This window comes from Rhodococcus sp. 05-2255-1e (genome assembly GCF_002259025.1).
In the GTDB taxonomy this organism is placed as follows: Bacteria; Actinomycetota; Actinomycetes; order Mycobacteriales; family Mycobacteriaceae; genus Rhodococcoides; species Rhodococcoides fascians.
In genome coordinates, this window is the sequence record NZ_NOZE01000034.1 from 1 (window position 1) to 41,572 (window position 41,572).

40 protein-coding genes and 1 pseudogene are annotated in these 41,572 nt (G+C 65.3%); 13 read left to right on the forward strand and 28 right to left on the reverse strand.

Going from position 1 to position 41,572, the window contains the following annotated elements; genetic code table 11:
• A pseudogene (locus tag CH262_RS21735) lies at nt 1–105 on the forward strand (ATP-binding cassette domain-containing protein); the annotation flags it as partial.
• Nucleotides 106–230: 125 nt separating this feature from the next.
• Here the strand turns inward: CH262_RS21735 and pstA are convergent.
• The 5 genes from pstA to CH262_RS21765 all read right to left on the reverse strand — a co-directional run bounded on the left by pstA (nt 231) and on the right by CH262_RS21765 (nt 5,265).
• The gene (gene pstA / locus CH262_RS21745; RefSeq protein WP_027495870.1) at nt 231–1,139 is read right to left on the reverse strand and encodes a phosphate ABC transporter permease PstA; all 909 of its coding nucleotides are present in this window, start codon (nt 1,137–1,139) and stop codon (nt 231–233) included.
• Nucleotides 1,140–1,142: 3 nt separating this feature from the next.
• Nucleotides 1,143–2,180, reverse strand: coding sequence for a phosphate ABC transporter permease subunit PstC (pstC, locus tag CH262_RS21750; protein WP_027495869.1), 1,038 nt, complete (start codon nt 2,178–2,180; stop codon nt 1,143–1,145).
• An 87-nt stretch (nt 2,181–2,267) separates the two neighbouring features.
• A complete protein-coding gene (gene pstS / locus CH262_RS21755; protein ID WP_032367500.1) occupies nt 2,268–3,368 on the reverse strand; it encodes a phosphate ABC transporter substrate-binding protein PstS in 1,101 nt (366 codons plus the stop codon).
• Nucleotides 3,369–3,567: 199 nt separating this feature from the next.
• Nucleotides 3,568–4,506: a mycothiol synthase gene (gene mshD, locus CH262_RS21760; RefSeq protein ID WP_094718464.1), complete on the reverse strand. Its 939-nt coding sequence runs from the start codon at nt 4,504–4,506 to the stop codon at nt 3,568–3,570.
• Nucleotides 4,507–5,265, reverse strand: a complete 759-nt coding sequence (locus tag CH262_RS21765; protein WP_027495866.1) for a winged helix-turn-helix transcriptional regulator — start codon at nt 5,263–5,265, stop codon at nt 4,507–4,509.
• Nucleotides 5,266–5,395: 130 nt separating this feature from the next.
• Here CH262_RS21765 and CH262_RS21770 point away from each other — a divergent pair, with 130 nt between their 5' ends.
• The 5 genes from CH262_RS21770 (at nt 5,396) to CH262_RS21790 (ending at nt 8,502) form a co-directional block, all read left to right on the forward strand.
• A complete protein-coding gene (locus CH262_RS21770) occupies nt 5,396–6,175 on the forward strand; it encodes an LmeA family phospholipid-binding protein (RefSeq protein WP_027495865.1) in 780 nt (259 codons plus the stop codon).
• A complete protein-coding gene (locus CH262_RS21775) occupies nt 6,172–6,585 on the forward strand; it encodes a thioredoxin family protein (RefSeq protein ID WP_032367498.1) in 414 nt (137 codons plus the stop codon). Before CH262_RS21770 ends, CH262_RS21775 begins: the two co-directional genes overlap by 4 nt.
• 254 nt (nt 6,586–6,839) lie before the next feature.
• On the forward strand, nt 6,840–7,316 hold the full coding sequence (locus tag CH262_RS21780; protein WP_027495863.1) for a DUF4395 domain-containing protein: 477 nt from the start codon (nt 6,840–6,842) through the stop codon (nt 7,314–7,316).
• 42 nt (nt 7,317–7,358) lie between these two features.
• On the forward strand, nt 7,359–8,195 hold the full coding sequence (locus CH262_RS21785) for a sulfurtransferase (protein WP_094718465.1): 837 nt from the start codon (nt 7,359–7,361) through the stop codon (nt 8,193–8,195).
• Nucleotide 8,196: 1 nt separating this feature from the next.
• The gene (locus CH262_RS21790; RefSeq protein WP_008719402.1) at nt 8,197–8,502 is read left to right on the forward strand and encodes a DUF1416 domain-containing protein; all 306 of its coding nucleotides are present in this window, start codon (nt 8,197–8,199) and stop codon (nt 8,500–8,502) included.
• A gap of 67 nt (nt 8,503–8,569) precedes the next feature.
• Here the strand turns inward: CH262_RS21790 and CH262_RS21795 are convergent, their stop codons facing one another.
• Nucleotides 8,570–10,114, reverse strand: a complete 1,545-nt coding sequence (locus tag CH262_RS21795) for a cutinase family protein (RefSeq protein WP_094718466.1) — start codon at nt 10,112–10,114, stop codon at nt 8,570–8,572.
• Between the two features lie 376 nt (nt 10,115–10,490).
• Here CH262_RS21795 and CH262_RS21800 point away from each other — a divergent pair, with 376 nt between their 5' ends.
• A complete protein-coding gene (locus tag CH262_RS21800; RefSeq protein WP_094718477.1) occupies nt 10,491–11,156 on the forward strand; it encodes an FABP family protein in 666 nt (221 codons plus the stop codon).
• A gap of 193 nt (nt 11,157–11,349) precedes the next feature.
• Here CH262_RS21800 and CH262_RS21805 read toward each other — a convergent pair whose 3' ends face one another.
• The 5 genes from CH262_RS21805 to CH262_RS21825 all read right to left on the reverse strand — a co-directional run bounded on the left by CH262_RS21805 (nt 11,350) and on the right by CH262_RS21825 (nt 18,233).
• Nucleotides 11,350–12,981 (reverse strand): ATP-binding cassette domain-containing protein, encoded by a 1,632-nt coding sequence (locus tag CH262_RS21805; protein WP_094718467.1) that lies wholly within the window; start codon nt 12,979–12,981, stop codon nt 11,350–11,352.
• Nucleotides 12,974–14,674, reverse strand: coding sequence for a thiol reductant ABC exporter subunit CydD (cydD, locus tag CH262_RS21810; protein ID WP_094718468.1), 1,701 nt, complete (start codon nt 14,672–14,674; stop codon nt 12,974–12,976). The genes CH262_RS21805 and cydD overlap by 8 nt, the downstream gene beginning before the upstream one ends.
• Nucleotides 14,671–15,708 (reverse strand): cytochrome d ubiquinol oxidase subunit II, encoded by a 1,038-nt coding sequence (cydB, locus tag CH262_RS21815; protein WP_094718469.1) that lies wholly within the window; start codon nt 15,706–15,708, stop codon nt 14,671–14,673. Before cydB ends, cydD begins: the two co-directional genes overlap by 4 nt.
• Before the next feature lie 9 nt (nt 15,709–15,717).
• Nucleotides 15,718–17,235 carry a cytochrome ubiquinol oxidase subunit I gene (locus tag CH262_RS21820; protein ID WP_094718478.1) on the reverse strand — a complete coding sequence of 506 codons (1,518 nt, stop codon included), beginning with the start codon at nt 17,233–17,235 and terminating at the stop codon, nt 15,718–15,720.
• Between the two features lie 131 nt (nt 17,236–17,366).
• A complete protein-coding gene (locus CH262_RS21825; protein ID WP_032407655.1) occupies nt 17,367–18,233 on the reverse strand; it encodes an aminodeoxychorismate lyase in 867 nt (288 codons plus the stop codon).
• Between the two features lie 45 nt (nt 18,234–18,278).
• Here CH262_RS21825 and ygfZ point away from each other — a divergent pair, with 45 nt between their 5' ends.
• From ygfZ to CH262_RS21840, 3 genes are all read left to right on the forward strand, one after another.
• Nucleotides 18,279–19,400 carry a CAF17-like 4Fe-4S cluster assembly/insertion protein YgfZ gene (ygfZ, locus tag CH262_RS21830; protein ID WP_032400972.1) on the forward strand — a complete coding sequence of 374 codons (1,122 nt, stop codon included), beginning with the start codon at nt 18,279–18,281 and terminating at the stop codon, nt 19,398–19,400.
• Nucleotides 19,397–20,035 (forward strand): MOSC domain-containing protein, encoded by a 639-nt coding sequence (locus CH262_RS21835; protein WP_094718470.1) that lies wholly within the window; start codon nt 19,397–19,399, stop codon nt 20,033–20,035. Before ygfZ ends, CH262_RS21835 begins: the two co-directional genes overlap by 4 nt.
• 248 nt (nt 20,036–20,283) lie before the next feature.
• Nucleotides 20,284–20,481, forward strand: coding sequence for a DUF3073 domain-containing protein (locus CH262_RS21840; protein WP_072692062.1), 198 nt, complete (start codon nt 20,284–20,286; stop codon nt 20,479–20,481).
• Between the two features lie 74 nt (nt 20,482–20,555).
• Here CH262_RS21840 and purM read toward each other — a convergent pair whose 3' ends face one another.
• The 10 genes from purM to purL all read right to left on the reverse strand — a co-directional run bounded on the left by purM (nt 20,556) and on the right by purL (nt 34,028).
• Nucleotides 20,556–21,656 carry a phosphoribosylformylglycinamidine cyclo-ligase gene (gene purM / locus CH262_RS21845; RefSeq protein WP_027495851.1) on the reverse strand — a complete coding sequence of 367 codons (1,101 nt, stop codon included), beginning with the start codon at nt 21,654–21,656 and terminating at the stop codon, nt 20,556–20,558.
• 92 nt (nt 21,657–21,748) lie between these two features.
• Nucleotides 21,749–23,386 carry an ABC transporter ATP-binding protein gene (locus CH262_RS21850; protein WP_094718471.1) on the reverse strand — a complete coding sequence of 546 codons (1,638 nt, stop codon included), beginning with the start codon at nt 23,384–23,386 and terminating at the stop codon, nt 21,749–21,751.
• The gene (locus tag CH262_RS21855; protein ID WP_032367489.1) at nt 23,383–24,351 is read right to left on the reverse strand and encodes an ABC transporter permease; all 969 of its coding nucleotides are present in this window, start codon (nt 24,349–24,351) and stop codon (nt 23,383–23,385) included. The genes CH262_RS21850 and CH262_RS21855 overlap by 4 nt, the downstream gene beginning before the upstream one ends.
• Nucleotides 24,351–25,346 (reverse strand): ABC transporter permease, encoded by a 996-nt coding sequence (locus CH262_RS21860; protein ID WP_032367512.1) that lies wholly within the window; start codon nt 25,344–25,346, stop codon nt 24,351–24,353. Before CH262_RS21860 ends, CH262_RS21855 begins: the two co-directional genes overlap by 1 nt.
• A 96-nt stretch (nt 25,347–25,442) precedes the next feature.
• Nucleotides 25,443–27,086 (reverse strand): ABC transporter substrate-binding protein, encoded by a 1,644-nt coding sequence (locus CH262_RS21865; protein WP_045842145.1) that lies wholly within the window; start codon nt 27,084–27,086, stop codon nt 25,443–25,445.
• Nucleotides 27,087–27,225: 139 nt separating this feature from the next.
• Nucleotides 27,226–28,788, reverse strand: a complete 1,563-nt coding sequence (gene purF, locus CH262_RS21870; RefSeq protein ID WP_032367510.1) for an amidophosphoribosyltransferase — start codon at nt 28,786–28,788, stop codon at nt 27,226–27,228.
• A 124-nt stretch (nt 28,789–28,912) separates the two neighbouring features.
• Nucleotides 28,913–29,299, reverse strand: a complete 387-nt coding sequence (locus CH262_RS21875; RefSeq protein WP_032367488.1) for a sterol carrier family protein — start codon at nt 29,297–29,299, stop codon at nt 28,913–28,915.
• Nucleotides 29,300–29,305: 6 nt separating this feature from the next.
• Nucleotides 29,306–29,932, reverse strand: a complete 627-nt coding sequence (locus tag CH262_RS21880; RefSeq protein ID WP_256988913.1) for a CPBP family intramembrane glutamic endopeptidase — start codon at nt 29,930–29,932, stop codon at nt 29,306–29,308.
• The gene (locus CH262_RS21885; protein WP_230592045.1) at nt 29,929–31,605 is read right to left on the reverse strand and encodes an alpha/beta hydrolase; all 1,677 of its coding nucleotides are present in this window, start codon (nt 31,603–31,605) and stop codon (nt 29,929–29,931) included. Before CH262_RS21885 ends, CH262_RS21880 begins: the two co-directional genes overlap by 4 nt.
• A 131-nt stretch (nt 31,606–31,736) precedes the next feature.
• Entirely contained in the window at nt 31,737–34,028 is a 2,292-nt protein-coding gene (gene purL / locus CH262_RS21890) for a phosphoribosylformylglycinamidine synthase subunit PurL (protein WP_032367486.1), read from the reverse strand.
• Nucleotides 34,029–34,131: 103 nt separating this feature from the next.
• Between purL and CH262_RS21895 the strand changes: the two genes are divergently transcribed.
• Nucleotides 34,132–34,896 carry a nucleoside phosphorylase gene (locus CH262_RS21895; RefSeq protein ID WP_256988915.1) on the forward strand — a complete coding sequence of 255 codons (765 nt, stop codon included), beginning with the start codon at nt 34,132–34,134 and terminating at the stop codon, nt 34,894–34,896.
• 166 nt (nt 34,897–35,062) lie between these two features.
• On the opposite strand, the gene CH262_RS21900 is transcribed toward CH262_RS21895, so the two are convergent.
• Nucleotides 35,063–36,370 (reverse strand): M18 family aminopeptidase, encoded by a 1,308-nt coding sequence (locus CH262_RS21900; RefSeq protein ID WP_032373773.1) that lies wholly within the window; start codon nt 36,368–36,370, stop codon nt 35,063–35,065.
• A gap of 118 nt (nt 36,371–36,488) precedes the next feature.
• On the opposite strand from CH262_RS21900, the gene CH262_RS21905 reads away from it, so the two are divergent.
• A complete protein-coding gene (locus CH262_RS21905; protein WP_179275084.1) occupies nt 36,489–37,316 on the forward strand; it encodes a hypothetical protein in 828 nt (275 codons plus the stop codon).
• A 25-nt stretch (nt 37,317–37,341) separates the two neighbouring features.
• On the opposite strand, the gene CH262_RS27820 is transcribed toward CH262_RS21905, so the two are convergent.
• The 4 genes from CH262_RS27820 to purS all read right to left on the reverse strand — a co-directional run bounded on the left by CH262_RS27820 (nt 37,342) and on the right by purS (nt 38,987).
• Nucleotides 37,342–37,503, reverse strand: a complete 162-nt coding sequence (locus CH262_RS27820) for a hypothetical protein (RefSeq protein ID WP_179275085.1) — start codon at nt 37,501–37,503, stop codon at nt 37,342–37,344.
• Between the two features lie 188 nt (nt 37,504–37,691).
• The gene (locus tag CH262_RS21910) at nt 37,692–38,042 is read right to left on the reverse strand and encodes a VOC family protein (RefSeq protein WP_094718472.1); all 351 of its coding nucleotides are present in this window, start codon (nt 38,040–38,042) and stop codon (nt 37,692–37,694) included.
• Nucleotides 38,043–38,076: 34 nt separating this feature from the next.
• A complete protein-coding gene (purQ, locus tag CH262_RS21915; RefSeq protein WP_094718473.1) occupies nt 38,077–38,754 on the reverse strand; it encodes a phosphoribosylformylglycinamidine synthase subunit PurQ in 678 nt (225 codons plus the stop codon).
• Complete coding sequence (purS, locus tag CH262_RS21920; protein ID WP_094718474.1) at nt 38,751–38,987, reverse strand: phosphoribosylformylglycinamidine synthase subunit PurS; 237 nt, start codon at nt 38,985–38,987, stop codon at nt 38,751–38,753. The genes purQ and purS overlap by 4 nt, the downstream gene beginning before the upstream one ends.
• 100 nt (nt 38,988–39,087) lie before the next feature.
• Between purS and CH262_RS21925 the strand changes: the two genes are divergently transcribed.
• The gene (locus CH262_RS21925; RefSeq protein WP_094718475.1) at nt 39,088–39,726 is read left to right on the forward strand and encodes an MBL fold metallo-hydrolase; all 639 of its coding nucleotides are present in this window, start codon (nt 39,088–39,090) and stop codon (nt 39,724–39,726) included.
• Here the strand turns inward: CH262_RS21925 and CH262_RS21930 are convergent.
• Together CH262_RS21930 and thiM are read right to left on the reverse strand one after the other, a co-directional pair.
• Nucleotides 39,723–40,349, reverse strand: a complete 627-nt coding sequence (locus tag CH262_RS21930) for an LppP/LprE family lipoprotein (protein WP_094718476.1) — start codon at nt 40,347–40,349, stop codon at nt 39,723–39,725. The genes CH262_RS21925 and CH262_RS21930 overlap by 4 nt on opposite strands.
• 182 nt (nt 40,350–40,531) lie before the next feature.
• Nucleotides 40,532–41,335 (reverse strand): hydroxyethylthiazole kinase, encoded by an 804-nt coding sequence (gene thiM / locus CH262_RS21935; RefSeq protein ID WP_094718481.1) that lies wholly within the window; start codon nt 41,333–41,335, stop codon nt 40,532–40,534.
• Between the last annotated feature and the right edge of the window lie 237 nt (nt 41,336–41,572).

A 41,572-nucleotide genomic window follows, 5' to 3' on the forward strand; every position in this document is an offset into this window, starting at 1 on the left:
GCGTTCATCGGACCGTCCGGCTGCGGTAAGTCGACCGTCCTGCGTTCGCTCAACCGTATGCACGAGGTCACGCCCGGCGCTCGCGTCGAAGGTTCGGTGACGCTGCGCGGCGGGACTGCCAGAGTGACGTCGGAGACGGCATGGAACTTGCCGTAGTAGATGTTGACGTCCTTGAGATCGAGACGCTTTGCCATGTTCTGATTCCTTAGGATTCTCTGGAGTCGGGTGGGTCAGAAGTTCTTGGGCGAGAAGAACTTCGAGACCAACTTCGCGCCGATGTTGAGTATTGCGACGATCAGGATCAGCGTCAGGGCTGCTCCCCACATGCGCTCCGCGGTGAGCACGCCGGTTCCTGCTTTCTGCAGGTCGACCATCATGAGCGGCAGTGACGTCTGCGGCCCCTCGAAAATGTTGAAGTTGATAGCGGTGGCCGAGCCGACCAGGATCAGCACCGGAGCCGTCTCACCCATGACTCGGGCCAGCGCCAGCATGATGCCGGTGACGATGCCGGAGAGCGCGGTGGGGATGACGATCTTGGCGATGGTCTTCCACTTCGGCACGCCCAGTGCGTAGGACGCCTCGCGCAGGTCCTGCGGAACGATGCGCAGCATCTCCTCGGCCGACCGCACGATGACCGGAATCATCAGCAGCACGAGGGCGAAGGCAACGGCGACACCGGAGCGCTGGAACCCGAAGGTGGCGATCCACAGCGCGTAGATGAACAGGGCCGCGACGATCGACGGAACACCGGTGAGGATGTCGACCATGAACGTCGTGACCTTGGCCAGTTTGGTCCCTGCGCCGTACTCGACGAGGTAGATGGCGACGAAGATGCCGATCGGGATGGAGATGACGGCGCAGAACAGTCCTTGCAGGAGGGTTCCCACGATCGCGTGGTACGCACCACCGCCGGCGATGAACTGGGTGATTCCGGCCTGCGAGTTCTGCCACCAGGCCGGTGCGACCACAGCGGACAGTCCACGTGAGATCACCGTGTAGAGCACCCAGATCAGTGGTACGAGGGCGACGAGCACCGACAGGCTGACGAGAATCGTCGCCGCGAGGTTCGACGCCTTGCGCCGGGCGCTGACGCCCTGGAACGTGGGCTCCTTGACGGGCTTGTCCATGGTTGCGGTCATGGGTCAGTCCTTCTTTCCGGCGATGGCGGCGCGGGCACCGGCGTTGACGACGAAGGTCAGGACGAACAGCACCAGACCGGCGGCGATGTAGGCACCGGCCTGCAGCGGGTTGTTGAACTCGCCTGCTGCCAGCGCGATCTTGGTCGCGAAGGTGGAACCGCCGTCGAACAACGTTCCGCCGAAGGTCGCCTGGGTGCTGCGGATGATGATGTAGAGCGCGATGGTCTCACCGAGTGCGCGTCCGAGGCCGAGCATCGAACCGCTGACGAAGCCGGACTTGCCGAACGGAATGACCGTGGTGCGAACAACTTCCCAGCGAGTGGCTCCGAGCGCGAGAGCCGCCTCGACCTGGCCCTTGGGCGTCTGGACGAACACCTCACGGGTGACGGCGGCAATGATCGGCAGGATCATCACGGCGAGCACGATGCCGCCGGTGAAGATGGTGCCGCCGCCTGCGATCGATACCGAGCCGGTGCTGAACAGCGGGAACCAGCTCAGCGACGAGTTCAGCCATTCGGCGAACGGGCTGATCGCCGGGGCCAGGACGTACAGGCCCCAGAGGCCGAAGACGATCGACGGGACGGCGGCGAGGAGGTCGATGACGTAGCCGAGCGGTCCGGCAACACGCTTGGGTGCGTAGTTGGTCAGATAGATCGCGATACCGAGCGCGACGGGCATCGCCAGGATCAGAGCGAACAACGACACGGTGACGGTGACCAGAAACAGGTCGAGTACACCGAACACCATTGCCGAGGTGTTCGAGGTGTCCCACGCGCCGTTGTAGGTCAGGAAGTTGACCGTGTTGTTGGACAGTGAGGGAATCGCTCGCCAGAGCAGGAAGATGCCGACCGCAGCGATCAGGGCGATGATGAAGATGCCCGAGCCCTTGGCCAAGCCGGAGAAGATCCTGTCACCGGGACGGGTGACCGTCCCCGATGTTTTCGAGTCTGACAATTGTGGTTCTTCCGGTTCGTGGGCGGCACCTGTGGTAGGCACGGTAGCCGCTGAGGGGATGCCGGTGATCGAGTGGGTGTCGCTCATACCGCTCACTGTCTCGTGTCGATGCAGGGTGGTCCGCCTTCGGCCCGCGTCACCGCGAGCCGAAGGCGAAACCGGGTTTATCGAGGATCAGGCGATCGCTTCGATGGCGGTGACCAGGCGTTCCTTGAATGCGTCGGGCAGCGGCACGTAACCGGCTTCTTCGAGGCCCTGCTGGCCCTCGTTGGCTGCACTGAGCAGGAAGGACTTGACTGCTGCCGTGGTGTCGGCGTCGTAGCCCTTCGAGCAGACGATCTCGTAGGTCGCGAGGACCAGCGGGTAGGTGTCCGCTGCGTCGCTGGCGTAGAGGCCGTCGATGTCGATGACGAGGTCGTTGCCCTCGCCCTTGAACTTCGCGGCGTCGATTGCCTTGCCTGCGGTCTCGCTGCTCAGCTCGACCGGTCCGTTACCGAAGTCGACAGCGGCCTTGCCCAGCGACTCCTGGTCGGCGAAGCCCTTCTCTACGTAGGTGATGGCACCGGGGGTGGCGGCGACGGCCTGGGCGACGCCCGAGGATCCGTTGGCACCTTCGCCGACGCCGCCGGCCCAATCGGAGCTGTGGTTCAGCGTCCATGCCTCGGGAGCGGATGCCGCGAGGAAGCGCTGGAAGTTGTCGCTGGTGCCCGACGAGTCGGAGCGGTAGACCGGGGTGATCGCGGTCGACGGGAGCGTTGCGCCCTCGTTGAGTGCGGCGATGGCCGGGTCGTTCCAGGTGGTGATCTTGCCGGTGAAGATCTGCGCGATGACGTCGGGGTTCAGCACCAGGTTGTCGACACCGTCGACGTTGTAGGCCACTGCGACCGGGCCGAAGACCAGCGGCAGGTTCCACGCCGGGTTGTTGGCGCAGCGCACGGCGGCCTGTGCGGCCTGGTCGTCCTTGATGGACGAGTCGGAGCCGGCGAAGTCGACGAGGCCCGCGACGAACTGCGTGCGGCCGTTGCCCGAACCACTGGTGGTGTACTCGACGGCCTTGCCTGCGCAGACGCCGGAGTAGATCGAGGTGAAGTTGGACATGGCGTTCTGCTGTGCGGACGAGCCTTCACCGGTCAACGGGGACTTGCCTTCGCACGAAGCCGAGGACTGCGATGCACCGTCCGTGGTGGCGACGTTCGCGTCGCTACCGCATGCGGCCAGCAACATGGCACTGACTGCCACTGCACTCATGAGAGCACCGTTGCGCTTGAGGTTCACCTGTTTCCTCCGAGGAATCTTGGGCCGTGATCGCGGCGCGAACTCGAGGTTCGCGCTGCGACTGTGAAGGTGCCGGCTCAGAAGAACCCTCGCACCAGGCAGCGTAGGTTGCCGCCCAGAGAGAAAGGTAAAGGCAGGTGGTAGACGTTTACCCCCGCGTGGGTGAACGGAAGATGAACACCGTGCTGGAAATGTCCGATTACGCGGTCCGCGCGTACGCGGCGTCGACGTGGTAATTCGCGAACCCGAGCTTGGTGTACGTGTGCACCGCCGCGGTGTTGTCGGCCTCGACGTACAGCATGATCTGGTCCAGTTCGCGACCGCGCAGATAATGCAGCCCGGCCAGGGTCAGTACCCGTCCGAGACCGCGACCCTGCGACTGCGGATCGATACCGACCACGTACACCTCACCGATGGCCGGGTCGTTGCCCCCAGGGAGTGGAGCCTGCGGAACGACCCGATCCTCAGCGGCGTGAACTTTCGTCCAGTGGAATCCGAGCAGGTGGTCGCTGCCTTCCTCGAAGGCCAGGAAGAGACCCGCCGGATCGAACCACGGCTCGTCTCGCCGCGACGCGATGTCGCGGTCGGTCCAGCCGCCCTGCTCGGGATGCCAGGAGAACGCCGCGTTGTTCACCCTCAACAATTCGGCATCGTCCTGGTGCCCACGATAGGTTCGCAGCGAAATACCTTGTGGTACAACCACATCGGGCAGTTCGGGCTCTGCTGCAGCCCGCCGCATCTGCAGCAGTTCCCGGGCCACCGTCAGCCCGAGCGCACGCGCCACGGACTGTGCTGCGGGCAGATTTCCGTGCGCCCAGATCCGCGTGTCGGAGCCGAGATCGAGTGCGCTGCTGACCAATCGCCGACCTATGCCGCGACCGCGATACTCCGGATCGACCACTGCCTCGGCCATACCGTCGGCGACGCCGACGTACCCGACGACTCGATCTGCGTCGGTAGCAACGAATCGAACGACGCCCTGACCCGCGTCGACGGCCTTGACGGCCTGTTCCGAGAGCGGCGCAGTCCCGTCGACTTCGGTTGCACGCGAAAGGATCCGGTGAATCTCGTCGCTGACGCGCGAGGACGGTGCGTCGCCGTCGAGGGGGTGGACGTCGAACGCAGTATCCGAATTCATCTACGAGAGCGTACTCTCTTGCTCGAACTCGAAATCCGCATCGTCGGAATCGCCGGCCATGGCGTCCGGAGCCGTACCGCCCTTGGAGTTACGCGACGGACGCACGGCCTTGTAGCCCACGTTCCGCACCGTTCCGATCAGCGACTCGTACTCGGTGCCGAGCTTGGCGCGGAGGCGTCGAACATGGACGTCGACGGTGCGAGTGCCACCGAAGAAGTCGTAGCCCCACACTTCCTGGAGCAACTGGGCGCGGGTGAAGACGCGGCCCGCATGTTGAGCCAGGTACTTCAGCAGCTCGAATTCCTTGTAGGTCAGATCGAGTGGGCGACCGCGCAACCGCGCGGTGTACGTGCCCTCGTCGATGACCAACTCACCGAGCGTGATCTTGCCCGACGTCTCGGGACTCGCAACCCCGCCGCTTCGGCCGACCAACAGACGTAGCCGAGCGTCCAGTTCCGCGGGACCCGTGCCGGGCAGCAGGATGTCGTCGAGCCCCCAGTCGGAATTGACTGCGACCAGGCCGCCTTCGGTCAGGACCGCGACCACGGGGATGGCCGAGCCGGTACTACCTAGCAGCCGACACAGACCGCGAGCAGCAGCCAGATCGGTACGTGCATCCACCAGCGCGATGTCGGCGGAACCGGCTTCGAGAAGAGAAGACACCTCGGTCGGTACCGGCCGGATGTGGTGAGCCAGCAACGCGAGAGACGGGAGTACGCCCTCCGGATTGGGATCGGAGGTCAGTAACAGGAGCTCCACTGCGTCTCCGTTCTTACCGCTGGCCGGTCCAGCCGACGCTGGAATCGAGTGATCGTCAAGGACACAGACTAGCTTGTCCGTACAACCGGTCGAAGCGGGCAGTACGCGATGCTTCGGTCACAATGGACCGGTGCGCACACTTCTCATCGGACTCGTCAGCCTGTTGGCCCTCGCGCTCGTCGTCGATTTCGGGGCCGCGGCCTACTCCGAATATCGCGTCTCGCGCGCCATCCGCGACGGCGGCGAACTCACCTCGGACCCCCAAGTGATCGTGCACGGTTTTCCGTTCCTCACCCAGGCCGCCGACGGCCGCTATCAAAACATCGAGATCCGAGCCCAGGACGTCCCGACCGAATACGTCGGCTCGACGACCATCGAAGCCAATCTGCGCGGCGTCCACATCGCCCTGTCCGACCTGATCGACAACAACGTCCGCGACATCCCGGTGGACGAGCTCGACGGCCGCGTCCGCATCGAGGCAACCGATCTCGGACGGTTCCTCGGCATCGTCGACCTGCAGGTTTCGGCACCTCCGGCCGACAAGTCCGACGGCACGGGCGGCTCCGGCGGGTCGGGCAAGACCACCGCCGGTGGCGTCGTACTGACGGGAACGGTTCCGGTGGGACCGCTGCAGACCACCGTCAGCGTGCAGGCCGACCTTCTGCTCGAAGGTGACAGTGTCGCCATCGTGGCATCGGACTTCTACTTCGGACCGGAGGGGCAGGCCGACTTCACGATTCCCGATTTCGCCAAGCCCACAGTTCTCGGCCTGTTCACCAAGACCATCGAACGCCAGAGCCTGCCGTTCGGACTGCTGCCGACGGACGTCTACGCGGAGGGTTCACAGATCGTCGTCGAAGGGTCGGGAGAGAACGTGAACATCGACCTCAACGAGATCGAAAAGCCGTGACAGGGATCACAGTTCTGGTTGTCGTGGCGGTCCTTGCCGTTGCTGTCGGACTGATTCTGCGTCGTCGTTCCGGTGCCGTACGCACCATCGCGTCCACCGATTCCGACGACCTTCTCCCGCTGCTCGTCGATGCGGGCGTCACCTCGGGAACTCCGACGATTTTGCACTTCTCGGCGGACTGGTGTGGTCCGTGCGCTGCCGTGCGTCGTGTGGTGCATCAGGTTCTCGCCGACCGCACCGACGCACGCGAAGTCGAACTCGACATCGATGCTCAGCCTGTTCTCGCCCGTGAACTCGGAGTGCTCTCGCTGCCGACGACCTTCGTCCTCGACGGAGAACTGCGTCGGCGTTCGAGAATTGCCGGCGTGCCGTCGGCCGCAGCCCTGCGCGAGGCTCTCGACGCGCTGTAGGGCAAGAGCTACTCAGGTGGGCGGTACGACGCGCCCCTGGTAACGGGTAGGATGCACTTCGTGTTCTCCCGCCGCGAGCTCATGCTCACCAGTCGACGCACGGTTGATCTGTGCCGACTGGGCGGTTGTTGCTGTCGCTGCTGCTGATTTCCGTCTGCCGCCACGCCCATGCGTGATGCCGGCCCGATGATCGAAATCCACATCCGAGCACCGGCGACAAGCCGTGCCCCGGCCTCGCACAGGAGTACCTCTCGATGTCGACATCCGACACCCACACCACCACGATCGACCAGGTCGACGTCCGTGGTCCGCGCTTCGCCGCGTGGATCACCACCGCAGTTCTGGTCGTCGTCCTCCTCGCGAGCACGGTCTCGGTTCCCGCAGCGGCAATCCTGCTGGGGCTCCAGGCGATCGTGTTCGGAATCGGAGCCGTCCGCGGACCCAAGCACAGTCCGTACGGCACGATCTACGCGACATTCGTCGCGCCGCGGCGCTCACCGACCACAGAACGTGAGCCGGTGGCCCCGTTGAAGTTCGCCCAACTGGTGGGCTTCGTGTTCGCCGCCGTCGGAGTCCTCGGATTCGCTCTCGGCGCTCCCGTCGTCGGCACCGTAGCGACAGGCTTCGCGCTCTTCGCGGCGTTTCTCAACGCAGCGTTCGCAGTGTGCCTGGGCTGCATGATCTACCCCCTCGCAGCTCGATTGCGCGGCAACTCGCGCACCGCAGCGTGACAACTACCCCCTGATCCGACAAGAAAGACCGAAAGGAACACCATGGCTCGCTCCGACGTCCTGGTCTCTGCCGACTGGGCCGAGCAGAACCTGAACGCACCGAAGATCGTCTTCGTCGAGGTCGACGAAGACGCCAGCGCCTACGACGGCGGACACATCGAAGGTGCGGTCAAGCTCGACTGGCGCAAGGACCTGCAGGACCCGGTTCGCCGCGACTTCCTCGATCAGGAGCAGTTCTCCGGCTTGCTCTCGGCCAAGGGCATCAGCAACGACGACACCGTCGTGCTCTACGGCGGAAACAACAACTGGTTCGCCGCCTACGCCTATTGGTACTTCAAGCTGTACGGCCACAAGGACGTCAAGCTGATCGACGGCGGCCGCAAGAAGTGGGAACTCGACGGCCGCCCGCTGTCGAAGGACGTCGTCAGCCGGGAGAACACCCACTACCGCGCCGAGGCCCCGGATCTGTCGATCCGCGCGTTCCGCGACGAGGTCATCGACGCCATCGGCAACAAGAACCTGATCGACGTGCGCTCCCCCGACGAGTTCTCCGGCAAGATCCTCGCGCCGGCACACCTCCCGCAGGAGCAGGCTCAGCAGCGTGGCCACGTCCCGTCCGCGATCAACATCCCGTGGAGCACCACCGCCAACGAGGACGGCACGTTCAAGTCCGACGAGGCACTCGAAGAGCTGTACAAGACCAAGGGCTACGACGACAGCAAGGCCACCATCGCCTACTGCCGCATCGGTGAGCGCTCGAGCCACACCTGGTTCGTGCTCAAGGAGCTCCTCGGCAAGGAAGACGTCAAGAACTACGACGGCAGCTGGGTCGAATACGGCTCCCTCGTCGGAGCACCCATCGAATTGGAGGTTCACTGATATGTGTGGAGCACCCGTGCAGGGTCAGACCATCCCCGCAGGCGTCGACGTCGAGAAGGAAACGGTCATCACCGGCCGTGTCCTCGCCGGCGACGGTGAGCCGGTAGCGGGCGCATTCGTCCGTCTCCTCGACGGCACCGGCGAATTCACCGCCGAGGTCGTCGCGTCGGGAACCGGCGATTTCCGCTTCTTCGCTGCCCCCGGACAGTGGACGCTGCGGGCGTTGTCCGCATCGGGCAACGGCGACACCGTCATCACGCCCGAGGGCGCGGGCGTGCACTCGGCCGACGTCACCGTCGGAGTCTGAGTCACCGAACCGATCACGCAGAAGAACCCCGCACCTGGCAACCAGGTGGGGGGTTCTTTTCGTCGTTCTAGCCGACCGCTCGCGCCGGCTCGGGGACCGTGGAGTACTGCGGCGGGAACATGCCGGGAGGTACCGGAATGCCCTGGGATTCGAGGAAGGCACCGAGGTCGCTGACACGAGTCTGCGTCCGCGGCTCCGGCAGCACCCGGGATTCCTGGGCGGGCGCGGGCGTCTCGGGTGCCTGGGTCTGGGGTGCCTGGGTCTGGGGTGCCTGGGTTCCGGGGGTGGCCGGGTCGACCGCGGGAGGCGCGTTCTTCTTCTCGCGTTCGGTGCGGGCGAGATCGGTCACCCAGGCGACCATCTTTTCGCTTTCCCACTCGACCCCGTCGTTGGGGTCGTTGTACCAGTAGGACAGGTGCTGCAGAAAGCCGATCGCCAAGTAGGGGCCGAGCACGACGTCGACGATGCCCTTGTTGTTCTCCACCAGGCCCTCGCCCTCGGCACGCAACTTCGCCTTCACCGTTTCGGCACCCGGACCGAGGGCCCAGTTGAGATCGGCAAGTAGTTGATCGGGCGACAGCGCTGCTGCAGCCTTCGCGTCGTCCACCTGATACTGCCGGTCGGAGACTTTGACGAGAACCTGCAGGAGCGTCTCGTCCGACTCGAGCCACGACTTGTTCGTGGCGATATCGATGATCGCGCGGGTGGCAATGGAGGCGACCGTCCGACCGAAGTCAGAGACGGTCTGCACCGGGTTGAGCAGCGTCAACCGCATCTGACCGAGTACACCGAGCGCCAGCTGCAGCAGTTCGATCTTGTCCGGCGAGTCGCAGGCGAGATCGTAGGGACGACACGACCAGGTGACCTTGTCCGTCATCGACCCGTAGTCCCGCGGCGCCTGGTCCATGAAGCCGCCGAGCGACTGGCCCACCTCGTCACCGAAGTTCGGCACACCGGCCGGGCGGTAGGGCGACCCCACCATGACGACACCGACGACGTCGTCGGACGTGACGAGAGCATTGGGATCACGGTGGCCGAGTTCCATCGTCACGCGATCGAGAATTTCGCCGCCGACGCTGTATCCCAGGAGCGCGAACTTGGTCTTCTCACCGCACTTGGTCTTGTACTCGTCCATCAACCGATTGGTCGACGCGATGCCGTCGGCGATCGACTCCTGGTAGGTCGGCACGTTGTCGAGTACGTCGAAGCCGTAAGTGGAGGAATACGGGACGTAGAGCCAGCCGACGGTGCCGGGGCTGTCCGCGTTCGCCTCACCGACCGGAACGGTGACGTTGCCGACCCAGTTCGACGCGATCGTCTGCGCTTCTTCGTTGAGCGGATTGCGATCGGAGTCCGAGTCGGTGGCTCCGGACACCGCCAACAGCAGTACGTCCGGGCAGTCCTGCGCGTAGTTGTTCGGATCGATGTTCGGACCCTGAGACGAACCGAAGTCGGCCGAACCCGACTCTGCCGAACCCGAATCGGACGATCCCGAGTCGGGCGCGGCCAGCGCAGCAGCGGGAGCTGCAAGGGCCAACGCCAAGGTGACAACCGCCGATCGAACCAATACGGAACCGAACGACGATGTCAGAACACGCTTACGACGCAGCATTTCTGCAGAGACCTCCCCAGCCTTACAAGACAACAGCCTTTTCGACACACAAAGTGAATTCGTCGGCGCTCTCGAAGTCGAGAGCCCGACGCCCCCGGGAAGAAGGTACCTGCTCGAGTCGATTTCGCCATCACTACGAGTGATCCAGGGCACTGCGGGCCGCAAACATGGTGGTGTGTCACCAATGCCACAGCGCGGAAACGGACCGTTGTCATCGACCGGTCTCGCCGCGGGTTAAACTCGGTTCCGTGGTCATCTTCTTCGAGGTATTGCTGGCGCTTGCGGCAGTAGCCATCATCGCGTTCTCGCTCTATGTCGTCTACCGACTGGTCAACGACGAGTCGTGACGGAACCGGGCGCGGGCAACCCCGACAGCATCGACGACGGACTGGGCACCCCTATCACCAGCGGTGACCAAGCCATTTCGGCTGCCGAGCAGAAGTTCGCCGAGGCGTCGGCGCGCAACATCCCGGTGCTGCCCGACATCCCCCATCCGGACGACACCGCAAACCTGCGGCTCGGCCCCGATCTGCACCCGTCGATGCTGGCGCTGCTGCCACTCGTCGGCGTGTGGCGCGGTCAGGGCGAGGGGCACGATCCCGAAACGGACACCGACTATCCCTTCGGTCAGCAGATCGTCGTCTCCCATGACGGCGGCAGCTACCTCAGCTGGGAATCGCGCTCATGGAGACTCGATTCCGACGGTAATTACGCGCACCCCGACCTTCGGGAGACCGGGTTCTGGCGCATCAGCGGCGGCAACGGAGTCAAGGGGTCCAAGGACGAAGAAGTCGTCGAGCTGCTGCTGACGCACAGCACCGGCGTCGTCGAACTGTATTACGGTCACGCCCTGACCCAGTCGTCCTGGGAACTTGCCACCGACGTCGTCATCCGCAGCACCTCGGGCGCGCTGGTGGGCGGAGCTCGCCGCCTGTACGGAATCGTCGAGGGCGGGGATCTGGCGTACGTCGAGGAACGTGTCGTCGCCGACGGCCCGCTCGCACCGCGTCTGTCGGCCCGCCTCACCCGCTACATCGGCTGACGCAGAATCTTTTTCGGATCTCGGGGGCCGTTCGCATGCGAACGGCCCCCGAGCCATACCTGTTGTCAGGTCCCGACCGGACAGGTCGGGGGCTCGGGGGCCGGGTAGCTGCCTGGGATTCGCCTGCCGCTCGCGCGGTCTTCGCAGTGAATCCGTCAGCGATTGCGGCTAGCTGACAGCCACCTCACGCGTCCTAGAGTTCATCAACTTCAGACCACCTCCTCTCTCGTGTACTCCCAACGTACGCCCGCGATCGGGAGTCGGCAAAGGGTTTTTTCGCAGTCCTGTCTCCGAGGTCGATCACCTGGTCGGCGTCGGTGTTCTCGGGCAATTGGTGAGTGACGACGACCACCGTTCGCTCGGCACCGAACAGCCCGTCGTCGGTGGTGAGCAGCTCGCGCAGAATCCGTTCGCCGGAGATTCTGTCGAGATGTTCGGTCGGCTCGTCCAACAGCACGACGGGCGCGGTGCTCAGCAGTGCGCGTGCGAGAAGGAGTCGACGACGCTCGCCACCCGAGACCGCCTGCGCCCCACCGATCAGTGTCGTGTGAACGCCCTGGGGCAACGCGTCGAGCCACGGTCCGAGACCCACTCGTCGCAATGCCTGCGTTGCCTGGTCTTCGTCCACGTCGCCCCGCACCACTCGCAGGTTCTCCAGAATCGAGGTGTCGAACAGGTGCGCGTCTTCGGCGAACAGCGCTGCATCCGAGCCGAATTCGACGGCGAGCGCCCGAAGCATCGTCGTCTTTCCCGATCCGCTGGGCCCGATGATTGCGCTCCGCGCATGTGCGCGGAAGTTCGTAGCAGGGGTCGGGCAGGAGTGGAGCCCGCGGAACGACCCGTTCAGGCTGCCACTCACGTGGGGAGCCGCGTCGAGCATGGTCATGATTCGGGTGGCCGCGATTCGGCCGCGCATCAGTGCGATTGCTGCTGCGGGCAGCGCTGCGGTCGCCTCGAATGCGGCCAGTGGAACCAACACGATGATCGCGAGCGCCATCGGCGTCATGCCGCCCGCCGTGCCTCCGTCCGGGCCGTACAGCCCGATGCCGATCAGCAACGACCCGATCACCGACGCTCCGATCGCCAAGGGCTGTGCGGCATCGGCGAGTGCCGACGGACGCGCCGCGCGATCTCGCGCAACCACCGAGTCGTGTGCTGCGACCTCGGCTTCGGCGAGTGTCGCGTCCAGACGACGGGCGACTCGCAGTTCCGCCGCATGGTCGAGTGCGCGGACCGCTGTCTCGGCGAAGCGCACGTCGGCTTCGGCACCGGCTTCCTCGGCGATCCTCGCCGACCGGGCCGCGAGTATCGGTGCACCCACGCCGGCGATCAGCAATGCCACCGCCAGAATCGATGCGGCGGCAGGTGCGATTCCGGCGAGCAGGCCCACGGCAGCGAGCATCATCAGCACGCTCACACAGATGGGAACGACGGCCCGGATGACGACGTCGCCGAGAACGTCCACGTCCGCACCTGTGCGCGCCAGAACGTCACCCCGTCGCAGAGCGACCGCGCCGTTCCCGTTCGCCAGTCTCTCGTAGATCCTCGTGCGGGCCGCCGTCGTTCCGCGCAGCGCCACATCATGGGTGGTCAAGCGTTCGAGATACCGAAACACCCCGCGCGAGATACCCAGTGCCCGAACGGCTACCACGGCAACCGACAGGTCCAGCACCGGTGGCATCTGCCACGCCCGGGTGATCAACCACGCCGACAGTGCCGCCAGGGCGAGTGCACTGCCCAGTGTCGCCACTCCGGCCAACACGGCCAGTACGACTCTGCGCGGAGACAGCTCGAACAGCGCCAGTGCTCGTCGCAGATCAGACATGCTCGAACTCCCGCTTCGTGGCCGAGTCGCTGCGCACCTCGACGATGCGGTCGGCGGCATGCAGCACCGAACGCCGATGACCGACCATCACCACAGTGACGCCGCGGTCGGCGGCATCTCGAACCGCCTGCAGCACAGTCGCTTCACTCACCGGATCCAGGTGTGCCGTCGGCTCGTCCAACAGCATCACCGGAGCATCGGACACGAAGGTACGTGTCAGTGCGAGGCGCTGTAGCTCGCCGAGCGAGAGCCCCACCCCACCCTGCCCGACGCGAGTGTCCCAGCCCTCGGGGTGTTCTCGAAGCACCTCGTCGAATCCGGCTGCGCGGCAGGCGAGTTCCAGTGCAGCCGAGTCGGGGATTCCGTGCAGGGTCACGTTGTCGTAGAGCGTGCCCGGCACCAACACCGGCCGCTGCGGGAGCCAGGCCACCTGCGCCCACCACTGTTCGAGATCGAGTTCGGCGATCGGCACTCCCCCGACGCTCACCGCGCCGGTCGACGGCGGAGTCAGGCCCAGGATCGCGTGCAGCGCAGTCGTTTTACCTGCGCCGTTCGGTCCGGTCAGGACCGTGACGGTGCCCGCACGGCACAGCGCACTCAGCTCCGCTGGTGCCGCTCCGTCCCGACTTGCAACGCCGAGCCCGTCCAGCTCGATGTCGACCGCTGTTGCGTCGACGGTGCGGCCACCGGTCGGCCGCGCCGCTCGCCGGTCCAACACCCGGAATGCACGATCGGCTGCCTCGACGCCATCCTCGGCCGCATGAAACTGGGTGCCGACGGCACGCAGTGGAAAGTACACCTCGGGCGCGAGGACGAGTGCGATGATGCCGGCTTCGAGTGTCATCTCGCCGAACACCAGACGCAGCCCGATGCCGACGGCAACCAGCGCTACACACAGCGTCGCGAGCAACTCGAGCACCATCGACGACAGGAACGCAATCTTCAGTGCGCGCATGGTCGTTCGACGATGGGCGTCGCCCAATGCACGAACACGAGCGGCCGGTCCGTGCTCGCGCCCGAGCGCGCGCAGAGTCGGCAAGCCTGCCAACAGATCGAGCAGTTGCGCAGACAACCTGGTCATCGTGGTGAGCGTGGCGGCCGCCCGCCCCTTGGTCAGCAAGCCGATCAGGATCATGAAGACGGGGATGAGCGGCAGGGTCACGGCGATGATGGCGGCCGACGTCAGATCCTGTGTGAGGATGACGATCAGGACCAACGGGGTGACGATGACGGCCAGCACCAGCGCCGGCAGATAGCCGGTCAGGTACGCCCGTAGTCCGCCGATGGCGCGGGTCACGACGACGGCCAGTTCTTCGCGCTCGGCGTCGAGCTCGCGAGGCTCGAAACGCGTTGCCGTCGTGAGTACTTCGATCTCCAGCTCGGCGACGACCCGCGACGCCGACCGGTGTGCGTAACGAGACTGGGCTCCGGTCGCGAGCACCCGAACCACTGTTGCACCGGCCAGGACGACCAGTTCCGTCGTCCATGCGGACAACGATCTGGCCGACGGGTCGGTGATGACGCCGGCCAGCACGCGTCCGATCGCCAGTGCACTCACGATGATGCACAGGGTGACCACGGTCGACAGCGCGACCGTCACGAGCACGTACCCACGGGCGGAGCGCGAGTACTTCCACAGTCGCGGATCGACCGGGCCCTTCGGCCGTGTCCGCGAAGTGGTGGGTGCGGTCACGACTTCACCGACAGCCCGATCGAGTCGGGGATTTGGGCGCTCGAAATACGTTGCCGGAAAACCCAGTACGTCCACGCCTGGTAGCCGAGGACGACGGGCGCAGCGAAGGCCGCAGCCCACGTCATCACCGTCAACGTGTACGGGCTGGACGACGCGTTGGCGATGGTGAGATCGAAGGCGGCATCGGTGCTGGACGGCATCACGTTGGGGAACAGGGACGCGAACAGCAGCACGACGACGGCGACGATGGCAATGCAGGTGAAGACGAAGGCCCAGCCTTCACGTTCTTTCGCCGTCAGCGCGACGACGAGCAGCAGGGCCACTGCTGCCACCGCGACCAGTACCCACGTCCAGGTTTTCCCGTACGCGAGTTGGGTCCACAGCGCGAAGGCACCACCGACGAGCACTGCCGGAACCGACAGCCACGCTGCCATTTTCACCGAGTCCTCGTGGACGTCGCCGGAGGTCTTGAGCGCGATGAACACGGCACCGTGCAGTGCGAACACCACGGCCATCGTTACTCCGCCGAGCAGTGCGTACGGGTTGAGGAGGTCGAAGAACCCTGCGGTGACCTTCTTGTTCTCGTCGATCGCGACTCCGCGGACGATGTTGGCGAACGCGACGCCCCACAGCACCGCCGGAACCCACGAGCCGATGCCGATGCCGATGTCGCAGCGACGACGCCACACCGGGTCGTCGATCTTGCCGCGCCATTCGATGGCGCAGATGCGCAGGATGAGCGCCACCAGGATCAACAGCAACGGCAGGTAGAAGCCCGAGAACAACGTGGCGTACCACTCGGGAAACGCCGCGAACAGGGCACCGCCTGCAGTGATGAGCCAGACTTCGTTGCCGTCCCAGACCGGGCCGATGGTGTTGAGAACTGCGCGACGACGCTTCTCTCCCGTCACGGGGTCGGGGTGCCTACCCAGAATGGGCATGAGCATGCCGACGCCGAAGTCGAAGCCTTCGAGCACGAAGTAGCCGACGAAGAAGAAAGCGATTATGAAAAACCAGAATTCGGGCAGTGACATTGCTATCCCCTAGTACGCGAACGAGAGCTGCTTGGGCTCATCGTCTTCCGATTCCGGTGGGTCGACGTGCGGGTGCGCGTCGTGGTCGAGAGGTCCTTCGATGACGTAGCGCCGAAGCAGATAGAACCAGACACCTCCGAGAGCGGCGTACAGCAGTGTGAACGTCACCAGCGAGGCGACGACGAGGCCGACGGGATGGTCGGAGACGCCTTGGTCGACGGTGAGCCGGATCTGATCGACTCCCGAGAGGTTGGGCGCGACAACCCATGGCTGACGCCCCATTTCGGTGAAGATCCAGCCGGCACTGTTGGCCAGGAACGGCGTCGGAATGGCCAGCAGCGACAGCCACGAGAACCATTTCTGGTCGGGAATCCGGCCACCTCGGGTAACCCACAGTCCGGCGACAGCGAGCAACGCAGAGCCTGCGGCCAGGCCGATCATCATCCGGAACGCCCAGTAGGTGACGAACAGGTTGGGCTTGTAGTTGCCCGGTCCGAACTGCTGCTCGTACTGATCCTGTAGTTGGTTGACGCCCTGCACGGTGGCACCGAAGTCGTTCTCCGCCAGGAACGACGTGAGGCCGGGGATCGCGATGAGGTGCACCACGGATTCGCAGTTGTTGTGGGTACCCACGGTCAGGAGCGAGAAGCTGGCTCCGGTTTCGGTGTCGCACAACGATTCTGCGGAGGCCATCTTCATCGGCTGCTGCTCGAACATGAGCTTGCCCTGAATGTCTCCGGTGATGGCAAGCGCCCCACCCGCAACGATCATGACGATGAAGGACATGCGCGCTGCCGATCGGAACATCGAGCGCGAGTCGGTGGCCGGGAGCGCAGCCTGCGGAGTGACCCCATCGGCCGGGAGTGTGCCGCGCTCGTTCTCGGTCTTCTTCTTGCGCGCCTCGCGGACCATCCACCATCCGGAGATGCCGGCGACGAAGGTTGCGGCGGTGAGGAATGCGCCTGCGACCGCGTGTGGAAATGCTGCCAGCGCAGTGTTGTTGGTGAGCAGCGCCCAGATGTCGGTCAGCTCGGCGCGGCCGGTTTCCTCGTTGTAGATCGCGCCGACGGGATGCTGCATCCAGGAGTTGGCTGCGATGATGAAGAAGGCCGAGGCGTTGACGCCGATGGCGACGAGCCAAATGGTCGCCAGGTGAACGAGTTTGGGTAGTCTGCTCCATCCGAAGATCCACAGACCGAGGAACGTGGACTCGAGGAAGAACGCGACCAGCCCTTCGAGTGCGAGGGGCGCACCGAACACGTCACCGACGAATCGTGAGTATTCGCTCCAGTTCATTCCGAACTGGAACTCCTGCACGATTCCCGTTGCGACGCCGAGTGCGAAGTTGATGAGGAACAGCTTGCCGAAGAACTTGGTCAGTCGATACCAGGAATCCTTGCCGGTGATCACCCACATGGTCTGCATGGCCGCCACCATCGGCGCGAGGCCGATGGTGAGGGGTACGAGAATGAAGTGATAAACGGTGGTGATACCGAACTGCCACCGCGAGACATCCAACGCGTCCATCGATACTCCGAACTCTTCCACCCGAGCTGTGACGGGCAACACCGCAGGTCAGGGCATTGGCCCGCGACTGATTCGAATGTACTACTACGAGTAGTAGTAGGGAAGAGTCTTTCGACAGGGCCATTGGGCCCTCAGAGCATCCGGACGGTCTCCACCGCGAGATCGACCATCTCGGGCACCTCGTCCGCGCGGCTGGGCCGCCCCAGAACGACGCCGTTCATCGATGTCACCCGCGCCGCCAGCGTGACGCTCGAAACGAGCCAAACACCGTCCGCTGCAATGAGATCCGCTGGATACAGATGTCCGTGCTCGCACGTCCAGCCGGCCGCCTCGGCCACCGAGAACAGGGCGGCAACTGTGGTGCCCGCCAGGATGCCCTGCTCGACCGACGGTGTGACGAGAGTCTTACCGCGCGCCACCACCACCGTCGAACGGGGTCCCTCCAGCACTCTGCCCTCGCTGCTGAGGTAGATCACGTCGTCCACGCCCTGGCGGGCAGCGTGGCGCAGCGCGGCCATGTTGGTCGCGTACGACAACGTCTTCGCGCCTGCCAGCTGCCACGGCGCACCGGCGGAGAAGTCGACCGAGTAGCCCCGATCGAGCGTCATCACCGACACCCCGTTCTCCCGGGCGTTGCGCACTCGACCCGGCAGTGGCCCCAGCGTCACGAACGCCGTCGGATCGCCGCCGCCCTCACGACCACGGCTCAGCACCAACCGCAGAACGCCCTCGTCCGTGGATTTCTCCGTCCACAGGCCGACCGACTGCTCGATCACTGCGCGCCAGGCATCCGAATCGGGGACGGGAAGATCCAGGGCCGCCGCCGACACGGCCAGACGCGCCAGGTGCAGCTCGACGCCGCAGGCCGAGCCGTGACGCACCAGCAGCGTCTCGAACGCGCCGTCACCACGCACGGCAGCCAGATCGTCGGCGAACAGCAACGGCCGATCCGCGTCGTGCACTCGGCCGTCCAACGTCACCACTACCGACTCCGACATGCCGCCACCCTAAAGGCTGTGGCCGGGTGCTCCTACTATGGAGTGGTGTCCGATCCTGTGACGATCACCCCGAGTCCTCTTCTCACTCTCCCCGGCGCAGTGCCCTCTCCCGACGACAGCGTCGATGCCGGCGTCGCCTGGCACTACGGCAATCCGTTCGGCGAACAACGCAGTGCCGTCAGCGCAGCCGCCGTCATCGATCGATCCCACCGATTCGTGCTTGCCATCAGCGGCGACGAGCGCTCGAGTTGGCTGAACACGATCTCGAGCCAACTCGTGTCGGATCTGCCCGACGGCAGCTCGGCCGAAAACCTGAGCCTGGACGTCAACGGCCGCATCGAGCATCACTTCGTTCAGACCGATCTGGGCGGGGTCACCTACATCGACACCGAACGTGCACAGGGACCGGATCTGCTGTCGTTCCTGAAGAAGATGGTCTTCTGGGCCAAGGCCGAACCCAGAGAGGCCGACGAACTCGTCGTTCTCTCCGTCCTCGGATCCGACGCGGCGTCGATCCTCGACAAGGCGGGCCTCCCGGTTCCGAGCGAGATCTACGGCGCGTCGGCAGTGGACGGCGGCGGCTTCGTCCGGCGGATGCCCTGGCCGGGTCCGAACTCGTACGACGTCGTCGTCCCCCGAGCAGGCCTGAGCGACTGGTTCCTTCGCCTCCGTGACGCCGGTGCTGCCCCGGCCGGAACGTGGGCGTACGAGGCGTTGCGGGTGGAATCGGTGCGACCGCGGGTGGGCGTGGACACCGACGAGAAGACCATTCCGCACGAGGTCCGATGGATCGGCAGTGCAGCCGAGTTCGGCGCGGTTCATCTGGAGAAGGGCTGCTATCGCGGGCAGGAGACCGTCTCGCGGGTGCACAACCTCGGTCGACCGCCGCGTCACCTGGTACTCCTGCATCTCGACGGTTCCGCCGACGGACGGCCCGTGACCGGCGACCCTGTCACCGCCGGTGGCCGCGCGGTGGGGCGTCTGGGGACCGTTGTCGACCACTTCGAGCTCGGGCCCGTTGCCCTCGCGCTGGTCAAGAGAACGATTCCGGTGGACACCGCCCTGGAGGCGGGTCCGTGCGCAGCGTCGATCGACCCCGATTCCATCCCCTCGTACGACGACGTTCAGGCCGGCCGCGCGGCCGTCGATCGCCTTCGCGGCCGGTGACCGGGACCGTCTCGGCGGTCTGCGTGGTGCATGCCGACGTTCCGTTCGGGCGGCGCGGCGTCGTCGACAGCGGCATCGACAAGCGCCCCGTGCTCGGCCCGGTGGATGTGCACGAGCTCGGCATCGGCGGGGACCACTGTTCCGATACCAAGTTCCACGGTGGTCTGGATCAAGCCGTGTACGCCTACGACGAGGCAGAGGCCCGGTACTGGGCCGATCAGCTGGGTGCGCCCGTCGAGCCAGGACGGTTCGGCGAGAATCTGCGGACCAGCGGCGTCCCGGTGACCGACGCGGTGATCGGCACGCGGTGGCGCATCGGCACGGTGACGCTGGAGGCAACCATCGCACGCAAGCCCTGCGGCACGTTCGCGCGGTGGATGGGCGAGCCGGGGTGGGTTCGCCGATTCACGGCCCAGGGAGATGTGGGTGCTTACTTCCGAGTGCTCGAGCCCGGGGTCTTCGCCGCCGGTGATTCGGTGACGGTCGAATCGGTTCCTCGGCACGCGGTGACGGTGCGGATGCTCTTCGAGGGGCGGGACGCCGCGGCGATGCAGACTCTTCTGGACGAGCCCGGATTGGCACCGAAGGTGTACCGCGACGCGGCGGCGGCGCTGAAATCGTCGCGGAGGCCATGACACACAGCACTACTGTTTTCGTGTCGTAGCGCGAAGATAGTTCGCCTGAGCACGGATATGCGCAGGTACAGGCAGCGCGGACCCCTGCCCCGGGCGTGTCGCGCCGCCGGGCCCGGCATCGACACGTGGTGCCGTATGCGCATCGCGGCGATTCGCGCGCTAGAGTGTGTGCCAGGAAGAAATACCAACTCTAACGGGGCCGCCAAATTTCCCCAGGCCGCCCCGCAAGTCCGCGAGGGGGCACCGCCATGGGCCGAGGCAGGGCTAAGGCAAAGCAGACAAAGGTCGCTCGTGAGCTCAAGTACAGCTCGCCGACAACGGACTTGGAGAGTCTGCAAAGAGAGCTCTCCGGTGGTTCGTCCAACTCCCATCGTGGCGGCATCCACTCTGACTCGGATGTGCATTCCCGAGTCGAGGAAGACGAGTACGAGGACTGGCGACGCTAGAAACTGTGCACTGAACGACTGAGGGGGAGCCGCACCGCGGCTCCCCCTCACTTGTTCGTCGTGTGACCGGTCGGTCAGAACCTCGGGTGGTTACCCAGCAGCAGCGCGCGCTCGTCGGCGACGTCCTTGCCCGCAGCCTTCTTGACCGTGCCGAGAGTCCAGCAGTCGATGTGCCGTGCAGTCAGTACCGCCAGAGCACGATCGACGTCCTCGGGGGCGACGATCGCGACCATGCCGACACCCATGTTGAACGTCTGCTCCATCTCGGCCCGCTCGACGCGTCCGCGCTGCGCGATGAGGGAGAAGATCGGGGCCGGGCTCCACGTGGTCCGATCGAGTTCGGCCACGAGACCCTCGGGCATGACGCGCGAGAGGTTGTTGGCGAGTCCGCCGCCCGTCACGTGGCAGAACGTACGCACGTCGGTCTCGGCCGCGAGTGCGAGGCAGTCCTTGGCGTAGATCTTCGTCGGCTCGAGCAGTTCCTCGCCGAGTGTGCGGCCGAACTCCTCGACGTGTCCGCCGAGATCCATGTGGTTGATCTCGAGCAGCACCTTGCGAGCGAGCGAGTAGCCGTTGGAATGCAGACCGGACGATCCCATGCCGATGACGACGTCGCCGGGACGCACGCGCTCGGGTCCGAGGATCGAGTCCGCCTCCACGACGCCGATGCCGGTGGCAGAAAGGTCGTAGTCACCGTCGGCCATCAGCCCCGGGTGTTCGGCCGTCTCGCCGCCGAGCAACGCACAACCGGCGATGATGCAGCCTTCGGCGATGCCCTTGACCAGTTCCGCGACCTGCTCGGGAACGACACGACCGACGGCGATGTAGTCCTGCAGGAACAGCGGCTCGGCTCCGCACACGACCAGATCGTCGACGACCATGGCCACGAGGTCGAGACCCAGGGTGTCGTGCTTGCCGAGGGCCTGGGCGACGGCGACCTTGGTGCCGACTCCGTCGGTCGAGGCAGCCAGGACCGGCTCGCGGTAGTCGCCCTTGAGCGCGAACAGACCGGCGAAACCACCGAGACCGCCCATGACCTCGGGCCTGCTGGCCTTCTTGGCGAGTGGCGCGAACAGTTGCACTGCTCGGTCTCCTGCGGCGATATCGACCCCGGCCGCCGCGTAGGAGGCACCGCCCGAGTGAGTTGCGCTCGTGGGTTGGGATTCCTCGGTCATTCGGCTCCAGCCTGTGTACTCGTTCATGTCAGCGCCCGTAGCGGCGCAGATAGCGCCCTAACGGTACCGGAGTGCCCGCTGGCGGGAAGAATTCACGTGTGCAGCCGCTTGCCCGGGATGGCGGCCAACAGCTTCTTCGTGTACTCCTCCTCCGGCGAGCGCAGAATCTTCCACGGCGTGCCCTGCTCGACGACCTGGCCGCCCCGCAGCACCACCACTCGATGTGCGACGCGATCGACCACCGCCAGATCGTGGCTGATGAACAGGCAGGCGAAACCGAACTCCTGCTGCAGCGCCTCGAACAGGTCGAGCACGGCCGCCTGGACCGAGACGTCCAGTGCACTGGTCGGCTCGTCTGCGACCACCAGATCCGGTCCCAGCACCAGTGCCCGCGCCAGGCTGACGCGTTGCCGTTGCCCACCGGACAGCTCGTGCGGGTAACGCTTGTCGGTGCCGGACGGTAGTTGCACGGCGTCGAGCAGCTCGGTGGTCCTGGCCGCGATCGCATCCTTGGAGCCGTACTTGTGCACGATCATCGGCTCGGCAATGCACTGTCCGACGGTGAGCCGCGGATTCAGCGACGCCGACGGGTCCTGGAAGACGAAGCCGAATCGCTTGCGCAAGGGCTTGAGCTTGCGCTCGCTCACGCCGGCAATGTTCTGTCCCATCACCGTCACGCTGCCGCTGGTCGGCTTCTGAAGCGCTGCAACGCACCTGCCGATCGTCGACTTACCCGAGCCCGATTCGCCCACCAGACCGAGGGTTTCGCCGCGGTGGATGGTCAGCGAGACGTCGTCGACCGCTCGGAATGCCGAGGAGCCGACCCCACCGGAGAACTGCACCACCAGCTGCGAGACCTCGAGTACCGGCTCGCCCGACGTGTCGACGGTCTTGTCCGACTCCACTGCAGCAAGGGTCGGCACCGCGGCCAGCAGCTTTTTGGTGTACTCGTCTTCGGGGGCGTCGAACAGCTGTGCCACCGGCGCTTCCTCGACGACTCGGCCGTTCTGCATGACGACGACGCGGTCCGCCAGATCGGACACGACGCCCATGCTGTGGGTGATCAGCACGATGGCGCAGCCCAACCGATCCTTGAGATCGCGGAGCAGTTCGAGGATCTCGGCCTGCACAGTGACGTCGAGGGCGGTGGTCGGCTCGTCGGCGATGATGACTTTCGCCTCACACGAGATGGCGATCGCGATCATGACGCGTTGCTTCTGGCCACCGGAGAGCTCGTGTGGGTAGTACGAGAAGCGCTGCTCGGGATTGGGCAGACCCACCATCGTCAGCAACTCGACGGCCCGGGCCTTGGCATCCTTTGCCGACATCCGTCTACCGTCGTCAGGAGTGTGGGCCCGGAGTGCTTCGACGATCTGATACCCGATGGTGAACAGCGGATCGAGAGCGCTGCCCGGTTCCTGGAACACCATCGAAATCTTGTTGCCGCGCAACTGCGCCCACGCCTTGTTGCTCAGCGTGGTGACGTCCTGGCCGCCGAGCACCACGTGTCCTTCGACGCGTGCGGTGTCGGGCAGCAGACCGATGGCGGATCGGACGCTGACGGACTTACCCGACCCCGACTCCCCCACCACAGCGAGAACTTCACCGGGATAGACCTCGAACGAGACCTCGGTGACGGCATCGACCTCGCCGGCATCGGTCAGAAATGTGACGGACAACGACTGCACCGACAGTGCGGACTCGCGTGGAGTCACAACGCTCGATGTCATACCTTCACCGCCTTCTTGAACTTCTTGCGGGTGCGCAGCAGCGGATTGAGTGTCTCGCTTGCACTTTCACCCACCATGGTCAGACCGAGCACCACCAGCACGATGCCCAGGCCAGGGAAGACCGACGTCCACCAGATGCCGTTGGAGATGTCGGGCAGCGCCTTGTTGATGTCGTATCCCCACTCCGAGGCGGAGGTCGGCTCGATCCCGAACCCGAGGAAGCCGAGCCCGGCGAGGGTGAGGATGGCCTCGGCTCCGTTGAGCGTGATGATGACCGGCAGTGTCTGCACCACGTTGGCGAGTATGTGCCGGAACAGAATTCGCGGTGTACCGGCTCCGGTCACCCGCGCGGCGTCGACGTACGGTTCGGTCTTGACGGCCACCGTCGCGTTGCGGACCACCCGGAAGTACTGAGGCACGAAGATCGCCGTGATGGCAATGGCCGCGGAGGCGATACCGCCGAAACTCGACGACTGACCGCCGGCCACGACGATCGAGATGACCACCGCGAGAAGCAGAGACGGGAATGCGTACATCGCGTCCATGAACAGCACGAGCACCCGGTCGAACCAGCGGCCGATGTAGCCCGAGGCCAGACCGAGGGGAACGCCGATGATCAGGGACAGCACCAGCGACGAAGCGATGACCATCAATGCGGTTCTGGCACCGTAGATCACCCGCGAGAACACGTCCTCACCGCGAACCGAGGTACCGAACCAGTGATCCGCGGACGGCGCGGCTTGGCGGGCGAAATCCGCACCGGCGTCACTGGTCTGCGAGAAACCGTACGGCGCGAGAATCGGCGCGAACAGCGCCGCGATCACGAACCCCACCATCAGCGCCAACCCGACGATGAGCGTGACCCGCTGCAATCCCGAGGTGGACTTCACGAACGCGACGCCGGGGAACCCTCTGCGGTGCGGACGGGTGGGAGGAACGTCGGACAGCACGACTTCGGTGCTCATCAGAACCTCACTCTCGGGTCGATGAGGGCGACGATCGCGTCGGTGACGAAGCTGACGACGGCGACCACCACGGCCAGGAACGTCACGATGCCTTGCACTGCAACGAAATCGCGGGCCTGCAGATAACGGGCGAGTTCGTAGCCCAGTCCTTGCCACTCGAAGGTCGTCTCGGTGAGTACGGCACCTCCGAGGAGGACGGCGATCTGCAGTCCGATGACGGTGACGATGGGAATCATGGCGTTACGGAACGCATGTCGCCTCGTCACCGTGCCCTCGCTCAACCCGCGCGCGCGGGCGGCGTCGACGAACGGCGCCTGCAACGTCTGAATCAGGTTGACTCGCACCAATCGCAGGAACACACCGGCCGTCAGCAGTCCGAGCGCAAGAGCGGGCAGAACCGCGTGTTCGAGCACGTCGACGGTGTAACCCGTGTCGCCGTACAGGAACGAGTCGATGATCAGAATGTTCGTCTTCGGGGAGACGTTCTGCAGTGCCAGTTCAACATTGGTACTGGCCCGCCCGGCGACCGGCAGCCAGCCGAGCTTGACGGCGAACAGGAGCTTGAGCAGCATGCCGACGAAGAACACCGGGGCCGCGTACGCCAGGATCGCGAAGATTCGCAGCGACGCGTCACCGAACCGGTCGCGATGGGTGGCGGCGTAGAACCCGAGCGGGATGCCGACCGCGAACGCGACGAGCAGCGCCCAGAACGCCAATTCCAGTGTGGCAGCACCGTTGACGAGCAGGACGTCACTGATCGCGCGATTGTCGGTGGCGGAGCGGCCGAAGTCGCCGCGCAACAATCCGGTCAGGTACTCCCAGTACTGCGTCAGGATCGGCCGGTCGTATCCGGCCTCGGCCTTGCGCTGGGCGATCTGTTCGGCGGGTAGTCGACCGCCGAGGGCGGCGGTGATCGGGTCACCGATCACACGCATGAGAAAGAAGACGACGGTGACGAGAATCCAGGCAGTCGGGATGATCAACAGAAACCTGATCCCGAGATAGCGGGCGAGCGCGCCGTACCGTGACGGCGCGCTCGCCTGCTGCGCTTTCTTCTCCCCTACCGGCGTCTGTGCGGTAGCGGGCACCGGTCAGCTCTTGGCGAGAGTGACGAAGCGGAACTTGAACGAGGCGTCGAGGGTCTCGTCCACACCGCTGATCTCATCGGTGGCGACGGCGATCTGCTTGCCCTCCAACAGCGGAAGGGTCGGCAGGTAGTTGGTCGCGAGCTCGGTCTGAATCTGTCCGATGATCTGCATCCGTGCGTTCTCGTCGGCCGTCGTGCGCTCGAGGTCGAGCAGTGACGTGATCTCCGGGTTCTCGAAATGCGACTGGAGGAAGTTGTCCGGTCCGAAGAACGGCGTCAGGTAGTTGTCTGCATCGGGGTAGTCCGGGAACCAGCCGAGCTGGTACACCGGGTACGCGTCGGCGACACGTTCCTTGGTGTACGTGCTCCACTCGGTGGACTGCAGGTTCACATTGAACAAGCCCGTCGCGTCGAGCTGACTCTTGATCGCGGCGTACTCCTCGCTCGAGCTCGAGCCGTAGTGATCCGGGTTGTACTGCAGGTTGAGTTGGATCGGAGTGGCGACGCCTGCAGCGGAAAGGAATCCGGCAGCCTCGTCTTTGTTCGGTGTCTCACCGTAGACGTCGGAGAAGGCCTTGTTGGAACCTTCCAGACCGGTCGGCACCACGGAGTACAGCGGGGTGTAGGTGCCCTTGTAGACGCCGTCGGAGAGCGCCTGGCGATCGACCGAGGCAGCAATTGCCTTGCGTACGGCCAACTTCTGCTCGGGGGTGTTGCCGGGCATCGTGTTCATGTTGAAGACCATGTAGCGGGACTCGCCGCCGGGGCCCTCGTGCACCGTGAGGCCGTCGACGGCTCCCAGCGATTCGACGTCGGTCGGGGTGAGGGAGCGCCATGCCACATCGATGGCCTTGTTCTGCACATCGAGCTTGAGGTTGTCGGAGCTGGTGTAGTACTTCACGTTGACCGACGACGTCTTCGGGGTGCCGAGAATGCCGTTGTAGTCCCCGTTGGCCACGAAGCTGACGAGTGAGTTCTTGCCATAGCTGGAGATGGAGTACGGGCCGGCGAACGGCTTGCCCGCAACCACTGCGTCGTCGTCGAGCACCTTGTCGGCCGGGAACACCGTCTGGTCGACGATCGGGCCCGCGGGTGTCGCGAGGATCTGCGGGAACGTCTGATCGTTGGCCGCTTTGAGGGTGAACTCGACGGTCTTCTCGTCCGGTGTCGCGATGCTGTCGAGATTGGTCAGCAGCGACGCCGGACCGTTCGGATCGTTGATCGCGACGATGCGGTCGAACGAGAATTTGACGCTCTCGCTCGTCAGCGGATTGCCGTTCGCGAACTTCAGGTCGTCCTTGAGCGTGCACTTGTAGACGGTCGGCTCCGCGAAGTCGCAGCTCTCGGCCGCATCGGGCTCGAGCTCGGAGCTACCGGGAGCGAAGTTCATCAAGAAGGGATACGTCTGGTTCATCACCATGAACGATCCGTTGTCGTACGAGCCGGCCGGGTCGAGCGAGGTGACCTGGTCCGTGGTGCCGACCGTGATGGTCTCGCCGCCGCCGCCGTCGCCGGATCCACCGGCGTCGGTGCGTCCCGAGCCGCACGCTGCGGCGGTCAGTGCGAGTACCGACAGTGCGGCCACTGCGGCGGTCTTCTTGCCGTGCTTACGCACAGCCGTTCGTGATGCGGCGCTGTAGCGCTGCATGCGTCCGTCGTCGGGCGACAGGGTCATCTGAGCCTCTATCCAATCGGTGTGTCCTATGTAACTCGGGACAGTACCGATGGACTGTTTCCAATATGTGGCATTGAGAAAACCCTGCTGTTCCCTAACGGAAAAGACCAGGTCAAGGACGGCTGAGAGCGCTCACATTCGCGTCGTTGTCCACCGGTTGCCCAGCGGCCGACGCCAGCAGACCCTCGAGCACGTGCTTGCCGAGTGCATTGTCCGCGGGCAGATCGATGGGGTACTTCCCAGTGAAACATGCTGCACACAAGCGCGATTCGGGCTGCTCCGACGCCGCGATCATGCCGTCGATGGAGATGTAGCCCAGCGAGTCGGCACCGATGGCCTGCCGGACGCCTTCGAGGATTCCGTCCTCGGAATCGACGCCGTTGGCGATCAGCTCTGCGGGAGAAGCGAAGTCGATGCCGTAGAAGCAGGGCCACCGCACCGGCGGGGACGCGATACGGACGTGGATCTCGAGGGCACCGGCCTCGCGCAGCATCCTGATCAGCGCCCGCTGCGTGTTGCCGCGAACGATCGAATCATCCACCACCACGAGCCTTTTGCCGCGAATGACCTCTTTGAGAGGGTTGAGCTTGAGCCGGATACCGAGCTGCCGAATGGTCTGCGACGGTTGAATGAACGTGCGGCCCACGTACGCGTTCTTCATGAGCCCCTGGCCGTACGGGATTCCGGAGCCCTGGGCGAAGCCCACGGCTGCCGGAGTTCCGCTCTCGGGCACCGGAATGACCAGATCACCCTCGGCCGGATGCTCCTTGGCGAGGCGACGTCCGATTTCCACCCGAGTCGAGTGCACCGAGCGACCGCCGATGACGCTGTCGGGCCGTGCGAGATAGACGTACTCGAACACGCAGCCCTTGGGCTCGGGGGCAGCGAAACGCGAGGACCGAACGCCGTCGGCGTCGATCGCCAACAGTTCGCCGGGCTCGATGTCGCGGACGAACGCCGCACCGACGATGTCGAGTGCTGCGGTCTCGCTGGCGACGACCCAGCCGCGATCGAGGCGACCGAGGCACAGCGGCCGTACGCCGTGCGGATCACGCGCGGCGTAGAGGGTGTGCTCGTCCATGAAGGTCAGGCAGAACGCGCCTTTGAGCAGCGGCAGCAATTCCATGGCCGCCTGCTCGATGGTGCAGTCGGCGGCCTTGTGCGCCAGCAGTGCCGTCACGACATCGGAATCCGACGTCCCGTTGCCCTGCAACCGATCGCTGATCAGGCCCGCATCGCGAGCCTTGGTGGCGAGCTCTGCGAAGTTCACCAGATTGCCGTTGTGCCCGAGCGCGATACCTGTACCGGCGGTGGTGGTACGGAAGATCGGTTGCGCGTTCTCCCACGTCACCGACCCACTGGTGGAGTACCGGCAGTGACCGATGGCGACGTGCCCGGGCATCGCGCCGAGCGTCTGCTCGTCGAACACCTGACTGACCAGGCCGAGATCCTTGAACACGAGCACCTGGGAGCCGTCGGACACCGCGATGCCTGCGGCTTCCTGCCCACGGTGCTGCAGTGCGTAGAGGCCGTAGTACGAGAGCTTGGCCACATCCTCGCCCGGTGCCCACACACCGAACACTCCACACTCTTCGCGCGGCTCGTTCTCCGGCTCGTCGATGGGTTTGCCTACCAGAAGATTCGGACTGTCGACCGACAAATCGGCGTTGGTCACGGGCATTGCTCCCTAGGGGGTCCGGGGCGGGGGGCCGTGCCCAGTCTACGGGCACACGGGCTGACACAACGCATCGTGTGTCCAGGAGATTCCCGACGGCCGAACGGCCGCTGAAATCCGGCGGTCAGGTGATGGTCAGCAACGGCAACCAACGACCCACCTCGACGGCCCGGCTGCCGGACGCGTCGATCGAGCCGTCGCCGAGCGCCTCGGCAAAATCCCGGGTCCCGGTAGCCACCTGAAGCCATGTCAGAGCATCGGTTTCGACGACGTTCGGCGGGGTTCCTCTGGTGTGCCGGGGCCCGACGATGCACTGCACCGCGACGAACGGCGGCACCCGCACCTCCACCGACGACCCCGGCGCGTTCTGACCGAGAGTTCTGGCGGTGGTGCGCACGGCGGCGGCGATCTGTGCCCGCGGCGGCTTCTCGGCCTCGCCTCTGATCCAGCCCGCGACGGCCAGAACGGCCTCGCGCACCTCGGCGGGACCGACCTCCTTGTGCGGTGGCATCTCCGGTCAGCTCCTCTCACGTTCGGTAGCCGCGAGATGCGCCAACACGGCACCGCTCGCGTTGAGTGCGTAGTGCAGCGCAGCAGGGGCGAGCACACTGCCGCTGCGTGCCCGCAGCCACGAGAACACCACCCCGGCGACGGTCGTCGCGGCAACGGTCCCGGCCACCGAATCCCCGGCGGCGCGGGCGGGACGAATGTGCCACAGACCGAAGAAGACCGGCGACAGGGCAGGCGATGCCGCATCGAGCACACCGCGGAAGAGCAACTCCTCGGTCAGCACCGTCCCCACCGGAATTCGAAACAGCACCCATTCGGCGAGATCGTCCTCGGACGGTCGGACGCGCCGACGCAGTGCGGGTACGGCGGCCACCACCGCAGACCCCAGGACGGGTATCGCTGCCGCAGCGGCACCCCATTTCAGCCCGGATGCGGCGTTACGCAGGCCCAGCCGTTCTGCATTCGATCCCGACACCGCAGCCACAGCGACGGCGAACGACGCGTTGGCCACTGCCCGCCCGCGGGCTCCGAGCCCGGCCGCAGGCAGCACGTAAGTGCTCCACGCCGTTGTCACGGGTCCGGTCAGAATGGGTCGTTCCGCAGGCTCCACTCCGGTTGCCAGTGCGGTTCTCACTTCTCGGGACCGTCACGTCCGGCGAACTGCTCCATGACGCCGCGCACTCGTTCGGTGTCGCGGTCGGTCCACCCTTCGGGGGCGGCGACGGCCACCCAGCCGTCGAGCACGAGGGTTCCGTAGTTGTGACCGTGGCCGTCGGGGACGCCTGCTGCGTTGGTCAGGTCGGCTGCCACCTGCCAGAAGGTCACCACCGGGAACCAACGCATGCTCGGCAGTCGGTCCGGCCCCGGCGGCTCGGACAGCCAGTCCGGACGCTCGAACAGCAGGTCGGGTGACCACCAGACCACCGGATCCGACGCATGCTGGACGTACAGGATGCGCGGGGCGTACCAGGGCTGATCCTCCGGCGGGATGCCCGACGAATTGTCGGCGAAGCGAACCGTCAGGCCCTCGGAGTACACCGGCCGAACCTCGGGGCTGCCCGGATCACGCCTGCTGACGAACTGACTCCAGATGCGGTTGTCGTTCGGCGGACCCACCCACAGGACGCCGTCGGTGGTGGCGCGGATGTCCGCCAACCCGTCGAACGCACCTTCACCGGACTTCGTCCCCAGACTTTCGCCGTAGACGTAGAACTTGGGACGGGTGGCCTCCGGCTCCTGCAGCCACCGGTCGTGCACTTTGTCGATCAGCGCCTTGCCTGCCTGGGCGGCTTTGTCGCCCTCGGCGATGAACGAGATCCAACTCGGCAGATACGAGTACTGGGAGGCGACGGTGGCGACATCGCCGTCGAACATCAGCTCCTCGGCCTCGACGGCGGTGGGGTTGACCCATCCGGTGCCGGTGGTCGGCACGACGATGAGCGCTTTGCGCTGGAACGCGCCGGTGCGTTCGAGTTCGGCGACGACAATGTCGAGTCGTTCGTCCTGAGTCTCAGCGGTTTCCAGTCCGGCGTAGGCCCGAATGGGTTCGAGGCTCGGACGTCCGGTAGCCCGTTCCATCTCGTCGGCTCGCAGGCCGCTGGAGACGAAGTTGCGGCCCTCGAATCCGAGTGTGTCCCACGGTGCCAACGAGTTCGGGCTACCCGACCTCTCGTCGGCGACGGGTTGTTCTGTGCCCTCTCGCGTTTCGTTGTTCTGCAGACTGAACACCGAGTTGGTCACCTCGGAGACCGCACGCAGCAGCACACCCTGAACCAGGGCGACGACCAGAACCACCAGGACGATCACGCCGAGTGCGTTGGCCACCTCGCGTGGCATCTTGACGATGCGATTGATCTGACGGGCGAGCAATCGGACGACGTCGCGTAGCACCCGCGAGATCGAGATGAGCAGTGCGGCAATGGCAATGCTCAACGCTCCGGTGCGGAGGTACCCCGTCGTGGTGGTCCCCTCCGCGTCCATGAGCGCGGCGAGTTCACGCTGCCACTGCGCCGAGACCGCCAGCATGATCATCGACGCAGCGACGGCGAGGACGAGTACGACGACCTTGACTGCAAGTTCGACCTTGCGCGGCAATGGCCACCACGAACGCGAGGACAGCCACCATCGCGTCACCGCCCATCCCACGGCCACCCCGAAGGCGTACCCGATAGCCGAGTTGATGCCGCCGATGATGCCTTGGAACAGCCATCCACGAGGCAGCAGCGACGGCGTCAGTGACCAGCAGAAGAACAACGCGCTGAACGCGATTCCGGTGAAGTCCAGACGCAGCAGGCCCCACGACCACATGACGAACGGATGCTTCTCCGGCGACGGAGCCGAGAACTCCACCGTCGGAAAGTGATACCGATGATGCTGATCCTGCTCGAGTGTGGGCTCGGTCCCCCTTCGACGCTCCGATACCTGTCCCCCCACCTCGGTCAGCCGAAGAGTCTGGGAAGAGTGCTCTCGAACGTCTCCCGCAGTTCCGTCATCGGCACGGAGAACTGCCCTTGGACCTCGATCGAATCCGAGCCCTCGTCGACGACGCCCACTCGCGCCCACGGAAGTCCGCGTGCGGTGCACATCCCGGTAAACCGGGTCTCCTCGGTGCGCGGCACGGCGACCAGCACCCGGCCGGAGGATTCGGAGAACAAGGTCACGAACGGGTCTGCGCCTTCGGGAACGATGATGCGGCAACCGGTTTCGCCGGCCAAGGCTGCCTCGACGACGGCCTGAGCGAGACCACCCTCGGACAGGTCATGTGCAGCCGAGACCAGGCCGTCGCGGGAGGATGCGAGCAGGATGTCCGCCAACAACTGCTCCCGAGCGAGATCGACCTTCGGCGGAACGCCGCCGAGGTGATCGTGCTCGACCTGCGCCCAGATGGACCCGTCGAACTCGTCGTGGGTCTCCCCCAGCAGGATGAGTGTCTCGCCGGGCTCGAGGCCGAGTCCCGTCGGGATGCGGCGATGGACGTCGTCGATGACGCCCAGTACTCCGACCACGGGGGTCGGCAGGATCGGCTCGGCACCGGTCTGGTTGTAGAAGCTGACGTTGCCGCCGGTGACCGGGATCCCGAGGGTGACGCACCCGTCCGCCAAACCGCGTACGGCCTGCTGGAACTGCCACATGACACCCGGGTCCTCCGGAGAACCGAAGTTCAGGCAGTTGGTGACGGCCTTGGGAGTGGCACCGGTGACCGCGACGTTGCGGAACGCCTCGGCCAGAGCCAGCTGCGCGCCCTGGTACGGGTCGAGTGCGGTGTAGCGGCCCGACGCGTCGGTGGCCAAAGCGATTCCGCGACCGGTCTTCTCGTCGATGCGAATGACGCCTGCATCGGCGTTCTCGGCCAGCACGGTGTTGCCGCGGACGTAGCGGTCGTACTGCTCGGTGATGAATCGGCGGCTGCACAGCTGCGGCGAGCCGATCATCTTCAGCAGAGTGGCCTTCAGCTCGTCCGCGGTTTCCGGACGCTTCAGCGACGCCGTGCTGTTCGCGATCAACGCGTCCTGGGTGTCCGGGCGCTGCACCGGACGGTTGTACACCGGGCCTTCGTGCGCAACGGTTTTCGGCGGTACATCGACGACGGTATCGCCGTGCCAGGTGATCTGGAGGTGCTCGCCGTCGGTGACCTCACCGATGACCGTGGCCAGGACGTCCCACTTCTTGCAGACGGCCATGAATGCGTCGACGTTCTCGGGGGTCACCACGGCGCACATGCGCTCCTGGGATTCGCTCGAGAGCACCTCGGCCGGAGTCATGCCGGTGGCGCGCATCGGCACCTTGTCGAGCTCGATGTGCATGCCACCACTGCCGGCGGACGCGAGTTCCGATGTGGCGCAGGACAACCCGGCACCACCGAGGTCCTGGATGCCGACGACGAGCTTGTTCGAGTACAACTCGAGGCAGGCTTCGATGAGCACCTTCTCGGTGAACGGATCGCCCACCTGAACCGCGGGAAGCTTCTTGCGGCCCCCACCGGTCTCGTCACCGTCGAAGGTCTCCGACGCGAGCACGGACACGCCACCGATGCCGTCGAGACCCGTTCGTGCACCGAACAGAATGATCTTGTTACCCAGGCCCGACGCGAACGCCAGGTGCATGTCCTCGACCCGCATGACGCCGGCACACAGAGCGTTGAGCAGAGGGTTACCGGCGTAGGAGGCGTCGAACACCGTCTCGCCGCCGATGTTCGGTAGGCCGAGGGAGTTTCCGTACCCACCGACGCCTGCGACGATGCCGCTCAGGACACGGCGCGTATCGGGTGCATCGGCAGCACCGAATCGCAGCTGGTCCATGACGGCGATCGGGCGAGCGCCCATGGCCATGATGTCGCGGACGATGCCGCCGACGCCCGTCGCCGCACCCTGGTAGGGCTCGACGTACGACGGGTGATTGTGACTCTCGACCTTGAACGTGACGGCCCAGCCGTCGCCGACGTCGACGACGCCCGCGTTCTCGCCGATACCGGCGAGCATCGGCTTGCGCATCTCGTCGGTGGTGGTCTCGCCGAAGTACTTCAGGTGCACCTTCGAGGACTTGTACGAGCAGTGCTCGCTCCACATGACGGAGTACATCGCCAATTCGGCGTCCGTGGGCCGGCGGCCGAGGATTTCCTTGATGCGGACGTATTCGTCGTCCTTGAGTCCGAGTTCCTTGTACGGCTGCGCAACGTCGGGGGTGGCGACGGCGTTCGAGACAGTGTCTGTGGGTACAGAGCTAGCGGACACGAGGAATAGGTCCCTTCGATGGAGCGAAATGCCAGGGAGAGTCTATAAGGTGCCGCCGACATGTACGGCATCGGACGTATCGGCCTCGTGCGAACATCACCTGATGGACATTGCACTGACCGAGGACGATCTGGACGAAACGGGCGTCATCGACCCGTCGATGGTGGCCAAGGGAGTCGACGTACCGCCGAAAGCCGTCGTCTGTTTCTTCGCCGAAGTGATCGACAGCATCTGCGCGAAAGGCGACGCCCGAGTGGTGTCGATCATGCGCTCCGAGCACGGCGAACACCCCGTCTACGAGATCGAACGAGGCGGACAGAAACTTGCCGTCTTCCATCCCGGCGTCGGCGCGCCACTGGCCGCACTGTTCCTCGAAGAAGCCATCGCCATGGGCTGCACACAGTTCGTTGCTGTCGGCGGTGCCGGGGCGCTGTCCGACGACCTGGGCATGGGACACGTCATGGTGGTCGACAGCGCCCTGCGCGACGAGGGCACCTCGTTCCACTACCTGCCGCCCGGACGGGTGGTCGACGCCGATCCCGTAGGTGTCGCCGTACTCCAGTCGGTACTGACCGACGCCGGCATCGACTTCGTCACCGGCCGCTCCTGGACCACCGACGCGCTCTACCGCGAAACCCGCGGCCGAGTCTCGCGCCGCGTCGAGGAAGGCTGCCGCACGGTCGACATGGAGGCGTCGGCCTTCTGCGCCGTCGCCCGATTCCGTGGAGTCCGATTCGCGCAACTGCTGTACGCGGGAGACTCCCTGGCCGCCGACTGGGATCACCGCGGCTGGACCAAGGCAACCACGGTGCGCGAACAATTGTTCTGGCTCGCTGCCGACGCCTGCCTGCAACTCGATCCGCTCTAGGTCCTCGGGTCGCTGGTCTCGGGTTCGCTTCCGGGTCGCTGGTTCACCCCCCCCGGATTTCGCAAACGCGCGCGCGTTTGCCGAACGCGAGCGAAACAGCCCCGGAATCGGGCACGAATCCGCGCGCACCTGACAATCGCGCTCGCGTTTGCGCCGCCGATCGGGCTCAGGCAGGGGCGAGGAAAGCCGCCAGCGCGTCGGCGTATGCCTTCACGTCGCCGGCTCCCATCAACTCTCGGGACGAGTGCATGGCGAGTTGCGCTGCGCCGACGTCCACTGTCGACAACCCGGTGCGTGACGCGGTGATGGGCCCGATGGTCGATCCACACGGTAGATCCGCGCGATGGACGTAGCGCTGCAACGGTACGTCGGCTTGCTCGCAGGCCAGTGCGAATGCACCGGCACCGGCGGAATCGGTTGCGTAGCGCAGGTTTTGGTTGACCTTGAGTACCGGTCCGCCGCCGAGTTCGATGCGATGTGCAGGCTCGTGACGATCCGGGTAGTTCGGATGCGTCGCGTGCGCCATATCGCCCGAGGCACAGATGGATCCGGCCATCGTGCGCAAAAATTCCTCACGACCGCCGCCGCGCCCGAGCACGATGCGTTCGAGCACGGTGTTGAGCAGGTCCGAGAACGCGCCGCGGTCGGACATACTGCCGACTTCCTCGTGGTCGAACAGTGCCAGCACCGGAGTGACGTCGGTCGGATTCTCCACTGCCGCAAGCAAAGCCTGCGTTCCGGCGTAACACGTGCCCTGGTTGTCCAGACGCGGCGCACTGACCAACTCGGATTCGACGCCCACCACCGCGCTGGGCGCCAGGTCGTGTGTCATCAGTTCCCAGCCCAGCACCGAACCGGGATCGACGCCTTCGCGGTCGGCGACGTAGGAGATGAACGATCGTGGCGAGTTACCCACGCCCCAAATGGCATTGACGTGCCGCTGCGGATCGAGCGTGACGCCTTTGCGGTCCTCGGACAGGTGGATCGCCAGCTGCGGAACACGGAGGATCGGCTCGTCCACCTTGACGAGCACCTCGCGAGCGGTGTTGCCGTCGCGCACGCTGAGCCGGCCGGAGATACCCAGGTCGCGATCGAGCCAGGAGTTCAGCCAGGCACCGCCGTACGGCTCCAGGCCGACCATCTGCCAACCCGCCGATTCGAGATCGGGATGCTGCTTCACGCGGAGATTGGGGCTGTCGGTGTGCCCGCCGACGATACGGAAGGGGCCATCAGGAGTGGAGCCTGCGGAACGACCCGAATTGATGTGCTCGGTGCTCCACGCGACGAGAGAACCGCCGCGGATCAAGTAGTAGCGGCCTGGTTCGGTCGGCCAGGCATCGGTCTCGTCCAGACGCACGAATCCGGCGTCCTCGAGCTGCACCGACACCGTCCGACACACATGGAACGGGGACGGCGAGACGTCGACGAAGTTGCAGAGACCGGCAGCAGAGGCAGAGGACGACATGGGAACCATTGTGTCAGCCGCCGCGTCGAACACCCCGAGAGCACACACCGACCGGGGGAGAAACATGAAGATCGAGCCGAGACCGAACCAACACGTCGCTCACGCAACCACACTCGCCATCGTTCGAATGAAAACGATCGAAGCATTTCGTACCCGCGGGATGGTGGTGCACCGTGAGGACGCGACCACGCTCGGTGCGGAGTCGGGTGCACGCTTCCCGCTCGACAACGTGTTCGCCCGCTGCTCGGGTGCGCCCCGGTCGGCGTGGGACGGCATCATCGGCGGCCATGTCCAGGTCATGATCGAGGCGATGCGCGAGTCCGCTCCGGCGTTCATCGCAGGCCTGTCCGACGACGAGTTCCACTCGAAGCTCCGTGAACGCGTCGTCGCGCCGTGCGTATTGGAATCGGTGGGTTCGTACAGTTATTCGGTTCCCCTGCTCGCGGCACCCGATGCGCCGAGGCGGGTGTTGAATCTGTCGTCTCCGAATCGAGCTCTGACGTTGTCCGACAGTCACTTCGAGGGTCGCGACATCGACGCGGCGTGGGCTGCGGGTCGGAAGAACACTGCGGCGATCGAGTTCGAGGGAGCGCAGTTGCTCGAACGCGAGGGGGTCTGCATCGAGGTGCTCGACGGCGATTCGATCTATCTTGCGTCGAAGATCGCCGATATGACCACGTTGATTTCGTCGCATCTGGGCGAATGCCTGTACGGCGTACTCTTCGCCGTCCCCAACGCGTACGAATTCGCCTTTCACCGGCCCCGCGCCGCCGACGACGCAGTCGCCGCAGCCACCGCACTCGCCGAGCTGGCCGACGTGTTCTCTCGAGATACACCGAGCCCACTGTCGCGCTCGGTGTTCTTCTGGCGAGACGGCGAGTACTGCGATGTGACGCACGGGCCTACGGGTATCTTCACCTCAGCGTTGACCGAACTACGCGCACGCGCGGCCTGACTGCGATCACGTGCCGACAGACCCGCTATTCGGGCGGCGGAGTGGTCGATCGTCCCGCTGCAGCGTCGCGAATCCAGTCGGGTACGGGTTGATGATCAAGTTCGGCCATGGTGATGTACGCGCGGGCAGCGGCAGCGGCGACCGTTGGCCGTGGTGCTTTGATGTTGCGTTCGTCGGTGGTGGTCATCGCGGGTCCTCCTGCTCGCTCTCGCCGTCAGTGTCCTCGGTTTCGCGTGGTTGCGCCAGTGCGCGACGTGCAGACCGGCCCGCACGGCCAGCAGCACCTTGCGTTCGGCGCTGGTGATGAGAGCGACCCCGACGACGGCCAGAACGCCGACGACGAGGGTCACCCACGATTGGGCGGGCATCCGCTGCTCAGTGCGCCCCGGATACGCAGAACACGTTGTCGTCGGGATCGCTCAGCGTCACCCAGCGAAAGTCACCCATGGTGTGCTGCTGGATCTCGGTCGCACCCGACTCGACCAGCCGAGAGACCTCGTCGTCGAGGTTCTCGGCGGTCATGTCGAGGTGGACGCGATTCTTACCCGGCGTCGGGTCGTCGACCTTCTGGAAGGCCAGTCGATACGGGGCCGAAGCGAGTGCGACGACGTAGAACCAGCCGTCGTTCTCCTCGACGACCGATCCGTCGACCTGTGAGGCCCACCAGCGAGCGAGCGGGCCCGGGTCGGTGGAATCGAACGTGATCATGCCCAGGGTCAGTGTCATGGCGGAAGATTAGACCCACCCACCGACACGAAGATCAGGCGTTGACGATCGCGTCCAGTGCCGAGTAGAAGATGCCGAGCCCGTCGTCGCTCGGGCCGGTCAACGGCTCGGTGGCGTGCTCGGGGTGGGGCATCAGGCCGACGATCCGACCGTTCGCCGACGAGATTCCGGCGATACCGCGCTGCGACCCGTTGGGGTTGCTCCCGCTGTAGCGGAACACGACGCGGCCTTCACCTTCGAGCTCGTCGAGCACGCTCTGCGATGCCTGGAATCGGCCCTCGGCGTTCTTGACCGGAATCAAGATCTCGGCATCCTGCTCGTATCGCGACGACCATGCCGTGCCGGCATTCTCGACCTTCAACCACTGGTCGCGGCACACGAAATGCAGGCCCTCGTTGCGCGTCAACGCACCGGGAAGCAGTCCGACCTCGCACAACACCTGAAAACCGTTGCAGATACCCAGGATCGGTATCCCGCCCTCTGCCGCCTTGACGACGGACTCCATCACGGGAGCGAAGCGGGCGATCGCACCGGCCCGCAGATAGTCGCCGTACGAGAATCCGCCGGGGACGACGATGGCGTCGACGTTCTTCAGATCGGCGTCGGCGTGCCACAGGCTGACGGCCTCGCCGCCGGCGAGAGTCACGGCGCGGGATGCGTCGACGTCGTCGAGAGTTCCGGGGAACGTGATGACTCCTACGCGGGCGCTCATGAGATGCGGGTCACTTTCCAGTCCTCGATCACCGTGTTGGCGAGCAGCGATTCGGCAATTCTCTCGAGTTCGGCATCGTCGACGGAATCGTCGATCTCCAGCTCGAAGCGCTTGCCCTGACGCACATCGGACACACCGGAGATTCCCAGCCGGCCCAGCGCACCTGCGATGGCCTGACCCTGCGGATCGAGAATCTCGGCCTTGGGCATGACATCGACTACGACTCGGGCCACGAAAGCGCTCCTTGAAATACGTACAGCAAGACAGTTACCGGCAGGTGGGAGTCTACGCAGCCCTGGCCAGCGGAGCGAAACCGCGCTTACTGTGGAGTGCATGCGGCTGACACACTTCGGACATTCCTGCGTTCTGGTCGAACTCAACGGCACAACGGTGCTGTTCGATCCCGGCACGTTCTCTCACGGATTCGAGGGCATCACCGGACTCGACGCCATCCTGGTCACTCACCAGCACCCGGATCATGTTGATCTGCAGCGACTTCCCGCGCTTCTCGACGCCAATCCCCGCGCCGAGCTGCATGCCGATCCCATGACGGCAGGCCAGCTCGGAGGGAAATGGATCGCGGCCCCGGCGGGCAAGGACTTCTCCGTGGGCGGCATCACCGTCACCGGAGTCGGCGGCACGCACGCCGTCATCCATCCGGAACTGCCGGAGATCGACAACACCGGTTACCTTCTCGGCACTCCCGAGAACCCGGGGCAACTGTTCCATCCCGGTGACTCGTTGTTCGTTCCCGAGCACCAGGTCGAGGTACTGGCACTGCCCGCGGCCGCACCGTGGTCGAAGCTGTCCGAGACGGTCGAGTTCCTGCGTGCGGTGGCACCGAGAATGGCCTTCCCCATCCATCAGGCCGTGGTCGCGGAACAGGCGAGGGGCATCTACTACGGCCGCTTCAAGGACATGTCCGACGCCGAAATCCGCGAACTCCCCGAGGAATCGTCCATCTCGATCTAGCCGGTGACCTCGGGCGGGAGGGTGCCGATCATGGTCACTTGCGTTCCGTCCCACTGGTAGTCGATCGTCGCCGGTCCGCCGGTCGGGTTCGCATTGGCGTCACCGGCGAGTGGCCAGCGGTAGTTCACTGTGATCGTGTCGGCGGACTGTGCCGCCACCGACGTGAACCCGTACGGCTCCAGCGTCGCGGTGCCGAGGTACTCGGCGTCGTGGAAGAAGAGCAGATGCGTCGGCGAGCTGACCGTCGCGCCGTACGGGAGGGCTTCGACCCAGGTGAACGACGCACAGGGATCGCCCATGTCGGTGGCGACCCACGGTGAATCTGCGAACACGAGCGGCAGCGAGTCCACCGCCTGCGGTACCGGCCCCCACGTCAGATCCAGGCACAGTGGCTCGGCTTCCGACGGACCCATGGGGACCAGGTCGCTGGCCTCCTCCGGTGGCGTTCGCTGCGGCTGCGCTCCCTCGGTCACGGTGGCCGGGGCGGGTGTCAGCGGTGCCAAGCTCGTCGCTGTGGTCGTCGGAACGGCCGAGGACGGTGCTGCCGACGGCGTTCCTTGCTCCGATCCGCCGCACGCGACGAGAGCTGTTGCACCGACTGCGAGGAGCAGAAGTCGTTTCATGAAGACCACCTGGTTCGATTTGCCCGACGTCAGGTATGTCCACTCGCAAACGCGTTCCGTTACATCACATTTCGATCAAGGGGTCGTTACATTCACGGCGCAGGCGATTGTTGCTCCACTCCCCGCCCGGTACGCGGTATTTCAGCGGAAGCCGCCACAGAGTGGAGCGCCAGTTGCACTCGTCAGTCGAGCCGAACCAATTCCCGCAGTGCCGACTCGTCCACCGCGTCGAGTCCGTCCAAGAATACAGCGGCGAAGGTACCCGGACGCGACGTCGAGCGAGCCGCAATCTCCGACGCGACCGCCACGTGCGCGTGCGCGGCGACGGCACCGATCAACGCAGACGGAGAAACGGAACAGTACGCAGCCGTCAGCGCACCCAATGCGCATCCGGTGGCCGTAACTCGTTGCAGCAGTGCGCTTCCGCCGCCGATCTTCACCGTCGAGCCTTGCGCGAAGATGTGGTCGACCTCCCCCGAGGCCGCTACGACCTCGGCGCGGTCGAGGAGAGAACGCGCCGCGTCGACGGAATCCGCCACGTGCGCAGACGAATCCACGCCTCTCGATCCACCCTCGGCGCCCGCGAGGCCCATCACCTCGGAAGCATTCGCGCGAATCACACTGGGTCGGTTGGCAAGTATTTCCACCGCGACCTGGGTTCGCCACGGCAGCCCGCCCGCGCCCACCGGATCGAGTACCCACGGCTTCTCCGCTGCTCGTGCGGCAGCGGACGCCAGACGAGAACTTTCCACCTGCGCGGCCGTCGGAGTTCCGAGATTGACCAGCACCGCGTCGGCGATCTCGGCGAAGCCGGCCGCTTCCTCCGGATTGTCGACCATCGCCGGAGCCGCACCTGCCGCGAGCAGGGCATTTGCGACAAATTGCACTGACACCGTATTGGTCAGACACTGCACCAGCGGATTGCGATCACGCAGCAGCCGATGCGCGGCAACGATGTCGTCCAGGGTCACACTCGAGGCATTCATCGCTGTCGAGTCTACGACCGCTCCCACCCCGTTCGCGTCAATGGACCACCCCACCCCCTTCGGATCAATGCGCCTTTCTTGCAATCTGAGTGACTGAAAGCCACATTGATCCCAATTGGAGGTACAGAGCAAGCCGGGGGCGAGAACGACGACGGCCATGACGACCAGTTGCAGGACCAAAACCTGGCCCGCCACGCTCAGCGGCCGCTTCGAGGACAACACATTCCTTTCAGACAA

Coding starts and splice junctions, on each gene's coding strand:
- pstA (WP_027495870.1), bottom strand. CDS start 1,139: ATGACCGCAACCATGGACAAGCCCGTCAAGGAGCCCACGTTCCAGGGC.
- pstC (WP_027495869.1), bottom strand. CDS start 2,180: ATGAGCGACACCCACTCGATCACCGGCATCCCCTCAGCGGCTACCGTG.
- mshD (WP_094718464.1), bottom strand. CDS start 4,506: ATGAATTCGGATACTGCGTTCGACGTCCACCCCCTCGACGGCGACGCA.
- CH262_RS21780 (WP_027495863.1), top strand. CDS start 6,840: ATGTCGACATCCGACACCCACACCACCACGATCGACCAGGTCGACGTC.
- CH262_RS21785 (WP_094718465.1), top strand. CDS start 7,359: ATGGCTCGCTCCGACGTCCTGGTCTCTGCCGACTGGGCCGAGCAGAAC.
- CH262_RS21790 (WP_008719402.1), top strand. CDS start 8,197: ATGTGTGGAGCACCCGTGCAGGGTCAGACCATCCCCGCAGGCGTCGAC.
- CH262_RS21795 (WP_094718466.1), bottom strand. CDS start 10,114: ATGCTGCGTCGTAAGCGTGTTCTGACATCGTCGTTCGGTTCCGTATTG.
- CH262_RS21805 (WP_094718467.1), bottom strand. CDS start 12,981: ATGTCTGATCTGCGACGAGCACTGGCGCTGTTCGAGCTGTCTCCGCGC.
- cydB (WP_094718469.1), bottom strand. CDS start 15,708: ATGTCACTGCCCGAATTCTGGTTTTTCATAATCGCTTTCTTCTTCGTC.
- CH262_RS21820 (WP_094718478.1), bottom strand. CDS start 17,235: ATGGACGCGTTGGATGTCTCGCGGTGGCAGTTCGGTATCACCACCGTT.
- CH262_RS21825 (WP_032407655.1), bottom strand. CDS start 18,233: ATGTCGGAGTCGGTAGTGGTGACGTTGGACGGCCGAGTGCACGACGCG.
- CH262_RS21840 (WP_072692062.1), top strand. CDS start 20,284: ATGGGCCGAGGCAGGGCTAAGGCAAAGCAGACAAAGGTCGCTCGTGAG.
- purM (WP_027495851.1), bottom strand. CDS start 21,656: ATGACCGAGGAATCCCAACCCACGAGCGCAACTCACTCGGGCGGTGCC.
- CH262_RS21850 (WP_094718471.1), bottom strand. CDS start 23,386: ATGACATCGAGCGTTGTGACTCCACGCGAGTCCGCACTGTCGGTGCAG.
- CH262_RS21855 (WP_032367489.1), bottom strand. CDS start 24,351: ATGAGCACCGAAGTCGTGCTGTCCGACGTTCCTCCCACCCGTCCGCAC.
- CH262_RS21865 (WP_045842145.1), bottom strand. CDS start 27,086: ATGCAGCGCTACAGCGCCGCATCACGAACGGCTGTGCGTAAGCACGGC.
- CH262_RS21875 (WP_032367488.1), bottom strand. CDS start 29,299: ATGCCACCGCACAAGGAGGTCGGTCCCGCCGAGGTGCGCGAGGCCGTT.
- CH262_RS21885 (WP_230592045.1), bottom strand. CDS start 31,605: ATGTGGTCGTGGGGCCTGCTGCGTCTGGACTTCACCGGAATCGCGTTC.
- CH262_RS21895 (WP_256988915.1), top strand. CDS start 34,132: ATGGACATTGCACTGACCGAGGACGATCTGGACGAAACGGGCGTCATC.
- CH262_RS21900 (WP_032373773.1), bottom strand. CDS start 36,370: ATGGTTCCCATGTCGTCCTCTGCCTCTGCTGCCGGTCTCTGCAACTTC.
- CH262_RS21905 (WP_179275084.1), top strand. CDS start 36,489: ATGAAAACGATCGAAGCATTTCGTACCCGCGGGATGGTGGTGCACCGT.
- CH262_RS27820 (WP_179275085.1), bottom strand. CDS start 37,503: ATGACCACCACCGACGAACGCAACATCAAAGCACCACGGCCAACGGTC.
- CH262_RS21910 (WP_094718472.1), bottom strand. CDS start 38,042: ATGACACTGACCCTGGGCATGATCACGTTCGATTCCACCGACCCGGGC.
- purQ (WP_094718473.1), bottom strand. CDS start 38,754: ATGAGCGCCCGCGTAGGAGTCATCACGTTCCCCGGAACTCTCGACGAC.
- CH262_RS21925 (WP_094718475.1), top strand. CDS start 39,088: ATGCGGCTGACACACTTCGGACATTCCTGCGTTCTGGTCGAACTCAAC.
- CH262_RS21930 (WP_094718476.1), bottom strand. CDS start 40,349: ATGAAACGACTTCTGCTCCTCGCAGTCGGTGCAACAGCTCTCGTCGCG.
- thiM (WP_094718481.1), bottom strand. CDS start 41,335: ATGAATGCCTCGAGTGTGACCCTGGACGACATCGTTGCCGCGCATCGG.